The organism is Isoptericola sp. NPDC019693 (assembly GCF_044389085.1).
Classification (GTDB): domain Bacteria; phylum Actinomycetota; class Actinomycetes; order Actinomycetales; family Cellulomonadaceae; genus Isoptericola.
This window is the reverse complement of the sequence record NZ_JBIRXP010000006.1, coordinates 1-56,797: the sequence shown is the minus strand read 5'-3', so window position 1 is coordinate 56,797 and position 56,797 is coordinate 1. Positions and strand designations below refer to the sequence as shown.

The following is a 56,797-nucleotide window of genomic DNA, read 5'->3' as shown; positions in this document are numbered from 1 at the left end:
CGCGCGGATCGCCGAGCTGGACCGGCACGAGGCGGTGCGCGCGGAGCGCGCGGCGATGGCGCGCGACCTGCACGACGTCATCGCCTCCCACCTGTCCACCATCGCCATCCACTCCGGGGCCGCGCTCAGCACCCCGCCGGACGCCGCGCGCGACCGCGGCGCGCTGGAGCAGGTCCGCACGAGCGCGGTCGCGTCGCTCACGGAGATGCGGTCGATGATCGAGCTGCTGCGCGCCGACGCGCCGCGCGACCCGCTCGCGGCGCCCGGGCGGCTGGACCGGCTGGACGACCTGCTGGGCTCCGCCCGGTCCGCCGGCACCTCGGTGACGCTCGACGACGAGGACGGCGTCGCCAGGGCGGACCTGCCCGCCGCCGTCGGGCACGCGCTGCACCGCATCGTGCAAGAGGCGCTGACCAACGCGCGCAAGCACGCACCGGGGGCGCCCGTGACGGTGCGGCTCGCCCGGGAGCCGCAACCCCGCGGCGCGGTGGTGCTGGAGGTGCGCAACGCGGCGCCGCCGGCGGGACACGCCGAGCCGGCGGGAGCGGCCGGGATGCCCCTCAGCGCCGGGACGGGGATGCTCACCATGCGCGAGCGGGCGGAGGCGCTGGGCGGCGCGTTCGAGGCCGGGGAGACGGACGACGGCGGCTGGCACGTGCGGGCGCGCGTCCCCGCCGCCGCGGAGAAGGGGAGCACGACCTGATGTCCCACGACGACGCCGGACCCGCGGGCGGCACGGCCCGCGTGCTGGTCGCCGACGACCACGCGGCGATCCGTGCGGGCCTGCGCCTGCTCCTCGACGCGGCGGCCGACGTCGAGGTCGTGGGCGAGGCGGCCGACGGGGACGCGGCCGTGGCGAACGCCCGCGCGCTGCGGCCCGACGTCGTGCTCATGGACCTGCGCATGCCCGGCACGGACGGGATCGCCGCCACGCGCGCCATCGCCGCCGAGGGCCTCGCGGACGTGCTGGTGCTCACCACGTTCGACCTGGACGAGTACGTGGACGGCGCCCTGCGTGCGGGGGCCGCCGGGTTCCTGCTCAAGACGGCGGAGCCCGCGGCCCTCCTCGACGCCGTGCGCCGGGTCGCGGCCGGGGACGGCGTGCTCGCGCCCGAGGTGACGCGCCGCGTGCTGGCACAGCTCGCGGGCACCACCGCGCCAGCGCCCGGCCGCCCCGACCTCGGTGCGGCGTCGCGCCCCGCCGACCCCCGCCTCGCGGACCTCACGCCCCGCGAGGTCGACGTCCTCGGCGCGCTGGGCCGCGGCCTGTCCAACCAGGGCATCGCGGACGAGCTGGTCATCACGGAGGCCACCGCCAAGACCCACGTGTCGCGGGTGCTGGCCAAGCTGGGCGTCGTGTCCCGGATGCAGGCGGCGATCGTCGCGCGGGACACCGGCCTGGCGTGACGCCGACCTGACGCGGTGTGCCGGGCGGCGTCGTCGCCCGCGCGACACGCCGACGTGTCAGCCGGCCGGGGCGAGGCCCGGGCTGCGCACCACGCGCGCGGCGTGGGCCGCGGCCGCCGCGAGCGCCTCGGCGAGGCCCGCGCCGCGCAGGTGCGCGTCGAGGAAGCCGGCGAAGAAGCCGTCGCCCGCGCCGTTGGTGTCGACGACGTCGTCCACCCGCTGGGCGGGCACGTCGACGAAGCCGTCGGCGGTGAGGGCCGTCGCGCCGCGGGCGCCGTGCGTGCACACGACGAGCCGAGCCCCGGCGTCGAGGCGCCCGGCCATGAAGGAGCGGTGGTCGGGGAGCCGGTCGGAGCTGAGGAACACGTGCGTGCCGGCGTCCGCCCAGGGGCGGTGGAACGCGGTGACGCCGTCGTAGTCGTGCAGGTCCACCCACACGTCGCGCCCGCGCTCCGCCGCCGCGGCGAGCACCGGGACGGAGTGCGCGGCGAGGTCGACGACGACGGCCGCGGCGGCGTCCACGGCCGCGAGCGTCGCGTCCCAGCCGGGACCGGTGGGGGCGACCTCGCCGGGCGCGCGCAGGTAGACGGACAGCCGCCCGCCGCCGGGGTCCATGAGGTTGAGGTGGCTCTCGGTGCGCCCGTCCGGGGAGGGCTCGGCGAGGAGCCGCACGCCGGCGTCGTCGAGCACGCGGCGCACCCGCGCGCCCTCGTCGTCGTCCCCGAGCACCGTGCGCAGCACGACGCCGCGGCCCAGGCCGGCGAGGTTGAGCGCCTTGCCGGCGGAGGTGCCGCCGACGGTGTCGTACGCGCCACGCGCGAAGACGGTGTGCGGCGTCGGCTCGGGCAGCGCGTCGAGGTGCACGATGCGGTTCCAGGACGCGGGACCGGCAACGAGGACGTCGCCCGTGCGGGGTGCGGTCACGCCGGAACCCTAGGCTCCCGGGGGCACCGCGCAGGTCAGCCGCGCAGGGGGAGGCTCAGCGTCGCGTCGCCGCCGGGCGTGACGCGCACCGGCACGCCCCAGTCCTGCTGCGCCAGGTGGCAGGCGGGGAAGAAGTCCTCCGGCTCGCCGTCCGGGCCGAGGGGGGCGGTGTCGGGCGGGAGGTCGCACGACGCGGCCTTCGCGGTCACGTGCAGCACGCCCTCGGCGACGTCCGGGTTGAGCACCAGCACGCGGGCCAGGTCGACGCCGTCGCCCGCGCCGTCGAGCAGCAGCTCGGGCGGGGTGGCGCTGACGCGCAGCTCGGTGGACGGGCCCCAGCGGTCGTCGAGCTTCTGGCCGGGCGCGGGCACGAACGGCACGTCCAGCCGCAGCTCGCCGGGCGCGACCTCCGTGGCCGGGCGGGCCGTGCGGTGCGCACCGCCGTCGAGCACCTCGCCGGCGACGTCGGCCGGCAGCGCGACCCGCGTCAGCCGGTGCGCGGCGGACTCCACGACGAGGAGGCGCACCCCGCCCTCGGACGCCTCGACGAGCACGTCGCTCGGCTCCGCGAGGCCCGTGGCGAGCGTCGTCACGGTCCCCGCCGCCGGGTCGTACCGCCGCAGCGCGCCGTTGTACGTGTCGGCGACGACGACGCTCCCGTCGGGCAGGGAGGTCACGCCCAGCGGGTGCTGCAGCAGCGCCTCGCCGGCCGCGCCGTCGCGGTGGCCGAAGTCGAACAGGCCCTGCCCGACGGCGGTGGTGACGGTGACCGTGCCGCCGTCGGCCGGCTCGACGCGCCGCAGCGCGGACGTCTCGGCGTCCGCGAGCCAGAGCGCGTCGGCGGCGGCGCGCCCGCTCGCCGGCGCCAGCCCGGACGGCTGCGCGAACCAGGCCTCGGCGCCCGGCCCGTCCTCCAGCCCCTCGTTCATCGTGCCGGCCAGGATGGCGACCGTCCCGGCGAGCGGGTCGAACGACCAGAGCGTGTGGTTGCCGGCCATCGCGACGACGAACGTCCCCAGCCGCGGCGACCACGCCACGTCCCACGGCGAGCTGAGGCGCGCGGCGGTGGCGGGGTAGGTCGCGGCCGGGTCGAACGCGGCGGTCGAGCCGACGACGTTCTCCTGCCCGCCCACCATGAACTGCTCCCCGGTGCCCGCGACGGTGCGCACGCGGCCGGTCGCCAGGTCGACGCCCCGCAGCGCATGGTTCACGGTGTCGGCGACGAGGACGTCGTACCCCAGCGCCGGTCGCAGCTCGTCCGGGACCCGGCACAGGCCGTTCGGCTCGCTGAACCGGGCCTCGTCGGGGACCGCGTCGCCGCGGGAGTCGACGAACCCCCGCTCGCCCGACCCGATCCGCCGCACGAGCGTCTCGCCGTCGGGCCCGAGCTCGGCCAGCGAGTGGTGGCCGGCGTCCGCGACCAGCAGGTTCCCGGACGGCAAGGCGACCACCTTGGCGGGGAACCGCAGCGTGCCCGCCGCCGGGGCAGGCGGCACGTAGGGGCCGTCGCCGCGGTGCAGCGTGCCCTTCGCCTCGTGCTCGGCGACCAGCTCGTCGACGATCGCCTCGATCGCCGAGGCGTGGCCCTCGCCCGCCATCTGCGCGACGACGTACCCCTCGGGGTCCACGACGACGAGCGTCGGCCAGGCGCGGGCCGTGTACGCGCCCCACGTGACCAGCTCCGGGTCGTCGAGGACCGGGTGGTGCACCTCGTACCGCTCGACCGCGGCGGCCAGCGCGGCCGGGTCCGCCTCGTGCGCGAACTTGGGCGAGTGCACGCCCACGATCACCAGCTCGTCGCGGTGCCGCTCCTCCAGCTCGCGCAGCTCGTCCAGCACGTGCAGGCAGTTGATGCAGCAGAAGGTCCAGAAGTCCAGCACCACGACCTTCCCGCGCAGGTCCGCGAGGGACACGTCGCGGCCACCGGTGTTGAGCCAGCCGCGGCCGACCAGCTCGGAGGCGCGGACACGGGGCAGGCGGGAGGAGGAGCTCACCCCGCCATTCTGCGCGGTTCACGGCGTCCTCGGTGCGGGATCCGTCGCGTGATCGTGCGCACACCGGCCGGCGTCGGCCGGCCGCCGACGTCGCCGTCCCCGGCGTTCAGAGCGCGGTGACCGCGCCGACGACCGTGACCTGCACGGGGACGCCCTCGACCTGGGGCGGCACGTCCTTGCGGGCGCGGACGGAGACGACGTTCACCTGCAGCACCCAGTCCGTGTCGTCCCCGCGCTGGGCGAGCCCGACGCCCCGCACCCCCTCGACGCTCTGGAGCGCCTCGCGCAGCGCGGGCTTGGCGGCGCGCGCCTCGTCGATCGTGACCATGAGACAACCACCTCCGGTCCCCCCATTGTGCTCCTGCCGGCACCGGAGCCCCAGCCCGGACGCCGTGACCTGCGTCCCGCGGGCACCCGCCTAGCGCACGGTCGGCCCCTCGACGTCCACGGGGCCGTGCGGCGACCGCCGCTGGATGCGCAGGTCGAGGGTGCTCCGCGACGTCGGAGCGACCGAGAGCTGCGCCTCCCCCTCCCCGGTGTCGATGGCGCGCACGTGCAGGTGCCCGTCCTTGAGCTTGAGCGCGAACTGGTTCGCCCCCGAGACGAACCGCACCTCGCGGTCGTCGTCGATCACCGTGGGGCCCAGGGGGAGAGTCTTCGCCATGCGTCCAGCATCGCCGATGGCGGCGCCCTCCTCCACACCCCTGGTCGACGGTACAGGCTTCCGTGTACCTTCGAGCCTGTGACCGCCCTCCCGCTCCGCCCCGTGCCGCCCGCGCGACGCGCCCTGCTCGAGCGCCGCGTGCGCTGGATCGTCGGCGCGACGATCGCCTACAACGTCGTCGAGGCCGTGGTGGCGATCGCCGCGGGCCGTGCGGCGTCGTCGGCCGCTCTGGTCGGGTTCGGCCTGGACTCGGTGGTCGAGGTGCTGTCCGCGGCCGCGGTCGCGTGGCAGTTCGCGGCACCGGACCCGCACCGCCGCGAGCGCGTCGCGCTGCGCCTCGTCGCGGTGTCGTTCTTCGGGCTGGCCCTGTTCGTCACGGTCGACGCCACCCGTGCGCTGCTCGGCGCGGCCGAGCCGGACCACTCCCCCGTCGGCATCGTCCTCGCGGCGGCCAGCCTCGCCGTCATGCCGTTCCTGTCGTGGGCCGAGCGGCGCGCGGGCCGCGAGCTCGGCTCGGCGTCCGCCGTCGCCGACTCCAAGCAGACCCTGATCTGCATCTACCTCTCCGCGGTGCTGCTCGTCGGCCTGCTGCTCAACGCCACGCTCGGCTGGACGTGGGCCGACCCGCTCGCCGCGCTCGTCATCGCGGGCTTTGCGGTGAAGGAGGGCCTCGAGGCGTGGCGCGGCGACGCGTGCTGCACGCCGGTCGGCGCGCTGCTCGACGACGGGAGAGACGACGGGAGAGACGACGGGAGAGACGACGGGAGGGACGACGCCGGAGGGTGCCAGGACGGGTGCTGCGCACCCCCGGACGGCGGGGCGGCGGGTCCGCGCTGACCGCCGGCGGCGTCCGCGACGCCGGGCCACCCCGCCGGGTCAGGCCGGCACGCGGTCGTGCTCGTCGCGGAGCCGGGCGTCGAGGTCGGCGAGGACCTGCCGCGCCTCGTCGACGTCCCACCGGGTGCCCTGGAGCTCGAACTCGAGCAGGACGGGGCGGCCGGACGCCCGCGCGACCTGCCGCGCCGCCGCCTGGTAGTGCGCCCCGAAGTTCCGGTTGCCGGACCCCATGACCCCCACCAGCCGACGCCGCGTCACGGGGTCGCGCAGGAACCGGCGCACCGGCTCGGGCAGCGTGTCGTTGTCCGGGTTGCCCGTCTTGTACGACGGCGTCACCAGCACCCAGGGGCCGGCCGGCACGGACCGGCGCACCGCGCGGTCCCCGAGGTCGTGGACCGGGCGGCCGAGCCGCTCGCAGAACTGCCGCACCATGCCCGACGCGGACGACGCGAAGTAGACCTCGACCTGGTCGGACGGTGCCTGCTCGGACGACATCGGGCCTCCTCACGGGGCGGCCGTGGCGGCCGCCGGGACGACACCCCCAGCGTGCTCCCGGCCACCCCCGCCCGGCGACCCCTGCCGCGATGGGATCGATCACGCCACGTCGTCAGCACCCGCCGCACGAGGTCGGGGGATCCGCACGCCGGTACGGGACGGTCGCGCGACGCCAGGCCGTCCGGGACAAGATGGGTGACATGAGCACCGAGATCCCGTCCCTGCCCCTGAACAACGGCACGTCGATCCCGCAGCTCGGCTACGGCGTCTTCAAGGTCCCGCCGGAGGAGACGCGCGAGCTGGTGCTGACCGCCCTCGAGGCGGGGTACCGCCACATCGACACCGCGCAGATGTACCGCAACGAGCGGGGCGTCGGCGAGGCCATCGCCGCGGCCGGGCTGCCGCGGGACGACCTCTTCGTCACCACCAAGCTGAACAACGCGTTCCACGAGCACGACGCCGCGCTGGAGGCGTTCGACCGGTCGCTCGAGGAGCTCGGCCTCGACCACGTGGACCTGTTCCTCATCCACTGGCCGCTGCCCGCCGTCGGCCGGTTCGTCGAGGCGTGGGGCGCGCTCGAGGAGCTGTACCGCTCGGGCCGCGCCCGGGCGATCGGCACGTCGAACTTCCAGCCGCACCACCTGCGCCGCGTCCTCGCCGAGGGCACCGTGGTGCCCGCCGTCAACCAGGTGGAGATCCACCCCTGGTTCGGCAACGAGGAGGTCCGCGCGTTCGGCGCCGAGCACGGCATCGTCACCGAGGCCTGGTCCCCGCTCGGCCGCGGCCGCGTGCTGGAGGACCCGACCCTGGCGCGCATCGCCGCCGAGCACGAGCGCACCCCCGCCCAGGTGGTGCTGCGCTGGCACGTGCAGCGCGGCGACGTCGTCTTCCCCAAGTCCGCGACGCCGTCGCGCATCCGCGAGAACCTGGAGATCTTCGACTTCGAGCTCTCCGGCGACGACATGGCCGCCATCACCGGCCTCGACCGCGGCGAGCGCATCGGCTCGCACCCGGACGAGATGAACAACACCGGCCGCTGAGACGGCGTTGTGAGCGCAATTTCGGGGACAATCCGCTGCCGGATTGTCCCCGAAATCGCGCTCACAACGCTCCAGGGCGACGGCCCGGGTCAGACGGAGCGGCGGGTGGCGCGGATGCCGACCAGGAGCCCGACGGCGCACGTGGCGGCCGCGGCCACCACGCCCCACAGGACGGCGCTGTCGGCAAAGGTGCCGCCGAACAGCACCCGTTCGGCGTCGACCATGTAGGTCAGCGGGTTGAACCTCGCCGCCGTCTGCATCCACGACGGGCCGGCCTCGAGCGGCAGCATCATCCCGGACAGGATGAGCAGCGGGAACAGCAGCGACTGCTGCACGCCCCAGAACAGCCACTCGCGGTTCTTCGACGCCAGCGCCAGCGCGTGCGAGAGCGCCCCGATCCCGACGCCGAAGACGCCGAGCAGCACGAGGCCCGCGAGCGCGGGCAGCACGTGGAACGTGAACCCGAACGGGATGCACACGGCCGCGATGAGGAGCCCCTGCACCAGCAGCGGCGCGAACTCCTTGAGCGCCCGGCCCACGAGGATGGCCGACCGGTCCAGCGGCGTGGCGAGCACCCGCTCGTAGGAGCCGGTCATGATCTCGTACAGCAGGTTCGAGCCGGTCATCGACGTGCCGAACAGGGAGATCATGACGATCACGCCCGGCACGAACCACTGCAGGGTGTCGGCGGTGCTGGCTCCCGCGCCGCCGACGCCGCCCATGCTGCCCCCGAACGCCCCGGTGAGCAGCGGGCCGAAGAGCCCGAGGAAGATCAGCGGCTGCAGCAGCGAGAAGATCAGCGTGAACGGGTCGCGCAGCACCAGCAGGATCTCGCGGGTGAAGACCGCCCCGGTGTCGTTGACGAACTTGCCCGGCCCGGTGCGGGTGACGATCCGCGGGGCGTCGTGCCCGGTGGTCGCGGGGGTGGTGGTCCGCGTCTGCTCGGTCATGCTGCCGCCTCCTCGCGCAGGCTCCGGCCGGTGAGGTTGAGGAACACGTCGTCGAGGCTCGCCTGCCGGGCGCTCGCCGCCGTGGTGGTGATGCCGGCCACGCGCAGCGCCTCGATGACCGTCGGCAGCGCCTCGGCGCCCTGCGCGGTGCGGACCCGCACCCGCAGGCCGGCGTCGTGCGGCGCGAGCTCCACGTCGCCCAGGGCGTCGGGCAGCGCGGCGCGCACCGCCCCGCCGTCGTCGGTGGCGACCACGACGGTGAGGGTGTCGTCGGCGTAGCGGCGCTTGAGGGCGTCGGGAGCGGCGTCGGCGATGATCTCCCCGTGGTCGATGACGACGACGCGCTCGGCCATGCTGTCGGCCTCGTCGAGGTAGTGCGTGGTGAGCACCACGGTCATCCCGTAGCGCTCGCGCATCGCGGTGATGTGCTCCCAGAGGTTGGCCCGCGAGTGCGGGTCGAGCCCGGTGGTGGGCTCGTCGAGGAACAGCAGCGGCGGGTGGTTCATCAGCCCGAGCGCGACGTCGAGCCGGCGGCGCTGGCCGCCGGACAGCGACTGCACCGACCGCTTCTCGAGCCCGCCCAGCTCCAGCGCGGCCAGGAGGTCCGCCGCCCGATCCTTGTAGACCTCCGGCGAGAGGCCGTAGAAGCGGCCCTGGTTGTGCAGCTCGTCGACCACCTTGTAGCTGAACCCGCCGCCGTTGCCCTGCCCGATGAAGCCCAGGCGGGCCCGCACCTGCGCCGGGTGCGCGACGACGTCGTACCCCGCCACGGTCGCCTCGCCCGCCGTCGGCTCCAGCAGGGACGTCAGCATCCGCAACGTCGTCGACTTGCCGGCCCCGTTGGGCCCGAGGAAGGCGACCAGCTCGCCCTCCGCGACGTCGACGTCGATCCCCTTGACCGCCTCGACGGTCTCCTTGCGACGGCTGAACGTCTTGGTCAGCCCCCGTGCTCGAATCATGGCCGCTCCCCTTCCACCCCGGTCTCTCGTACGCTGTACTGGAACTAGTCTCGACTCTAGCCAGGGGGTCCGACAAGGCCTGCGGGCCGGTCGGACGGCAGGGGTGAAAGGATGACGAACCATGTCGAGCACCTCGCCCCCACCGCCGGACGACGGCATCCCCCGCCCGCCCGAGGTCGTGCGTCGGCTGGCACTCCTGTGGGACCCGCCGCAGCCGTCGGGCCGCGGCCGCCGGGCTCGCCTCACGCTCGACGACGTCGTCGGGGCGGGCACCGCGATCGCCGACGCCGACGGGCTCGAGGCGCTCTCGATGCGCAAGGTCGCGGCGCGGCTCGGCGTGGGGGCGATGTCGCTCTACACGTACGTCCCGGGGCGCACCGAGCTGCTGGACCTCATGATCGACCGCGCGTTCGCCGAGCTCGAGCTGCCGCCCGCCACCGCGCCCTGGCGCGAGGGCCTGGCCGCGTACGCGCGCGCCCACTGGGAGCTGTTCCAGCGCCACCCGTGGATCCTGCAGACCACCATGTGGCGCCTCCCGCTGACCCCGTCCGTCCTCGACGCGCAGGAGTGCGGGCTGCGCACCCTCGTGGACACCGGCCTGGCCGAGCGCCAGGTGGTGGAGATCGTCGGGCTGGTGGACGCGTTCGTGCGCGGGCTGGCGCGCTCCACCGTCGCCGAGTCCGCGGAGAAGGACGCGTCGGGCCAGAGCAACGACGAGTACTGGACCTCGATGAGCAGCTTCTGGGTGGACCACTTCGACCCGCGGCGCTACCCCACCATGCAGCGCATCTGGGACTCGGGCGGCTTCGACGCCGAGGCCACGCCGTTCGACGCGTCGCTGGAGCGGCTGCTCGACTCCGTGGGCATGGCGATCGACCGGGCGCGCGACGCGCGCTGACCGGCTTCCCTTGCGCCGCCGCCGACCCTACGATGAACTGGTCCAGACCACCGTCCCGGAGGGCTCCATGGAACGCACCGTCGTCGTCGCCATCACCGAGGGGCTGCACGCCCGGCCGGCGGCGCTCTTCGCGCAGAAGGCCGGTCAGCAGCCGGTGCCGGTGCAGATCGCCAAGACCGCCGGCGGGGACACCGTGGACGCCGCGAGCGTCCTCGGGATCATGACCCTCGGCGCGTCGCTCGGCGACGAGGTGGTGCTGCGCACCGAGACCGACGACGACGCCGCCACCACCGCGCTCGACGCCCTCGTCGAGTTCCTGTCGCGGGACGCGGTGGCATGACGGACCGGCCCGCCCGGCCGAGCGGCTTCTTCCACTCGGCCGGTTGGTTGTTCGGCGAGATGCTCGTCGGGGCGCTCGTCGGCCTCGTCGCGGCGTTCGTCCTGTCCGTCGACGCCGTCGAGCTCGCGGCGAACCCCGAGGCGGCCCTCGCGTGCGACATCAACGCCGTCGTCTCGTGCGGCGCGGTCGGCACCTCCTGGCAGGCCAGCCTGTTCGGCTTCCCCAACGCGTTCCTCGGGCTGGTCGCCGAGTCGGTGGTCATCACCGTGGCCGTGGCCGGTCTGGCCGGGGTGCGGTTCCCGCGCTGGTTCATGACGGCGGCCCAGACCGTCTACCTGCTGGGCCTCGTCTTCGCGTACTGGCTCTTCTACCAGTCGATGTTCGTCATCGGCGCGCTGTGCCCGTGGTGCCTGACGATCACCGTCTCCACGACGCTCGTCTTCGTGTCGATGCTGCACTGGAACATCCTCGAGGACAACCTCTACTGGCCCGCGCGGGTGCAGTCCTGGGCGATGTCGCTGGTGCGCTCCGGAGCGTTCGGCATCCTCATCGCCGCCTGGTTCCTGCTGCTGGCCGCCGCCGTCCTGCTCAAGTACGGCACGGCCCTCTTCGCCTGATGCTGGGAGCGGTCCGCGTCAGAGGCCGAGGGGCTCCAGGACGTCGGCCAGCTCGCGCCGGGCGGCGGAGCGGGCCGCGTCGGCGTCCGGCTGCTCGAGAGCCACGCGGGCGAGCTCGCGGCACCGCGCGAACGTGACCTCGGCCAGCACCGCCGCGACGTCGGCGATCGCGCGCGGCGTCATGGACAGCGACGTGACGCCCAGGCCCACGAGCACGGGCGCCAGCACGGCGTCGGCCGCCGCCTCCCCGCACACGCCGACGGGCCGGCCGTACGCGTGCGCGCCCTGACACGTGGCGCGCACCAGCTCGAGGACGGCGGGCTGCCAGGACGTGGACAGCGTGGCGAGGTCGCCGAGCATCCGGTCGGCGGCCATCGCGTACTGCGTGAGGTCGTTGGTGCCGATGCTGCCGAACGTGGCGTGCTCGAACACCCAGCGCGAGCGCAGGGCCGCGGCGGGGACCTCGATCATCGCGCCCGACCGGCCCAGCCCGCGCGCCTCGCAGGCGGCCGCGAACGACCGCGCCTCGTCGGCGGTGGTGACCATCGGCGCCATGACCCAGACGTCGGCGGACTCCGCCTCGGCCGCCGCCGCGATCGCCTGCAGCTGCCGGTCCAGCACCTCGGGGTGCCGGACGGCGGTGCGCAGGCCGCGGACGCCGAGCGCGGGGTTCGGCTCGTCGTCCTCGGTCACGAACGGCAGCGGCTTGTCCGCGCCGGCGTCGAGGGTGCGCACCACGACCTTGCGGCCGCCGAACGCCGCAAGGACGCCGCGGTAGGCGGCCACCTGCTCCTCGACGGTCGGCTCGACGTCCCGCCCGAGGAAGCAGAACTCGGTGCGGAACAGGCCCACCCCCTCGGCGTGCGCGGCGACGGCCGCCTGCGCCGCGCCGGGGTCGGCCACGTTGGCGAGCAGCTCCACCCGGTGCCCGTCGGCGGTACGGCCGCGCCCGTCGAACGGGCGCTCGACACGCACGGCGTGGCGCGCCGCCTCCGCCTCGGCGTCCGACGGGTCGCGCAGCACCGTGCCCGCGGCCCCGTCGACCACGACGGTCTCGCCGTCGGCCAGGTCCTCGGCCCCGCGCACCGCGACGACGGCGGGGATGCCGAGCGCGCGCGCCAGGATCGCCGTGTGCGAGGTGGGCCCACCGCCGCTGGTGACGACGGCGACGACCGCCTCCGGGTCCAGGGTCGCCGTGTCCGCGGGGGCCAGGTCGTCCGCGACCAGCACGAAGGGGTGCCCCGGCGACGGGACGCCCGGCGGGCGCACGCCGGTGAGCTCGGCGACGATGCGGTCGCGCACGTCACGCACGTCGCGGGCCCGCTCGCTCAGCGGGGGGCCGAGCTGCTCGAGCTGGGCCGCGAGCGCGTTCGCGGCGTCCCACACGGCACGCTCGGGGGTGGCCGCGGCCTGGCGCACGCGCCGCTCGGCGTCGACGGCCAGCGTGGGGTCCGCGGCCATCGCGGCCGTCACGGCGAGCACGTCCGCCGCCGTGCCCGTGGCCTGCGCCGCCTGCGCCTCGAGGCGGTCCCGGACGGCCGACGTCGCGGCGCCCAGGCGCGACACCGCGTCGTCGGCTCCGGAGACGCCGGACGCGTCGAGGGCCACCACCGGGGGCTCCGGGACGGGGGCCGGCATCGTCACGACGACGCCGGCCGCCCGGCCGGGGCTCACCGGGGCGCCGGTGAGGATGCTGCTCATCAGACCGAGCCCTTCTCCTTCGCGGACCCCGCGTCCCGTCGGACGGGGTACCGGACGTGGCGGCCACGGCCGTGGTCGCCCTCTGGCCCGCCGCGGCCTGGTCCCCGACGACGGCCGCCGCGGGCGTCAGGGTCATCCTCGCGGCCCGAGGGCCCGACCTGCCACCCCGTGACGCCCGGTGTCGCGCCGCCAGGGTCCCGGCGCTCGACGCAGGCTGCCACGTGCAGGTTGTCTGGACCACTTGCAGGTGGAGTGGTCTAGACCTCATGATGAGTCCACCTCGGCCGCTGCCGAGGAAGCGCCGCACGGGGGGCGGGCGGGACGCCCGATACTGGTGCGGATGTCGCACACCACGCAGATCGAAGCCGATCGCAGGGCAGGACGGGACACGCGGATGGTCAGGGACGGCGCTCGCTCCGGGGAGCACAAGTACCTCGCGGTGCGCGCGTTCCTCGCCGACCTCGTCACGAGCGAGCTCGCCGTCGGCGACGCGATCCCCTCCGAGCGCAGCCTCACCGAGAAGTTCGGGGTCTCCCGCATGACGGTGCGGCAGGCGATCGACGCCCTGGTGACCGAGGGGGTGCTGGAGCGGGCGCAGGGCCGCGGGACGTTCGTCGCCCCGCCGCGCGCCGACGTCGGGATGCGGCTGACGACGTTCGGCGAGGAGGCCCGCCGCCTGGGCCTCACCCCCGGCGCCACGGTGCTGCGGAGCGAGCAGCGGCCCGCGCCCGCCGCCGTCGCCGAGGCCCTGGACCGCGAGGTCGGCACGCCGGTCCACCACGTGGTGCGGCTGCGCACCGCCGACGGCACCCCGATGAGCGTCGAGGAGTCGTGGGTCCCCGTCGACCTCGCCCCCGACCTGCTGGACGACGGCGTCCCCGAGAGCCTCCACGCCGCGCTGCGGGAACGCGGCCTCGACCCCACCTGGGGCGAGGAGGTCATCACGGCCGCGGACGCCACGCCGGAGGAGCTCGAGGCGTTGCAGATGCGCGGCTCTCGCGCCGTCATGCGCACCGTGCGGCGCACGTTCGGCGGGGACGCCGCCGTCATGTTCACGCGCGCCACCTACCGCGGCGACCGGTACAGCGTCGTCGTCCCCCTGCGCGAGGCACGGCCCACGCCGGTCCCCCGCACCCGGACCGCCGACGGCGACGCCCGGCCCGGACGCATCCCCGAAGGGAGCTCTCGATGAGGACAGCGCTGACGGTGCTCGCCCCCGTCGCCGGCACCGTCGTCGACATGGCCGCCGTGGACGACCCGGTGTTCTCGGCCGGCATGGTCGGCCCCGGCCTGGCGATCGAGCCCGACGGCGTCCGCGGGGGCGAGGCCGTCTCGCCGATCACGGGGAGGATCGTCAAGCTCCACCCGCACGCGTTCGTCGTGCAGCACGACGACGGGCGCGCCGTCCTGGTGCACCTCGGCATCGACACCGTGCAGCTCGGCGGCGCGGGCTTCACGACGCACGCCTCCGAGGGTGACGTCGTGCAGCGAGGCACCGTCCTGGTCACCTGGGACCCGGCGGCGGTGCGCGACGGCGGGAGGTCCGCCGTGTGCCCCGTCGTCGCGCTCGAGGCCACGCCCGACGCCGTCGCCCGCCTCGCGCAGGTCGGCACCACGATCGAGCACGGCGACGACCTGCTCGCCTGGGGCTGACCTCACGCCGAGGTCGTTCGAAAATCAGCGAGGTAGTCCGAAGACCGGCGAGGTAGTTCAGAAATCGGCGAGGTAGTTCGCACGACCACGAGACAGGGACTACCTCGCCGATTCTCGAACTACCTCGGCAAGACTGGAACTACCTCGGCGATTTCTGAACTACCTCGGCAGATCTGGAACTACCTCGGCGGTCGGGCGAGGGTGACGCCCAGGGCCTCGAGGACGACGTCGACCGGGTTGCAGTAGGTCAGGCCCGTGCCGTCGGAGCCGCCCGTCTCGGAGCCGGCGAACAGCAGGCCGAGCGCGACGCCGTCCTCGCGGTAGACGAGCGAGCCGGAGTCGCCGCCGCGCGAGAACGTGCCGCCGACGCCCTCCACCTCGATCTGGTTGTCGAACGACAGGGCGCCGAGCTCGTCGCCGTAGCCGACGACGACGTCGTCCATCTCGATGGCCGTCACCCGCCCCTGCGTGAGCGACGTGGTGCGGCCGATCTTCGCCACCGCCTCACCGCCCACCGCGACGGCGGTGGTGGTCACCGCACCCACGGGGTAGGTCGGGTCGGCCTCGATCCCGTCGTCGAGGAGCGCGAGGGCGGCGTCCACCGTGGCCGGCACGCCCGGCGCCAGCGGGACCACCTGCGCGAGCGTGCCGACGCGGTCCTCGGGCGCGCGGCCACCGTCGGCCGGGCCCGGCTGCACGACGACGTCCCCCACCCGGGCGGACGGCGACCCCGCCAGGACGTGGAAGTTGGACAGCACGTACCGGGCCCGGTCGTCCGAGCCGTCCGCCTTCGTCACGAGCGCGCCGAGCGTGCCCGCGGTGACGTCCACGTGGGCGATCGAGACCCCGGGCCGCAGCGGCCGCACCCGGTCGGTCTCCCCCAGGGCGCGCGCCGTGGCGACCGGCGGGCGGACCTGCGCGGCGAGCGTCCGGATGCGCCCGGTGCGGCGGACGTCGACGGCGTCGCCCGCCTCGGCGGCCAGCTTGCGCACGAACGACCGCGCCGTCGGGACCCCGAGCCGGTAGCGGACCGCGATGCCGTACGCGCCGTCGCCCTGGGGCGCGAGACCCAGCGACAGGGTGGGCGCGCGCACCACGTCCGCGGGGGTCGCGCCGTCGCCGACCGCGTACGGGCTGGCGGGCACGCCGTGCCGTTCGGCCAGGTCACGGGCGAAGTCGCTGAGCTGGGCCTTGGTCTCGCGCGCCTGGGTGAGGTCCATGCGGCGAGTCTGGTGCAGGCCTGTGACACACCGCGTGTCACAAACCGGCGAGTCGGGCATCCCTCCTCGCGTGAGACCTGCTCCAGCCCTGCTCGCGCCCGACTTCGACGACGTCCGCCGTGCCCTGTCCTGGGCCCTCGACCACGACCTGCCCGCCCTCATCGAGCACCGGCAGGTCGCCCACCTGGGCACCGCCGCACGGCGGCGCGCCGACGTCCTCCTCGTGCTGCGCTGGCAGCGCGCCGCCGCCCGCTGCCCGGGGCTGCTGGCCTGACCAGGCGGGCTGGTCAGGCAGGCTGGTCCGGCAGGCTGGTCAGGCGCGCAGCAGGCGTCGCACGCCCAGCCGCCGGCCCCGCGCGGTGACGAGCGCCGCGAGCGCCAGGCCACCCAGGCCCCACAGCACGAGCAGGGTCACACCCATCCCGAGCCCGCCGGCGGCGGGCACCGCCACCGCCGTGAGGGCGTCGCGCGCGGCGCCGATCGGCAGCGCGTCGACGAGCCCCTGCAGCGCGGCGGGGACGGTCGCGACGACGCCCGTCGCGATGAGCAGGACGGCGATGAGCAGGCTGATGCCGCGGCCCAGGTTGCCGAGCCAGCCGAGGAAGCCCTGGTGCACGGCGACGAACGCCATCGAGACGACGGCGCCCACGAGGATCGCCCCGACCCAGCCTCCCGCGTCGAGCTTCTCGACCGCCGCGAGGATCACGCCGACCAGCGCGCCCGTGCCGGCGCCGATCGCGGCAGGCAGCCAGAACGCCGACAGCGCCAGGCGCACCGAGTCGCGCGTCGAGCCCAGGGCCCGCGCCACGACCGGCGGGAACACCGTCATCAGCGCGAGCGCGCCCAGCCACAGCGCCACGACCGCGAACAGCGGGCCCGACGCCCCGGTGCTGATCCCGTCCGCCGACGGCGCCGCCACCGGCTCCGCGACCACCGACGACAGCGTCTGCCGCTCGTCGTCCGTGTACGTGGGGATGCCGTCCTTCGCCTCGCCCAGGCCGTCCGACAGGTCGCCCGCGCCCGACGCGAGCTGGCCGACGCCACCCGCCAGGTCGCCCGCTCCCGTGGCGATGCCCTCGGTGCCCGTGGCGAGCTGGCCGACGCCCGACGACAGCTCGGTCGCGCCGGACGCCACCCCCGACGCGCCCGTGGCGAGCTGCCCGACGCCGGTGGAGAGCTCCGACGCGCCGGAGGCCAGCTGGCCAGCGCCGCCGGAGAGCTCCCCGGCACCCGACGAGACGCCGTCGGCGCCGTCCGCGACCTGCGAAGCGCCGCCCTGGAGCTGGCGGAGGCCCTGGGCCAGGTCCCGGTTACCGTCGGCGATGCCCGCGACGCCGGTCGCGACCCCCTCTGCGCCCGTGGCGAGCTGGTCCGTCTGCGTCGCGAGCGCGTCGAGCTGCTTCCGAGCGGAGACGACCCCGGCGACGGTGTCCTCGACCGCCGAGGAGTCGTCCTCCAACCCGCTGAGGACCTCGGTGAGGGCCCCGCATGCATCGCTCCCCGGGTTGACGTCGCAGCCCAGGGCCGCCCCGGCGGCCGCGGCGAACTCGTCCGCACGTTCCTGAGCGTCCGCGAGCGACTTCTCGAGCGCCGCCACGTCGGGCACGGTCTCGTTGATGTCGGCGACGCCGTCTGCGAGCGCACGGTTCCCCTCTGCCACCTGCGTCGCGCCCGCAGCGAGCTCGTCGCCGCCCTTCGCCAGGTCGTCGGCGCCCGACGCGCTCTCGCCGATGCCGCCGGCGATGCCGCGCGCGCCGTCGGCCACCTGCGAGGCGCCGGAGGCGAGCTGTCCCGCACCGTCCGCGAGGCCCGAGGCGCCGGAGGCCACCCCGGACGCGCCGGTCGCGGCGCTCGTGGCGCCGGAGGCCAGCTGCCCGGCGCCGTCCGCCAGCTGCGACGCCCCACCGGCGGCCTCGTCGGCGCCGTCCGCGAGCTGGCCCGCGCCGTCGGCGAGCTGGTCCGCGCCGTCGGCGGCGTCGCCTGCACCGTCGGCGAGCTGCGTGGCGCCGTCCTGCGCCTCGCCGATGCCGTCGGACAGGTCGTTGAAGCCGACGAGCACGTTGTCGACGTAGGTCTCGGTGAGGGTGCTCGACATGACGGACGTCGCGGTGGCGGCGACGACGCGGGCGAGGGCGTCGTCGGCCACGCGGCCTCCGGGCGGGGTGCTCACGTCGATGGTGGCCTGCCGGGCCTCGGACGGGTCGTCGTTGCCGTACGACGTCGCGGCCGCGGAGAAGCCCTCCGGGATGGTCACGACGGCGGCGTAGGTGCCGTTCGCGAGGCCGTCGGCCGCGGACTCCTCGTCCGTGATGGTCCAGTCGAAGTTGGTGGCGTCCTCGGCCGGCTGCGCGGCCTTGGCGCCGTCGGCGGTCTCGCCACCGCTCACGAGCCCGGAGGCGAGCTGACGGCCCAGCGGCACGGTCTGCCCCTGCACCTCGACCGGCTCGTCGAGGTTGACGATCGCGGCCGGCACCTGGTCGAGCCGGTCCTGCGGGTTCCACAGCGCGGCGAGCAGCAGTCCGAGCACCATGATCGGCAGCAGCGCGACGGCGGCGATGCGCCACGGGTCGCGGCGCGTCCGGACGACGTCCGGGGTGGGGCTGGTCGGGGCGGTCATGCCCGCACCTCCTGCACGTGGGTGTCCTCGTCGATGTCGTCGGTCGCACGGGCCGCGGGGCCGTCCGGTTCCGCGGCCGCGCGGGCGTGCGCGTCGCCGGGTGGCGGCGGGGGCACGTCCGCCCCGGTGAGCACGCTCGGTGCGCCCCAGCCCGCGCCGACGTCGAGGACGGCGGCCTCGCGGCCGGTGCCGCCGTCGAGCAGGTCGGTCGCGGCGACGCCGCTGGCGCCCAGCAGCACCGCCGTCCCACCCCGTTGCGCGCGGGCGAGCGCGGCGGCGAGCGCCTCGCGCGCCGGGCGGTCGGCGACGGCGTCGGTGCGGTCCACGACCACGACCCGGGCCCCGTCGCGCACGGCGGCGTCCACCGTGGCGGCGGGACGGCCGTGCTCGGCGAGGGCGTCGACGACGGCGACGCGGCCCCGCACCGTCATGGCGCGCTCGGGCAGCACGAGCCCGGTCACCTTGACCGCGCCGGCGTCCGGCGACATGCGGCCGGCGAGCGCGAGCAGCAGCGCGGACACCGGCGCGGCGGCGTCGCCGTGCACGCACAGGGCGCCACCGTCCGGCACGCGCACGCTCACCGGGCCGACGACCGGCGCGCCGGACCCGTCCGGCCCCGCGACCTCGAGGTCGCGCACGGCGACGGCGTCGGTCGCGCCGGGCTCGGGCCAGTCGGCCAGCGCGAGCTCGTTGGCGAGCCCCTCGCCCTCGACGTCGAACGTGGGCAGCACCCGGTCGAGCCAGCGCGGCATGTGCCACGCCCGGTCGCCGAGCAGTGCGAGCACCGCGGGCACGAGCGTCATGCGGACGACGAACGCGTCCACGGCGACGCCCACGGCGAGGCCGAGCGCGATGGGTTTGAGGTTCATGTCGCCCTCGGGCACGAACGCGACGAACACGGCGAACATGATGACGGCGGCCGCGGTGACGACCTTGGCCGAGCTGAGGAAGCCCGTGCGGATCGCGCGGCGCGCGTCGCCGCCGTGCACGTAGTCCTCGCGGATGCGGGACACGAGGAACACCTCGTAGTCCATCGCGAGGCCGAAGAGCACGCCCATGAGGACGATCGGCATGAAGCTGATGACGGGCCCCTGCCGGGTGACGTGCAGGGCGTCGGCGAGCACGCCGTGCTCGAAGACGAGCGCGACAGCGCCGAACGCCGCCCCCACGGACAGCAGGTACCCGAGCGAGGCCTTGACCGGCACCCAGATCGAGCGGAACACCATCGTCAGCAGCACGAGCGAGAGCCCCACCACGACGAACGCGAACGGCAGGAGCGCGGCGCCGAGCTTGTCGGAGACGTCGATGCCGACGGCGGTGAAGCCGGTGACGGACAGGTCGACGCCGTACTCGTCGAGGAAGTGGTCGTGCTGGTCGCGGATCGCGTTGACGAGGGCCTTGGTCTCGTCGGAGTCCGGGCCGCCCTCGGGGACGACCTGCACGATGCCGGTGTCGGCCGACGGGTTGGGCGTCGACAGCGGGACGTCGGCGACGCCCGGCATGGCGGCGATCTCGTCGCCGATGTCCTCCATGAGCGTCAGCGGGTCGTTGCTGGTGACGATGGAGCCGGTGACGATGAGGGGCCCGTTGAAGCCGTCGCCGAACTCCTCGCCGACGAGGTCGTAGGTGACCCGGGCGGGGCTGTCCTCGGGCAGCGCGCCGGCGTCGGGCAGGGCGAGCTTGAGGCCGGTGGCGGGCCAGGCGAGGGCGCCGAGGGCCGCGACGACGAGCACGATGGTGACGATCGGGTGGCGGGTGGCACCGCGCACCCAGCCGGCGAAGAAGCGGTTCTCGCGCGCCGGCGTCGGGGCGGGCGCAGCCGCGGTCGCGGTCCGGCCCGTCGCGGCGGCGGCCTTCGAGGCCGTGGCCTGCGCCGCCCCGGCGCGCGCCGCGCGGCGCCCGCGCTCGCGCCGCGGAGCCCGGGGACGCAGCCTCTCCCCGGCGTACGAGAGCAGGGCCGGCAGGAGCGTGAGGGACACGATCACCGCGAAGCCCACCGCGACGGCGGCGGCGACGCCCATGACGGTGAGGAACGGGATGCCCGCGACGCCGAGGCCGACGAGCGCGATCATCACGGTGAGCCCGGCGAAGATGACGGCCGAGCCGGCCGTGGCGACCGCCCGCGCGATCGACTCCTCGACGTCCAGGCCCTCGCCGAGCTGGTCGCGGTGCCGGGAGACGATGAACAGGGCGTAGTCGATGCCGACCGCCAGGCCGAGCATCACCCCGAGCATGGGTGTGGTCGAGTTGATCGGGCCGAAGACGGTCGCGGCCAGGAGCAGGCACATCGAGACGCCCACGCCGAGCAGGGCGTTGATGAGCGGCAGGCCGGCGGCGACGAACGACCCGAGCGTGATCATGAGGACCACCAGGGCCACGACGACGCCGAGCGCCTCGGTGATCGTCATGGCGGGGAACTCGGTGGCGAAGAGCTGCCCGCCCAGGCTGGCCTGGGACCCGTCGGGCAGGGCGGCGGCCAGGGCGTCCGTGGCCTCGCCGAGCGCGTCCTTGGTCTCCTCCGTGATGACCGACTGGTCGCCGTCGAGCTGGACCGTCATCAGCGTCGACTGCTCGTCGTCGCTGACCGACGCGGCCGCCTGGTCGGCGTACGGCGAGGTGACGGCGGCGACCTGGTCGAGGTTCTCGAGCTCGTCGACGGCGTCCTCGACCGGGCCGCGGACGGCGTCGTCCTCGACGGTGGAGCCCTCGGGGGCGACGACGATGATCTGCGCCGACGCGCCGCTGACCTCGGGGAACGTGGCCTCGAGCCGGTCGAGCGCGTCCTGCGACTCGGTGCCGGGGATGGTCACCGAGTTGTCGAAGCCCTGGTACAGGAGGGCGCCGGCCCCGCCGACGAGGGCGAGCACCAGGACCCAGCCGACGACGACGAGGCGGCGGGTGCGCGCGGCCCAGCGACCGAGCGAGTACAGGACGGAGGACACAGGGGCTCCCGGTGGCGCAGGTCGGTCGCGGGCACGACCGTCGGACGAGATTTCCGATACGGCACTGTATCCGATGCACGAACGTATCCGATACGCGGGTGTATTGACTAGAGTGGGCCCGGGCCGGGCGACGGCCCGCGGGCCGGAGTCCCGGCAGACCCCCGAGGAGGACCCCCTGACCACCGAGAGCGCGGTTCCCGACGAGGCTACGGTCGCGTCCGGCCGCTCGCCCCGCCGCGAACGCACCCGCGAGCGCCTGCTCGACGCCGCGTTCGAGGTGTTCGCGCAGGTGGGCGTCCAGGCAGCGTCGATCGAGGCCGTCTGCGAGGCCGCCGGCTTCACCCGCGGGGCGTTCTACTCCAACTTCGCGAGCAAGGAGGAGCTGTTCCTCGCGCTCACGGAGCGGGAGGCGCGCGGCCACCTCGGGGCGCTCGAGCGCGCGGTCACCACCGTGGACCCCGCCACCCTGCAGACCCCGGACGGGTTCCGCGCCACCGTGCGCGAGGTCATCGCGTCGGTGCTGCCGGACCCCGCCGCCAAGACCTCCTGGTGCGTCATGGAGCTCGAGTTCGAGCTGCTCGCGCTGCGCGACCCCCAGATCGCGCAGCGCTACGTGGACCAGCAGCAGGTGCTCCGCGGGGAGATGGTCGCCGCGCTGAACCGCGTCATGGTCGCCCTCGGCCTGCGCTTCGCGGTCGACGACCACGTCGCCATCGATCTCCTGCTGGGTGCGCACGAGGCCGGCCAGCGCGCCGCGATGCTGCCCGCCGCGTCGGCCCGCCAGGACGCCAGCACCCTGTTGGAGGTCCTCGTCGACCTCATCATCACGCCGGCCTGACGTCGGCACCCGCCGGACGGGTCCGGGGTCACAGGTAGGCGGGGAGCTCCGGCTCCTCGCCCCGCACGTGCTCGCCGAGGAAGGCGAGCACCACCTGGTACCAGACCTTGGCGTGCTGCGGCGCGAGCACCCAGTGGTTCTCGTCCGGGAAGTACAGGAACCGGTGCACCGTGGTGCCGTCGTCGCCCGCGGGGAGGCCGGACTCGGTGAGGAGCGCGCGCCACAGCCGCAGCCCCTCGCCGATCGGCACGCGGTAGTCCTTGTCGCCGTGCACGACCAGCATCGGCGTGCGGATGTCGGCGACCGAGCGGTGCGGGCTGTTCTGCTCCGCCATCTCGGGCGTCATCTCGCGCTGCCAGTAGTAGGCGGCGTCGGTGGTGGGCCCGAACTGGTCCAGCGCCCACAGGCTGGCGTGCGTGACGATCGCGCGGAAGCGGTCGGTGTGCCCGGCCACCCAGTTCGCCATGTACCCGCCGAACGACCCGCCCATCGCGGCCGTGCGGGCCTCGTCGATCTCTGGCCGGGCCTCGACGGCGTCGGTGATCGCCATGAGGTCGGCGAACGGCGCCCCTCCCCAGTCGCCCCAGCCGCGCTGCACGAAGTCCTGCCCGTACCCGGTGGACAGCGCCGGGTCGGGCAGCAGGACGGCGTACCCGCGGGCCACCATCAGCCACGGGTTCCAGCGCCAGCTCCAGGCGCTCCACGTGCTCAGCGGTCCGCCGTGGATCCACAGCAGCAGCGGCGCGGGGTCGTCGGACGAGGCGCCCTCCGGCAGCGCGAGCCACGCGCGCACGCGCGCGCCGTCCGCCGTCGTCGTCTCGACCTCGGCCAGCGTGCCGGGGAGCGCGGGCGCGGGGACGGGCCCGCGCAGCACGTCCGCGGCCACGGGGGTGCGCTCGCCGGGCTCGCCCGTCGCGGCGAAGGCGGCCAGGTCGACCCCCACCGGCTCGGCCGGGGCGGCGTAGCTGCTGCGCAGGGCGTACAGCGCCGCGCCGTCCGGCGCGACCCGGACATCGCTGAACGACGCGTCGTCGCCCGTCACGCGCTCCACCGTGACCGGTGCGCCCGCGCCGGGCCCGCCGGCGCCGAACGTCAGCAGGAACACCGGGCCGCGACCGTCCTCGTCGGCCGTGACGACCAGCCCCGAGCCGTCGGGCAGCCAGGCGACGGTCGTGGGCCAGCGGTCCCAGCCGTCGGCGAGGACCTCCGGGGCGGGCGCCTCACCGTCGGCGCCGCCGGCGAGCGGGACCAGGCCGAGGCGCACCTGCGGCGCCTGCTCCGGCGTCGTGATCGTCTCGGACACGAACGCCACCCACCGGCCGTCCGGCGACACCGCCGGGGCGAAGACGTCCGCGTCCGGGTCGTCGACCAGCGTCCGGCGCCGGCCCGTCGCCGCGTCGACCGCGACCAGGGTGGCCCGGCGGGCCGCGCCCGGGTCCGCCACGCCCCACGTGCTGACGAGGGTCGACCCGTCGGGCGCGAGGTCGGCCTCGTGCTCGTCGAGCTGCCGGCCCGCGCCGGTGAGCCCGCGCAGCTCCACCCGGTCGGCACCGAGCGAGCCCGCGAACCGGCGCTCCTCCTCCGGGCCCAGGTCGTGGTCCCAGTGCCGCACGGGGTACCCGGCGTGCAGGATCGCGGACAGCTTGCGGTCGGCGCGCTCCTTGCGCAGCGCCTCGTCCTCCGCCAGGCCCGCCGCCCCCGGCAGCACCGGCGAAGAGACCGACACGACGTCGGCCGCGCGGGCCGCGAGGACCCCGCCGAGGCCGCCGGGCGCGGACGCGACCACGCGCGCCTCCCCGCCGCCCGCGGGCAGCAGCCAGAGCGCCGCCCTCGGCTCCTCGTCGCTCTCCGTCGCCCCCGGTCGAGGGTCCGGGTCGGGCCGCGCGGACGTGAACAGCACGTCGCCCGACGCCGCGAACACCGCCGACGTCTCGCCCTTGCGGCTGCGGGTCAGCCGCCGCGACGGGGCGACACCGGCCGGGTCCACCTCCCAGACGGCCGTCGTCCAGCCGGTGCGCTTCGCGTCGAGCGTCTGGACGGTGGTGACGAGGCGCGTGCCGTCCGGGCTCAGCGCGAGCCCGCTCACCCGCGGGAGCTCCAGGTAACGGTCGAGGTCGTCGAAGGGCGTGGGGGCGTCGTCGTCCTGGCTCACGCGCCCGGTCTACCACAGCGCGGGCCGGACGGGCGGTCGAGTGGTCGCCCCGGGGAACGGCGGATGAACGTTCGGAGAACTTGTTCGCCGCGGCGCCCCCTGCGGTTGAGCGGGTGCCGCGTCGTCGGGCACGGTCTCGACGTGAGACCGCCGTCGCCCCGCACCTCCCACCTGCCGCCGCTGCCCGCCACCGCCGACCTGGTCGTGGTCGGCGCGGGCATCGTGGGGCTCGCGCACGCGCTGGAGGCGCACGCCCGCGGCTACTCGGTGCTCGTCGTGGAGCGGGACCCCCGGCCCGACGGCGCGTCCGCCCGGCGCAGCGGCCACGTGGCCGTCACCACGCAGGATGCCGCGACGCTGTCGTGCGCGCTGGCCTCGCGCGAGCGCTGGCTGAAGCTGGGCCGCGAGGCCGGCTTCTGGGTCAAGGACACGGGCGCCGTCGTCGTCGCGCGGTCGGCCGACGAGCTCGCCGTCCTGGACGACCTGGTGGCCGCGCGCGACGGCGACGCGCAGCTCCTCGGTGCCGCGCAGGCCGCCGAGCGTGCCCGTGTGGAGGCCGGCGACGTCGTGGGCGGCGCGTTCCTCCCGCTGGACCTGCGCCTCGACCCGCGCGACGCGCTCCGGTCGCTCGCGGCCTCGCTCGACGCGCGCCCGCGGGCCGACGTCGCCTGGTCGACGACGGCCCTGACGTTCGAGGCGGGCACCGGCCGCACGCTGGTGCGCACGTCGCGCGGCGAGGTCGTGACGCGCCGGGTGCTCGTCGCCGTCGGGGCCGACCTGGACCGGTTCTTCCCCGCGGAGGCCGAGCGTGCCGGGCTGCGCCCCGACGTGCGGCAGGTGCTGCGGGTCGCGACGCCCGGCCGCCCGCACGACCCCGCCGGGCCGGTGGTGCTGGGCGGCACGACGCTGCTGCGCGACGCCGCCACCGCGCACTCCCCCGCGCTGGCGGACGTTCGCGAGCGCCTGCGCACGCACGCCCCGGACCTGCTCGACGCCGGCGTCCACCTCGCGTTCACCCCGCACGGCGACACGCTGCTGGTCGGCGAGGCCCGCCGCACGGACGCCGACCGCCGCGCCGACGCGGGCCTCGACCGCGACCCCGAGCGGTCGGAGGCGGCCGACACCCTGCTGCTGCGCGAGGCCGAGGCACTGCTGGGGCGACCGGTCGAGGTGCGGCGGCGCTGGACGGTGCCCGACCTCACCGTGCCCCGTCCGCGGCGCGGGCCGTTCGCCGGGACGCCGTTCGTCGTCGCCGACCCCGCTCCGGGGGTGACGACCGTGACCGTCGCGGACGGGCTGGGCACGACGACGGCGCTGGGCCTCGCGGCGAAGGTCGTCGACGGGCTGCTCTAGCCAGGATCCTCGGTGACGGAGCGATCGGTCGTCGTCCGCGCGCCCGACGGCGACCGATCGCTACGTCACCCGCCGAGCCCGGCGCGGATCGCCGCCAGCGCGCTGTCGAGCTCGACGTCGTCGACCCCGCCGAACCCGACGACGACGCCCGTGCCCCCGGCGCTGCGGCACAGGTCGGAGAGCAGGGGCAGGTCGAAGCCCGCCCGCCGCGCGGCGTCGCGGGCGGCCAGCGCGGCGTCCTGCGGCAGCAGCCACGTCGAGTACATGCCGGCGGACGTCGCGGCGGGCGTCGCGTGCGGCGCCAGCACCGCCGCCACGCGGGCCGCCCGCTCGGCGTACACCCGGCGGGCCGTGCGCAGGACGGCGTCGAGCCAGCCGTCCCGCAGGAGCGTCAGCAGGGCCCGTTGCGAGGGCCACGCGGCAGCGTCGTGCACGACGGCGTGCTGCCGGGCGACGTCGTCGAGCATCCCCGGCGGCGGCACCAGCCACCCGATCCGCAGACCCGGCGGCGCCGACTTCGACGCGGTGCCCAGGTAGGCGACACGGTCGCGGCCGAGCGCCGCCAGGGCCGGCACCGGCGCGACGTCGTACCGCAGCTCGGAGTCGTAGTCGTCCTCGACGACGACGGCGCCCGTGGTGCGCGACGCGGCGAGCAGGGCGAGCCTGTCGTCGGCCGGCATCACCCGCCCGAGCGGGTGCTGGTGCGCCGGCGTGACGTACGCGGCCGCGAGCCCGCGCAGGGCCGCCTCGTCGTGGCGCGCCTCGGCGGGCAGGTCGACGACGGCGCGGCCGGCGGCACGCGCCGTGGCGACGGCGGCCCGGTAGCCCGGGTCCTCGACGCCGACGGGTCCGGCGGGCAGGGCGCCGAGCAGGTCACGGAAGCCGGCCGTCGTGCCGGCGGTGACCACCACCTCGTCGGGGTCCACCGTCAGCCCGCGCGTGCGAGCGAGGCGCTCCGCGAGCGCCTCCCGCAGCGCGGGCAGCCCGCACGGGTCGTCGTAGCCCCGCGGCGGCGTCGCCGCCGACACCTCCCGCCACGCGCGGCGCCACCCGGCGCGGTGACGCGGGTCGATCCACGGCTCGCCGGTGCTCAGCCGCACCAGCCCGTCGCCCGTCCCGCCCGCCCGCCGCGACCCGGGCGCCGGGCGGGGCGCAGCGTCCGCGGCGACGAACGTGCCCGAGCCCCGCCGCGCGGCCAACCAGCCCTCGGCCACGAGCTGGTCGTACGCCTGCTCCGCCACCGAGCGGGCGACGCCCAGGTCGGCGGCGAGCGCCCGCGTGCTGGGCAGCCGGTCGCCCCGCCGCAGCGTGCCGCGGGTGACCAGGTCCCGCACCTGGCCGGAGAGTTGGGCGGCGAGCGGCGCCCGGGCGTCGCGGTCGAGACGGACAGGTAGGGAGGACATCGGGGCTCCTGACCGGGTGGGACGCGAAGTGGCCTGCTGAACTGCACGGGAAATGGCTCGTGACGACAGGCCACCCAGGCAGCACGCTAGCGCCATGGACGCCCTCTCCCCCACCCCGAGGTCCACCGTCCGGCGCGGCCGGAACCGCGCCGTGACCGACCGGGCCGCGCTGCACGCCCTGCTCGCCGACGGGCTCGTCGCCCATCTCGGCGTCGACGTCGGCGAGGGCGCGGACCGGCACCCCGTCGTGCTGCCGTGCGCGTACGCCGTCGACCTCGACGGGCCCGACGACGGCGGGACGCTGTACGTGCACGGGTCGGTGGCCGCGCGCTGGCTGGTCGGGGCGCAGGACGCGACCGTCTGCGTCACCGTGACCGAGCTGGACGGCCTCGTGCTGGCACGGTCGGGCTTCCACCACTCGATGAACTACCGGTCGGCCGTCGTGATCGGCACCGCCCGCGTCGTCACGGACGACGCCGAGCGCGCCCGCGCCCTGGACGCGATCGTCGACCACATGGCGCCGGGGCGCTCCGCGACGTTGCGGCCCGCCACCCGCAAGGAGCTCGCCGCGACGGCCGTGCTGGCCGTGCCGCTGCGCGAGGCGTCGATGAAGGCCCGCGGCGGCGGGCCCGTCGACGACCCGGCGGACGTCGCCGCGGGCGGCTGGGCCGGGCACGTGCCGGTCCGGCGCACGATCGGCGCGGCCGTCCCCGACGCCGACGCCCGCGGGCCGGTCCCGGCCCACGTCGTCGCACTGGGAGGCCTGTCCCCTCAGCCCCGCGAGGTAGTTCCAGCCCCCGCGAGGTAGTTCGAGATCTCGAACTACCTCGGCGGCTGCTGCTCGTCGCGGTCGGCCATCTTGGCGAGCATCGCGTTGTACTCCTCGAGCTCGGCGTCGCCGTCGCGGTCGGCCTTGCGGTCGCGGCGGCGCGCCTCGCGCTCGTCGGACGTCGTCCACTGCACGGCCACCACGATGGCGAGCGCGAGCGTCGGCAGCTCGCCGATGCCCCAGGCGACGCCGCCGCCGCGCTGCTGGTCCTCGATGGCGGGCAGGCCCCAGGGGCGGCCCATGTTGCCGAACCAGTCGGCGACGAGCAGCGAGGTGCCCGACGTGAGCACGACGCCGAAGAACGCGTGGAACGCCATCGTCGCGAAGAGGAGCAGCAGCCGCTGCGGGTAGGGCGGACGCCTGGGTCCCGGGTCGATGCCCACGAGCGCGTTGGCGAACAGGTAGCCCACGAGCGTGAAGTGCACGATCATCCACACGTGCCCGGCATGGTTGCGCAGCGCGAACTCGAACGCCGGCGTGTAGTAGAACGCGATCATGCCGCCGGCGAAGAGCACCGCGGCCACGACCGGGCGTGCCATGAACTGGCCGAAGCGCGAGTGCACCAGCCCGAGCACCCACTCGCGCGGTCCACGGCTGCCGTCCTTGCGGGCGGGGATCGCGCGCAGCAGCAGCGTGACGGGGGCGGCGAGCACCAGGAACAACGGCACCAGCATCGCCAGGATCATGTGCTGCACCATGTGACCGCTGAAGATCACGTGCCCGTACACGGCCGGGCCGCCGCTGGTCACCCAGAACATCACGACCATGCCCAGGCACCACGAGACCGTCCGGCCCACGGGCCAGCGGTCCCCGCGCCGCGCCAGCCGCACGGCCCAGCGCACGTAGACCACGAGGCCCGCGACGCACGCGAACGCGAGCAGCGGGTCGAGGCTCCACTCGGTGAACCAGCGGCTCATGGTCGGCTCGGGCGGCAGCGCCTGGCCGGTGAGCTGGAAGGCGGGCGTGACGTCGACCGGCACCTCGTCGGGCACGGGCGGGGCGGTGGAGCCGAGCGCCACGGCGACGCCGGAGACCGCGCCGATGAGGAGCAGCTCGACGGCGAGCAGCCGCCAGAACAGCCGGCGGACGGCGCCGGCGGAGTCCGCGCGGCCGAGCCGGTCCACCACCCACATCCGGTGCGCGAACCCGAAGCCGCCCAGCGCCACCATCAGCAGCGCCTTGACGAGCAGCAGCACGCCGTACGGGGTGAGCAGGTCGCCCCACGACTCCATGCGGAGCCAGGCGTTGAGGATGCCGGAGACGCCCACGGCCACGAAGCACCACCCCGCGACCGGGGAGAAGCGGGCGACGGCCACCGCGGCGGTGCGACCGTCGTCGCGGCCCTCCTCGCGCGTGAGCACGGCGACGAGCAGCGCACCCAGGCCCCCCACCCACAGGGCGGCGCCGACCAGGTGCAGCAGCATCGCCCCGACGGCGAGCTCGTGGTTCGCGGCACCGGACGCGTGCCCCGTCGTGGACTGCATGGCGAGGGCCGCGAGCGGCAGCACCGTCGTCCACAGGGCGCCCACCGCGCCACGCACGGCCATGGCCAGCGCCGAGGTGAGGGCGGCGACGACGATGATCGCGAGGTAGAGCCTGCCGAGGTCGAGGTCGGTGACGAACTGCGCAAGCCCCTGCCCGAAGGCGGGCGACGCCGGCGAGGTGCCGGAGATGTTCGCGTACCGCAGCACGAGCTGGAGGACGGCGGCTACGGCCCACACGGCGCTGGCGGCGCCGGCCGTGGTGAGCACCCGCGTCTGGGTGCGGCCGGGCGGCACCAGGCACGCGGCGACGAGGAGCGCGCCGACCGTCACCGAGACGCTCAGCTCCGTGAGCACGGTCGTCACGGGCAGGCCGAAGCGGACGACGGCGCCCGGGTCGGTGAAGCCGCTGAGCGCCTGGAAGGCCCCCGAGTAGGCACCACCCCAGAGCACGGCGAGGACGGCGACGAGGGCTGCTGCGGGCCCGGCGGCGACGAGCCACCAGGGCCGCGGCGGCACGCTCGGGGTACCGCCCGGCCGCTGCACGGCGGGGGCTGCGGTGGTCACCCGTCCAGCCTATGGGCGACGGGCGGCGGCGCGGGACGCCCGGGCTGTGAGATCACCGGCCCTCGAGCAAGTTCCGACCTCGATCTTCCCATTCCAACGATTATCGATTAGTGTCCGAGAGTCCCCACCGGACGTCACTCCCAGTCGTAGGCCGAACGCCCGGAGACGCACAGCAGCGTCCCCGGCGGGGCGGCAACCCGAGAGGATCAACGATGATCAAGCACCGCACCCTGGCGAGCGTGGGCACGCTCACGGTCGCCGCCCTCGCGCTCACCGGCTGCGCCGGCTCCGACGACGACGGCGGCTCCGGCGGCACCACCGAGGTGAGCATGCTCGTGAACGTCACCCCGAACCTCACCGAGGAGTTCTGGAACGGCCTGGTCAAGCCCTTCGAGGACGCGCACCCCGACATCGATGTCGTCATCCAGAACCCGGGCGCGGAGGGCGTGACCGCCGCGCTCCCCCGCCTCCTCACCGCCGGTGACGCGCCCGACGTCGTGCAGTCGCTGCCCCCGACCGCCGACCTCGCCCCTGAGCTGGTGGACCTGTCCCAGTACGACTGGGCGGCGTCCGGCCCGCTCGCGGACCAGTACTCGATCGACGGCAAGCACTACATGGCCGGCATCGGCTTCCAGCTGCAGAGCCTGTGGTTCTACAACAAGACCGCGTTCGAGGAGGCCGGGATCACCGAGGTCCCGACCACCGTCGACGAGCTCACCGCCGCGCTCGGCAAGCTCAAGGACGCGGGCTGGACGCCGATCCAGACCAGCGGCGACTGGGCCACCAGCCACTCGCTGCAGACGCTCGCCCTCCCGTCGGTCATCGGCCAGGACCCGGAGTGGTTCGCGCACATGAGCGCCGGCGAGGCCACGTTCTCCGACACGTACGGCGACGCCGTCGCCACCTACGCCGACTGGGTGGCGAAGGGCTACGTCCCCAAGGACGCGCTCGGCATCAAGTACCCCGACGCCGAGCAGGCGTTCCTGTCCGGCAAGAGCGCGATCTACCCGATGGGCAGCTGGTTCGCCGGCACCGAGGCGAAGGCCGAGGACAAGGCGGAGATCGGCGTCTTCCGCGCCCCCGCCGTCGACGGGGTGGCCAGCCCCGCGATGGGCGCCAACATCGCCAGCCCCTACTCGATCCTCAAGGCCAGCGACGCCCAGGAGGCGGCGGCCGAGCTCGTCGAGTTCCTGGTGACCGACCAGGACGCCGTGGCCAGCCAGCTCGAGGTCGACGGCAACTTCCGCGACGGGTACGAGTACGAGATGGACGACCTGGGCAAGGAGCTGCTGCAGATCGTGGCGGACACGCCCGCCGAGGCGTACACCCCGACCGGCCAGGGCTACGGCGAGCGCACGCTGCCCACCGGCTACTCGGACGAGATCAACGCCCAGACGCAGGCGCTCGTCGGCGGCACGTCGGCCGACGACGTCGACGCCGCGATGGACGACTGGTTCGCCTCGACGATCGGCTGAGCCGACCGCACCCCACCCGCCCGGGCGCGGCACCGCCGCCGCGCCCGGGCCCGCACCACCCACGGAGGCCCTGCGATGGCAACCCTCACCGCGGCGCGCGCGGTCCCGCCCGTGCGCCGACGCTCCACGGCGCGCGTGTGGCGCGACCGGCTGCCCGGCATCGTCATGGGCGGCCCCGCCGTCCTCGTCTTCCTGGCGATGTTCATCGTGCCGATGGTCCTGGCGTTCGTGCTGAGCCTCACCGACTGGAACGGCTACAGCCTGAGCTTCACGTTCATCGGCCTCGACAACTACACGGAGGCGTTCCGCAACCCGCGCACCGTGGACGCGGCGGTCTTCACCGCCGTCGTGGCCTTCTGCGGCACGATCCTGTGCAACGGCGTGGGGCTCTTCATCGCGGCGCTCATCGCGGGCAACAGCCGCGCGAACACGCTGCTGCGCACGATCTTCTTCTACCCGTACATCATCAGCTCGCTGATCATCGGGTTCCTGTGGTCGGCGATGCTCGCCCCGGAGGGCGCGGTGAACGGGCTCCTGGGGCACCTCGGCGTGGCACCGGTGCCGTTCCTCACCGAGGTCGCCTTCGCCAAGGCGAGCGTGATCCTCACGATCGTCTGGTCGCACTTCGGCTTCAACATGATCCTGTTCCTCGCGGGCATCAAGTCGGTGCCCACCGAGTACTACGAGGCCGCCACCGTGGACGGCGCCTCGAAGTGGCAGCAGTTCCGCAACGTGACGCTGCCGCTCATCGCCCCGGTCTTCACCGTGAACCTCGTGCTCACGCTGGTGGGGCTGCTCAAGGTCTACGACATCGTGCTGGCCCTGACCGACGGCGGCCCCGCCGGGTCGACCCAGACGATCGTGTACCAGATCCTGCGCGACTCGTTCGCCCAGTCCGAGCTCGGGTTCGGCGCGGCGCAGTCCGTGATCCTGCTGATCGTGACGGCCGTGCTCGGCCTCGCGGTGACGTTCGCGCGACGCGGCGCGGAGAAGAAGGTGGCCGACTGATGGCGACGACGACGCACCCGACGGCCCGCGTGACGGAGCCGACGCCGCCCCCGGCACGTGCCGCCCGGCCGGCTCCCCGTTCCCGGCGCCGGCCCGCCCCGGGCGTGGGCACGGTCCTCAAGTGGGTGGTGCTGGCCCTCGGCGCGCTGGTGATGCTCGTGCCGCTGTACATCATGGTGATCAACGCGTTCAAGCCGCAGGACGCGATCATCTCCTCGCCGCTGGCGATCACCCCCGACACCTTCAGCCTGGAGTACCTGCAGGCCGCGCTCACCAGCGAGAAGTTCAACGTGGTGCGGGCGTACGGCGTCACGCTGCTGTTCGTCGCGCTGGTCAACGTGTGCGGCATCGCGCTCGCCGCGCCGGTCGCGTACGTCATCGCGCGCGGCCGGTCGAAGTGGCACCTCGGGCTGCTGCTGCTCTTCGTGTCGGGCCTGTTCATCCCCGGCCAGGTGACCCTGATCCCCGTCGTCTTCGTGCTGCGGGTGCTGGGGCTCATCAACACCATCCCGGGCTTCATCCTGTTCGAGACGGCCGCCACCCTGCCCGTGACGATCTTCCTGTTCGCCGCCTACCTGCGCACCGTGCCCCGCGACATCGACGAGGCCGCGGCCCTGGACGGGGCGGGCAAGATCCGGGCGTTCTGGTCGTGCATCTTCCCGATCATGAAGCCGGTGGTCGCCACGATCGTGGTGCTCAACTCCATCAGCGTGTGGAACGACTTCGTCAGCCCGCAGATCATCCTGGGGCCGAGCTCCGGCATCTACACCGTGACGACGGGCGTGTACGCGGCGGTGGGCGAGTTCTCCACCGACTACACGACCGTCTTCCCGACCCTGCTGCTCGCGGTGAGCCCGGCGATCCTGTTCTTCGTCCTCATGCAGCGGCACATCATCGGCGGCCTCGTGGCCGGCGCGACGAAGGGCTGACGCCGACATGAGCGAGAGGACCGGACCCCGCGTCCCCACGACACCCCTGCACGAGGTCCCCGCCTGGGCGGTGCTCGAGCGCCGGCTGTTCGACGCGACCGAGGAGGCGTGGCGGCTGTTCTCCGACCGCTACACCGGGCCCGACGGCCGCATCCTGCACGCGGGCGGCTTCGAGCACCGCGACGGGGTCGACGACCTCTACGAGCCGTTCTTCAACTGGCCGGCGTTCTACGCCCTCGGCGGCAGCGACGACGTCCTCGACGCGGCGAAGCACCACTTCGAGGGCGTGACGGCGCAGCTCACCGAGGCCGGCATGCTCACGGGCGAGTACGAGAACGGGTACGACTGGTTCCACCAGGGCGAATCGCTGCTGTTCTTCTACGGCCTGTGCGCCGCCGACCCGGGCGACGAGCGGTTCGCCGAGCGCGCGCGCCGGTTCGCCGCCCTGTACACCGACCCGCGGCACGGCAACTACGACCCCGCCCGCAACATCGTCACCGCGCCCCACAACGGGGCGCGGGGCCCCCTGCCCGGGCTGGGCACCGAGTGGCTCACCTACCCCGCGTCCCTCGACTACATGGAGGCGTACGGCCTGCCGCTGCACGGGCTGCCGGGCATCACGCGGTGGTCCGACCTCGAGGACCCGGCGCACGCCCGGCTCATGGGCGACGAGCTCCAGCGCCGCGCGGCCGGCGACACGGCGGTCAACCTGGCCGCGACGTCGCTCGTGGCCAACCGCTGGCTGTACGACGGCGACGCCGCCTCGGCCGCGTGGGTGACGCGGTACGTCGACGGCTGGCGCGAGCGCGCGGCCACCGGGCTCGCACCGGGCGGCCTCATGCCCGACAACGTCGCGCCTGACGGCACCGTCGGCGGCCTCCACGACGGCGCCTGGTACGGCGGCCACTACGGCTGGACGTGGCCGCACGGGCTGCACTCGGTCGGCATGAGCACCCTGATCGGCGCGATCAACGCGTCGTTCGTCTCGGGGGCCTCCGGCTCCCGGGACGACGCCCCGCTCGACCTCGCGCGCACCATGCTCGACACGGCCCTGGACCACGCGATCACCGCGCCCGTCACCGAGACGCCGTTCAGCCTGCGCGGCAGCTGGCTGGAGCGGCTGGGCCCGCACGCCGCCGAACCGGCCACCCTGGTCCCCTACCGGTTCGGCGCCGACGGCTGGTTCGACTTCGGCCCGCTCCAGCTCGACCTGCCCACCTGGCTGTGGTGGTGGACGCGCGACGACGCCGACCGCAAGCGCCTGGACCGCGTGCTCGACGGCATCCCCGGCTCCCGCGAGGTGCGCCCGTTCCGCGACAAGGTCGAGGCGGGCCACGAGGGCCCGTGGCTCGCGTTCCTCGACGGCTCGCTGCCGGACTACCCGGAGCGCGCGCTGTCGATGGCGCTCGGGCAGCTCGCGCGCCGCGTCGCGGTGATGGACGCCGAGCCCGTGGACCCAGAGACCGTGCACCTGCACTTCTGGCAGCGCGCCAACCCGGTCGTCACGGAGGTGCTGGGGCAGCTGATCACCGGCACCCCGCAGACCCTGTACAACGGCGGGCTGCCCTTCGCGGCCGTCGCGTACACCGACGCCGACCGTGGCCGCCCCGGCCTGCCGCCCGACGTCGCCGCGCTGGTCACGTCCCTCGACGCGAGATCGAGGCATCCGTCGCGAGATCGACGCACCGAGGGTCGATCTGGCGACGGCTGCGTCGATCTCGGCGAGGCGGAGGACCAGATCGGGCTCACGCTCGTCAACCTGTCGACCACCCGCACGCGGCGCGTGCGGGTGCGGGCGGGCCGGTTCGGCGAGCGGCACCTCGTGGGAGTCGTCGTCCACGGCGAGGACGGCGGCGCCTGGCCCGGCCCGTCCACGGCGTCCGCCGGCCGCGCCGGCACCCGCACCGTCGCGACCGTGCCCGTGGACGCCCCCGACCTGCTCGTCGAGCTGCCGCCGTCGCACCGCGCCGACCTCGTGCTGCTCACCGCACCCGCCGGCAGCGCACCCGGACACCAGCCGCGCCCCCAGCACCTGCACCACCACGAAGGAGCCCGACCATGACCGAAGCACTCGCGCCCGTCGACGCGCTGCCCTCCGACCCCGGCGCCGGCCTCGTCCGCCCCGAGATCACGCTGCCGGTGCGCGGCGGCGCGTACGAGCGGGCTGACGCGGACACGCTGGAGCGGCTCGGCCGGGTGTCGTCGGCGACGGCGTGCGCCAAGCTGCACGGCCTCGGCATCCGGCACTCGTTCGTCGAGGGGCCCCGGCCGCTCAAGCCCGGCTACCAGGTGGTGGGCAACGCGCTCACCCTGCAGTTCATGCCGCAGCGGGAGGACCTCGCGGCCGGCGACGAGCAGGAGTACGTGGAGCGGCACACCGCGCTGTGGCACGTGCTGGAGGCGGTGCGGCCGGGCGACGTCCTCGTAGTCCAGGCGTTCGGCAGCCGCTTCTCGGGGTGCGTGGGCGACATCCTCGCCCGCTACTTCCAGCGCAAGGGCGGCGCCGGCATGGTCGTCGACGGCCGCGTCCGCGACTCCGGGAAGATCCGCGACCTCGGCCTGCCGGTGTGGTCCACGGGCGTGACGCCGCACTACGCCTCGCAGTCCGAGCTGTTCCCCTGGGCCTACGACGTGCCCGTCGCCGTCGGCGGCGTGCTGTGCATGCCGGGCGACCTCGTCGTCGCGGACGACGACGGTCCCGTCATCGTGCCGCGCGCGATGGCCGACCAGGTCGTCGCCTCGGCCCAGGACCACGAGGAGTGGGAGGTCTTCAGCCGGCGCCGGCTCGACGAGGGCGCCCGGCTCAGCGACTACTACCCGTTGACCCCCGACACGCGAGGGGAGTACGAGGCATGGCGTTCCGCCCAGGGCTCCGTCCGCTGACGCCGGCCGCCGCCGGGAAGGACGGCGGCGCGGCCCTCGCCACGTCGTCGTACGGCCTCGGCTGCGCGCCGATCGGCAACCTGTTCACGCCCGTGGCGGAGGCCGACGCCGAGGCGACGGTCGGCCGCGCCCTCGAGCGCGGGATCCGTTTCTTCGACACGGCGCCGCACTACGGCGAGGGAGTCAGCGAGCTGCGGCTCGGCGCCGCCCTGGCCGGGGTCGACCGCGACTCCGTCGTGATCGCCACCAAGGTGGGCCGCACCATCGTCGACGCCGACGGCGTGCCCGCGCCGCCGGGCGGCACCGGCGGGCCGGGTGGCACGACGGTCGGGGACCTCAGCCGCGACGGCGTGCTGCGGTCGCTGGAGGGCAGCCTCGCGCGGCTCGGCACCGACCGCGTCGACCTGCTGTACCTGCACGACCCGGCGGACGTCGACGAGGCGCTGCGCGGTGCGCTGCCCGCGCTGCTCGAGCTCCGCGACCAGGGCGTGGTGCGGGCGGTGGGCGTCGGGATGGGACGCAACGTCCCCGTCGCGCGGCTGGTGCGCGAGAGCGCCGGCGCGCTGGACGTCGTGATGCCGGCGGGCCGGGTGACCCTGATCGACCGCACCGCCCTGGACGACCTGCTGCCCGCGGCGCGCGAGCGCGGGGTCGGCGTGATCGCCGCGGGCGTGTACAACTCCGGCGTGCTCGCGGACCCCGTGGCCGCGCCGTTCTTCGACTACCGCCCCGCCTCCCCCGAGCAGGTCGACCAGGCCCTGCGGATGGCGTCCGCCTGCCACGGCGCCGGGGTCGACCTGCCGACCGCCGCCGTCCGCTGGCCGCTGCGCGTGCCGGGCGTCGAGGCCGTCGTCGTGGGGGCCCGCACGCCGGCCGAGGTCGATGTGTTCGCCGACGCCGCCGACGCCGTCGTCCCCGACCGCCTGTGGGCGGACCTCGACGCCATCGCCCACTCTGCCGAACAGGCGGTTGACACCGTTATGGGGTCGCATGGCGCCGCATAACGGTGTCAACCGCCTGTTCGGCGAGAGGGTGGGCGGGGTGGACGGGGTCGTGGACGCGCACGTCCACCTGTGGGACACGGCGGCGATGCGCGTCTCGTGGTTCCACGACGGCCTCGGGCTGCCCGCACGGGTGGGGCCGGACGACCTGGCGCGCGCCGTCGCGACGTCGCCCGTGCCCGTGCGGGCAGCCGTCGCCGTCCAGGCCGCGGACACCGCGGGCGAGGCACGCTGGCTCGCCCGCCAGTCCGCCGCGCACGGGCCCCTGCCCGGGCCGGTCGTGCTCCAGTACGACGCCCGCCCCGACGACGGCGCCTGGGCCGGCATGGCGCAGGCGGTGGTCGACGACGGCGCCACGGCCCCCGGGGCGCGGGTCGCGGGGATCCGCCTCGCCGTCCCCGGCGGCGCGGCCGACCTGTCCGACGTCGTGGGGCTCGACGCGCTGTGCGAGGGCCTGGCGGCGTCCGGCCGCGTGCTCGAGACGCTCGTGCGCGCCGAGCAGCTCCCCGCCGTCGCCGCGCTCGCCCGGCGGCACCCGACCCTGGACGTCGTGGTCTGCCACCTCGGGCTCGGCACCGGGTCGCCCGACCACGCCTGGCGCGACGCGCTCGCCGCCGTCGCCGCCCACCCCCGCACGCACGCGAAGCTCTCTGGCCTCCACCGACCCGCCACCGACGACGTCGGCCGCGTCGCAGCGGCCGCACGCACCGCCGTCGACCTGTTCGGCCCGTACCGGCTGCTGTTCGGCAGCGACTGGCCGATGTCCGCGCGCGTCGCCCCGTACGCGGAGATCGTCGCGCGGACCGCCGGCGCCCTGCCCGCCTTCGACGACGCGGGCGCGGCAGCCGTCTGGTCGGGGACGGCGGCGCGGCTCTACGGCGTCGTCGACCGGACCGCCGCGGGCTGACGCGCGGTCACGGCGACGGCCTGCTGCGGCTCGGCCCGCACCGCCACGATCGCGACGTCGTCCTCCACCGTCTCGGACAGCATCCCGCCCAGGGCGGCGGCGACCAGCCCGTCCAGCCCGGCCGCATGGGTGCCCTCCAGCACGCGGGCGAGCAGGGCGATCCGCTGCCGCAGGCCGTCGCTGCGGTTCTCGACCAGCCCGTCGGTGTACAGCACGAGCGTGTCGCCCGGCAGGATCTCGACCACGTGGTCCCGGCGGACCGTCGTGGGGACCACGCCGAGGACGAGGTCGTTGTCGACCCACAGCACCTCGCTCGTCCCGTCGGCCCGGACGAGCACCGGGGGCAGGTGGCCCGCGCTGGACCACCGCACCGTGCGGGCGCCACGGGCCTCCTGCTCGGCGGTCTGCTCGACCCTGGCCACGAGCACCGTGGTCGCCGTCGCGGCCCCGTCGACGAGCAGCCCGTCGACGGCCGCGTCGACCCGCTCCAGGACGCGCGCGGGCGTCTGGTGGCTGTTGTCGTAGGCGATGGCCCGCACCAGGGCGCGCAGCTGGCCCATCGCCACCGCGGCGCCGAGGTCGTGGCCGACGACGTCGCCGATCACCAGCGTCGTCGCGCCGTCCCGCGTCGTGAAGGCGTCGTACCAGTCCCCGCCGATGTCCCGCCCGAGCGCCGCGGGCTGGTAGTGCACCACGACCTGCAGGTCGTCGAGGCGCGGCGGGGCGGTGAGCACGGCCTGCTGCAGGGCGAGGGACACCTCGGTCGCCCGCACCCGTCCCTCCTCGGACTGTCGGGCGCGGCGGCGCAGGGCCTCGTCCGCGTCCCGACGCCGGACCACGTCGCGCAGCGTCACCGCGACGGTGGTGGCCAGGACCGCCAGGAAGCGCGCGTAGTCCGCGTCCCAGGTGCGTACGGGGGTGCCGTACAGGACCAGGACCGCGTGCACCCCGCGCCCGACGCCCGAGCGCATCGCCTTCACCACCGCGCCGTCCACCGTGAGCGGCTGGCCGGAGCCGAGGGCGCGGGCGACCAGCGCCGGCTCCTCGCCGCCCGCCGGCCGGCCGGTCTGCAGGAGAAGCTCCCGGCCCGACCCGTCGTACACCGCCGCCCGGGAGACGTCCTCGCTGCGGGCCAGGACGTCCAGCACCGGGCCCAGGAAGGCGGGGATGCCGTCGAAGTAGGTCGGGAGCGCGGCGTGCACCTCTCCGAGCGTGGCGAGCCGGCGCTGGTTCACCACCTCCTTCGTGGTCTCCGTCGCGATGTCGAGGACGCCGGCGATCCGACCGTCGTCGTCCAGCAGCGGGCTGTAGGAGAAGGTGAAGTAGGTCTCCTCGTCGAACCCCGACCGGCGCATGGTCAGCAGCAGATCGCGGCTCCACGTGGGCTCGCCGGTGGCCAGGACGCGCTCGAACAGCGGGCCGATGTCGTGCCAGATCTCGCCCCACACGGCGGCCGCCGGCGCGCCGAGCGCCCCCGGGTGCTTGTCCGTGCCGAGCATGGCGCGGTAGCCGTCGTTGTAGATCAGGGTGAGCTCCGGGCCCCAGACCAGCATCACGGGGAACCGCGTCGAGAAGCAGAGCCGCACAGCGTGCCGCAGCGCGACCGGCCACTCGTCCGGCGGGCCCAGCGGGGTGCGCTCCCAGGCGACCGAGCGCGCCTCGCGCCCGACGGCGCTGCGCGCCGTCGCCTCCTCGAACCAGCCCTCGTCCACGGACGAATCGTAGCGATGCGAGGCGCCTCGCTCCGCCGTTCCCGTGGACGCAGGCACAGGTGCTGAGCGCTCCCACGCCGGACCTGCGGGAACGCGGCCGTGGCCTCCTGCGGACGCCCGTCTCCTGCACCGGACGGCGCGCTCGGGCGCCTCCGCGAACCGCGCCGGGGCCCGCCGAGCACGCTTCCGCCGGTCGACGTAGCGATGGGTCGCCGTCTGCCGGCAGGACGACGACCCATCGCTACGTCGTCGCCGACGATGCCGTGCGAGGATCCCGTCGTGCCGGCGCCGAGCCGGCCGGGACGCACGGGAGGCACGATGTTCTCCAGATCGCTGGGCGACGACGGCGCCGAGCTGCGGCCGCTGGAGCCGTGGCACACGGAGGAGCTGCTGGCGACGATCGACCGCGGCCGGGAGTTCGTCGGGCGGTTCATCGGCCTGCCCGACCGGATCACCGACCTGGAGACCAGCCGGTCGTTCCTCGAGTCGTACGCGCAGAAGGCGGCGACGGACACCGGGCGCCTCTACGGCATCTGGCTGGACGGCACCCTGGTGGGCGGCGTCCTGTTCCGCACGATGGACGTCGCGCAGGGCACGGCCGAGGCGGGCTGCTGGCTCGAGCCGGCGGCCGCGGGGCGCGGCCTGGTGACCCGGGCGGCGCGCCTCATCATCGACTGGGCGGTCCGCGAGCGCGGCATCCACCGCGTCGAGTGGTGGGCGGCGTCGGGCAACGCGCCGAGCATCGCCGTCGCCCGCCGGCTGGGCATGCGGCGCGACGGCGTGCTGCGCGAGCACTTCGAGCACCGCGGCGTGCGGCAGGACATCGAGGTCTGGTCGGTCCTCGCGCCGGAGTGGCTCGCACAGTCATGAGTGTCGCCGAGGTAGTTCGGACCGTGCCGAGGTAGTTCGAGATCTCGCGAGATCTCGAACTACCCCGGCGCGCCTCGAACTATCTCGCGGAGGTGTCGGCGCCCGGCTCGGCGTCGCCGTGGCCGTCGCCGTCGCCGTCGCCGTCGAGCAGCGTGCCCGCCGCGTGCGCCTCGAAGAGGGCGGACGCGGCGTCGGCGTCGCCGGCGTCGAGGACGTCGAGCAGGCTGCGGTGCCAGTCGGCCACCTGGTGCCAGTCGCCGGTGAACTCGGGGTCGCCGAGCAGGTGCATGGACCGGAGGCTGGGCTCGATGATGTCCCACATGCGCGGCAGGTAGGTGTTGCCGCTGGCCTCGATGACGGCGCGATGGAAGCCGAAGTCGAGCTCGCGGAACGCGGGCAGGTCCGCGGCGTCGACCGCGCCGTGCATCTCGTCGATGACCTTCTCCAGGCTGGAGCGCACCTCGGGCGCGAGCTGCCCGCAAGCGAGCCGGCCGGCGAGCGCCTCGACGGCGACGCGCGCCTGCTTGGCCTGCTGCGCCTCCTCGTCGGAGTACTGCGCCACGAAGTTGCCCTGGTGGCGCACGTGCGTCACCAGGCCCTCGTGGGCGAGGCGCTTGAGCGCGTCGCGCACGGGCGCCTGGCTGACCTGGAGGCGGCGGGCGAGCTGCGACTCGACGAGCTGCTCCCCCGGGGCGAGCTGCGACGTCTTGATCATCGACTTCACGAGGTCGTAGATCTGGTCCGACAGGAGCCCGCGCTCCAGGCCGCTGATCGAGCTGAGCGCGTCCGTCATCCGTGCAGCCTCACGTCGTCCCTCGGGTTGTTATCGACAATCGTTAGTGCAGGCCCAGCGTACGCCGCCAGCCAGGCGTCCGCGATCATCCGGGACGCCGGCGGGGTCGGGTGCACGCCGTCGGGAGCGAGCGCGGCGGCGCCGGAGTCCCGGGCCGCTCGGGTCAGCAGGGAGTGCAGCGGCACGAGCGCGGCACCGGTCTCGGCGGCCAGCCGCCCTACGACGTCCCGCTTGCCGTCGAGGTCCTCCAGCCAGCCGCGCTGCTCGTCGCGCACGGGGAGCAGGAACGGCTCGACCAGCACGAGCCGGGGGCTGCCGGGCACCCGCGCGAGCAGCCGGCGGTAGGTGGCCTCGAACGCCTCGGCGCTCGTCGGGTCGCCGGCGTCGAAGCGCCGCCACGTGTCGTTGACCCCCACGTACACGGTGAGGACGTCCGGCGCCGTGGGCGCGACGTCGCGCTCCCACCGCTGCTCCAGGTCGACGGCGCGGTTGCCGCCGATGCCGAGGTTGAGCACGACGGCGTCGGGCAGGTCCGCCGCGACGAGGGAGACGTAGCCGTCGCCGAGCGACGCCTCGTCCGCCCGGTCGCGGCCCGCGTCGGTGATGGAGTCCCCGACGAAGACGAGGCGTTCGGGGGCTGCACTGCTGGTCATGAGCTCTCCTTCGAGTGACGGACGCGTCCGACCGTAGCGGGTCAGGGCCTCCGTCACCTCATTGTCAGCGATTATCGATTAATGTAACCTGCCGATGCTTGACGATCCGGGCGCGCCGCACCCTGCGTCGCCCCCGACAACCCCGTGACCACACGAGAGGTCGGAGCACTCGCAATGAAGCGACCACTGTCAGCACTGCTGCTGACGTCCCTGCTCGTCGCAGGGACGCAGACGGCGGCCCACGCCGAGCCACCCCCGCAGTCCGCCCCGCAGACGAAGGGCGGCACGACGCTCTTCGTCTCCCCCGACGGCCACGACGACGCGAAGGGGACGAAGCAGCGCCCCCTGGCGACGCTCGAGGGCGCCCGCGACGCGATCCGCGACCTGTCGAAGGGGCAGCGCAAGAAGGGCGTCACCGTGTACCTCCGGGAGGGCACGTACGAGCGCTCGGAGTCCTTCCTCCTCGGCGAGGAGGACTCCGGCACCGCGGCCGCACCCATCACCTACCGGTCCTACCCGGGCGAGCGGGCCGTGCTGTCCGGCGGCAAGGAGCTCCCGTACGACGGCTTCTCCCCCGTGACCGACCAGGCCGTGCTGGACCGGATCATCGAGACCTCCGCCCACGACGACGTCCTGCAGATCGACCTGCGCGAGCTCGGCATCGACGACTACGGCCAGCTCAGCCGGCACGGCTACTGGAAGGCCAACGACGTCAGCACGACGCCGCCGATGGAGCTGTACGTGGACGGCGAGGACATGACCCTCGCGCGCTGGCCCAACGCCGGCGCCGCGAAGGACACCGTCCAGATGAACAAGATCGTCGACCCCGGCCCCACGAAGGACGACGCGGACCTGCAGGACCGCGGGGGCGTGTTCAGCTACTCCTACGACCGCCCGCAGTACTGGGGCGACGCGGAGGACGTCTGGCTGGACGGCATCTTCGGCCACAGCTGGGAGTGGTCGTACAACAAGATCGAGAAGATCGACACCGACGCACGCACGATCACGCTGCGCTACGGCGAGATGTCTGGCCTGATGAAGACCTGGTACCCGGACTTCCACTTCGCGCAGAACCTGCTCGAGGAGCTCGACGCGCCGGGCGAGTACTACGTCGACCGTGACTCCGGGATGCTCTACCTCGTCCCGAACGCGTCGTTCCTCGCCGAGCGGGGCGCGCCCGTCGTCACGACGCTCGACGAGCCGATGATCCGCACGGACGGGGCGTCGTACGTGACGTTCGACGACCTGGTGCTCGAGTACGGCCGGGCCACGGGCGCGGTGATCCTCGGCGGCAGCCACGTGACGATCTCGAACAGCGACGTGCAGAACTTCACCGACGGCGGCGTCTACATCAACTCCCCCGGCCGGTACACGTACGACGGCATCCCGGTGAACCGCGGCGGCACCGACCACGCGGTGGTGTCCAGCGACATCCGGCACGTGGGCGGCGTCGGCGTGGTGCTGACCGGCGGCGACAAGACGACGCTGGAGCCCGGCCGCAACCGCGTCGAGGACTCCCACATCCACGACTTCGCCTACTACCACAAGGCGTACAACCCGGGCGTGATGTTCGACGGCGTCGGGAACGTGGCACGCGGGAACGAGATCAACGACGCCCCGCACCCCGGCATCATCGTGCACGGCAACGACCACCTGTTCGAGCAGAACGAGGTCTACGACGTCTGCAAGACGTTCCAGGACCTCGGCGCGATCTACATGAACTCGGGCGAGACGCCGCAGCAGCGCGGGCACGTGTTCCGGCAGAACTACTTCCACGACATCGGCCTGACCAAGCACGGCGTGGAGGGCATCTACGCCGACAACTTCACGTGGGACCTGGAGATCAGCCAGAACGTCTTCGTGAACATGGGCAACGACGCGATCAAGTCCGGCTCGGCCGACTACATCGACGCCACGAACAACGTCTTCGTCGACACCACCGTGCCGTACGACAACTACACGCAGTGGATGGGCGACGGCGAGGGGAACACCGTCGACCGCGTGTACATGCCGAAGTGGGAGAAGGTGTTCGCCGACAACAAGGACTTCGTCGGCACGCCGTACCTGGAGAAGTACCCCGAGCTGGGCCACTTCTTCGAGGACAACCACTACTTCCCGAACAACTCCACGTTCGCGAAGAACGTCGTGTGGAACCCGGAGCGCCAGCGCAACCCCGACGTCAACGCCGAGGGCGCCCTGGACACGAAGAACCTCCTCAACTACGGGACCGGCGACGACGCCAACTGGGTCACCGACGCCGACCCGGGCTTCGTCGACGCCGCGAACGGCGACTACACCTTCCGCGCGGACGCGGCCGTGTTCGACCAGATCCCCGGCTTCGAGGCCATCCCGTTCGGCGAGATCGGCACCGACGGCCACGTCGGCCAGTCGCAGACCCCGGACACCGTGGCCCTGGAGTCGCTGGTGCTGCCGGCGGACCAGCTGGCGGTGTCGCTCGGCGACGAGGTGTCGGTGACCGCGCAGGCGGTGCCGTGGAACGCCACGCAGCAGGCCGTCTCGTACACCTCGAGCGACGCCGACGTCGCGACCGTCAGCGCCGCGGGGGTCCTCACCGCCGTCGCGCCCGGGGAGGTGACCGTCACCGCCGAGGCGAAGTCCGACGCGGGCATCCGCGACGAGATGACCGTGACCGTGGCCGCCGGTGACGGCGTGCTGCACTCGACGGACTTCGAGACGGGCGGCAACGGCTGGGCCACCGACCCGAACCGCGCGATCGTCGACGACGGCACGGGCGACCACGTCTACCGGATCAAGAACGGCGCCAACTCCCAGCTCGACCGCTCCTTCACGGAGTACGCGCTGGACTTCACCGTCACGACGCCCGCCGAGGTGCCCGAGGGCGGCCAGATGCTCGTCTACGACCGCACCGGCGCCGCGCCTGGCGGCTACGTGCGCTACCGCCACGCGGCGGCCGGCTCGACGTGGACGATCTTCGACTCCGCGTGGGGCACCGTGAAGGAGGTGACGCTGCCCGCCGGCGAGGGGCTGGAGCCCTCCACCCAGTACGACGTGCGCGTCGTGGTCACGGCCGGCGGCGTGCGTGTGCTGCTCGACGGCGCGGAGGTCGTGGCGGGGGCCAACCCGGCGCCCGACGGGGCCGGCAAGGTCGGCTTCTACGTGCAGGGCTTCGCGTCGCTCGACTTCGACGACGTGCGGTTCTCGCTCGTGGGCGTGGACCCCGACGGGCTGACCCTGGCGCCGTCCGAGACGACGATCGAGCCGGGCGAGACCCACCCGCTCGCGCCGTCGTTCACCCCGGCGGACGCGACGCGCACCGGCCTGGAGTGGACCTCGAGCGACGATGCGGTCGCCACCGTCGACGCCAGGGGCGTCGTCCGCGGCGTCGCGGCCGGCACCGCCACGATCACGGCGACGTCGACCGTGGTGCCCGGCCTCGCGGCGTCGTCCACCGTGACGGTGCGGGCCGCCGAGCACCCGGTGACCGACCTCGGCGCCGAGATCCTCGACCCCGCCGCCTGGGCCCCGGGCGAGGGGATCACGGTCGCCGACGGCGCGGCGCACCTCGCGCCGCGCGGGGCGTGGAGCTTCGCGCCGCAGCAGTTCGGCGACGAGCTGCTCCGGTTCGACACCTCGGTCGGCGCGTTCAACGGCGGCTGGTTCGGGTTCTCCGTGCGGTCGAAGACCGCCGGGGACCCGGTGTGGACCAACAGCGCCTCGGGCTACCTCGTCGTCATCAAGGAGGACGTCATCGAGATGCAGCGGTGGAGCCCCGCCGTCTTCATGATCGACGTGTTCCCCAACACGGTCATCGAGCCGAACTCGACGCACGAGGTGACGTTCGGCGCCGTCGACGTGGAGGGCGGCACCCGGGTGGTGCTGCGCGTCGACGGCGAGCCGGTGTGGAGCTACCTCGACGACACGGCCGGCAACCCGCTGGCCACCGACGGGTACTTCACCGCCTACCGGCAGGGCCCCGCGGGCGAGATGAGCCTCTCCCGCGCGAGCTGACCATGCCGCCGTCGTGAGCGGGAGCCGTGTCGCCGTCCATCAGGACGGCGGCACGGCTCCCGCTCACGTGCGCTCCTCACCACCGCTCAGCCCTTCACCGAACCGAGCATCACGCCGGACACGAAGTACCGCTGCACGAAGGGGTAGACGCACACGATCGGCACGAGGATGAGGATCATCGTGACCGACTGGATGTTGGCCGAGACGGCCTGCGTCGTGGACCCGACCGCGGCCGCCCCCTCGGACGCCGTCGTCGAGGCGCCGGCGATGAGGTTGCGCATGAACAGGGTCACCGGGAACAGCTCGTTCTTGTCGAGGTACAGGAAGGCCGCGAACCAGTCGTTCCAGTAGGCGACGGCGTAGAACAGCACCATCGTGGCGAGCACCGCCTTGGACAGCGGCACCACGATCCGGCCCAGGATCCCGAACCAGCCCAGCCCGTCGATCTGGGCCGCCTCCTCCAGCTCCTGCGGGAGGTTCTCGAAGAACGACTTCATGACGAGCAGGTTGAACACCGACACGGCGCCGGGCAGCACCACCGCCCACATCGTGTTCTTCAGCCCCAGCGAGGAGATCAGCACGTAGTTCGGCACGAGGCCGCCGTTGAAGAACATCGTGAACACGGCGATCCCGATCAGCACCCCGCGGCCCCGCAGGTGCCGCTTGGAGATGACGAAGGCGAACGTGGTGGTGAGCACCATCGCGATGGTCGTGCCGACGAGCGTGTAGACGACCGTGTTGCGGTAGCTGGTCCAGAACATCGTGTCCTGGGCCATCGCGCGGTAGGTGTCGAGGTTGAACCCCACCGGCCAGAAGCTCACCATGCCGGCTTTGATCGCGCCGGGGTCGCTGAACGACTGCGCCAGGACGGTGACGAACGGGTAGAGCGTCACCAGCGACACGAGCACCAGCGTCACCGTGTTGAGCACGGTGAACGCCCGGTACCCGCGGGTGTCGCGCGCCCCGACGGGCTTCCCTCCCCCGGCCACGCCGCCCGACAGGGCCGTCCCGGTCTGCGTCACCACAAGCTTGCTCCCACCACTCGTCGCGAGATGAAGTTGGCACTCAGCACCATCACCAGGCCGATGCACGCCTGAAAGAGCCCGATGGCAGCCGCGTAGCTGAGGTTGTTGGACACGAGGCCCACCCGGTACAGGTACGTGGAGATGACGTCGGCCGTGGAGTACGTCAGCGGGTTGTACAGCAGCAGGACCTTCTCGAACCCCACGTTGAGGAAGGTGCCGACGTTGAGGATGAGCAGCGTGATCATCGTGGGCCGGATGCCCGGGACCGTCACGTGCCACGTCTGCCGCCACCGGTTGGCCCCGTCGATGCGCGCCGCCTCGTACAGGGAGGCGTCCACGGTGGTGAGGGCGGCGAGGTAGAGGATGGTGCCCCACCCGACGGTCTGCCAGACCTCCGAGCCCACGTAGACGGTGCGGAACCACTCGGCCCGCTGGAGGAACGGGATCCCCTCCCCGCCGAGCCCCTCGATGATCTGGTTGACGGTGCCCTGCAGCGACAGCAGCTGCATGACCATGCCCGCCACGATCACCAGCGAGAGGAAGTGCGGCAGGTAGGAGATCGACTGGATGGTGCGCTTGAAGGCCTTCTTGCGCACCTCGTTGAGCAGCAGCGCCAGCACGATCGGCAGCGGGAAGCAGACCACGAGCGTGAGCCCGCCGAGGATCACCGTGTTGGTGAAGACCTTCCAGAACGTCGGGTCGTGGATGAACATCTCGACGTACCGCAGGCCCACCCACTGCTCGCCGAAGATGCTGCCGCCGGGGCGGAACTGCCGGAACGCGATGACGTTCCCCAGCATCGGCACGTAGCGGAAGACCACGAGGAACACCACGGGAAGGACGGCGAGGGCGTAGAGCTGCCAGTCGCGGCGCAGACTCAGCCGCCACGACCGGCGCGCCGGCCTCGACCGGCCGGCGTCCGCCCGCAGGGGGCGGGGTCCGGGCCCGTCGAGAACCGGCGCCGGGGCCGACAGCTGTCGGTCCGAGGTCGTGCTCATGGGTCAGTTCTTCTCGGCGAAGCGCTGCTGCGCGCCGTTGACGAGGTCGAGGTACCCCTGCAGGTTCTGCCCCTCGAGCTCGCCCACGTAGGCGTCCCACTCGGTGAGCGGACGGTCGCCGAGAATGAACTTCAGCGTGTTCGTGTCGACGGTGTCCTTGAGCGGCGTCGACAGCAGGGACGCCTGCTCGAGCTCGGCATCGTCGAGCGGGGCCGGCGGGAACGGGTCGCGGGGCGTCCTCGACTCCAGGACGCGGTCCATGTACTCCACAAACTGGTCGGAGTTGTACGACTCCTTGAGGGCGCGGGACTCGGTGGACTCGGAGAGGAACGTGGAGAACCCGAGGTCCTTCTGCAGGTCGGTCTTGCCGTCGGGGTTGATGTTGTACGCGTCGAGCGAGTAGTCGGGGTCGATCGTGATCGTGCCGTCGGCGTCCTTGGTGTACGTCTCGCCCTCGATGCCCCAGCGCAGCATCTCGCGGGCGTCCGGGTTGTAGTACAGCCAGTCGAGGAACTGCACCATCGCGACGAAGTGGGGGTCGTCCTTCGCCTCGGCGCTGATCATGAACCCGTGCCAGAAGTTCCGCGGCTCCACGACCTGCCCCGCGGGGCCACCCGGCGGCGCGATCTGCACGAGCTCGAACTCGGCGTCGGGGTCGGCGGCCTTGAGGGCGGTGCGGAACTCCTCGACGGTGCCGGCCGCCCCGGAGGCGGCGAAGACGGCGCCGTTCGCGACCTTCTCGGAGAGGTCGGCGGTGCTGCCGTCGCTCTTCGCCGTGAGGGACTCGGGGTCGAGCAGCCCGTCCTCGACCAGGCCGTGGAAGTACTCGACCATCTCCCTGTAGCCGTCGGACGTGGCGGCGTAGGTGAACTCGCCCGCGCCCTCGTCCCAGAACGTGCCGTTGCCGAAGCCCCAGCCGGCCACGGTGCCGAAGGCGTGCGCTGCGTAGTTGAGCATCGACTGCCCCTCGAAGCCGTCCGCGAGCGGGTAGGAGTCGGGGTGCTCCTCCTTGATCTTCTCCAGCGCGACGCGCAGCTCGTCCCAGGTCTCCGGGACCGGCGCCCCGACCTCGTCGAAGACGTCCTTGCGGATGATCATCGAGAACACCGGCACGGACACCTCCTGCAGGCCCGGCACCATGTAGTACTTGCCGTCGTCCTGGCGCAGGTTGTCGATCATCTCGCCGAGGTCCCACTCCGCCACGTACTTCTGGAAGTTCGGCATGAGGTCGACGTAGTCGCTGACGGGCAGCACCGCGCCGGAAGAGACGAACGGCGCGTCCTCGCCCGTGTAGACGAGCGGGATGATGTCGGGGGCGTCGCCGGCGCTGATGAGCAGGCTGCGCTTCTCCGTGGCGTCGCTGAACGGGATGTTGGTCGGCTGGAGCGTGACGTTCGTGCGCTTCTCGATCTCGTCGAAGAGCTGCCACGAGTCCTTGATCGGGAGCTCCGGCCAGTCCGTCCACAGGATCGAGAAGTCGAGAGGCTCCGTCGCCCTGAACTGCTGGTCGGCGGCGAGGTCGGTCATCGACCCCTCGGTGTTGTCCAGCCCGGCGCCGTCCTCCTCCGTCTCGCCGCCGCACGCGGCGACGAGCAGCAGCGACGACGCCGCGAGGGCCGCCGGGACGGCCCGCCACGGGCTGCGCGACCGCGGTGTCAGATCACCCATCATGTGTCTCCCCTTCGAGAACCCCGGGCCTCGTCGCCCGAGCCGACGCCCCGTCGACTACCCGGTCCGTCGCGTGATTTTAGCGTTAAACTAGAGCCGGGTCCTGAGCCCGTCAACCCCCGTCTCGCACGGGGACTGGCCCGGATCAGCGCGGGAGGCGCAGCTCGACGGCGTGCTCGCCCGCCGCCAGGTCGACCGTCGCCGCCGCGGCGCCGCAGCACGCCTCGTACCTGCCGGCGAAGCCCGCGACCTCCACCCGACCGTGCGCATCCGTACGCGCGGGCGTCGGCCCCGTCCACCACGCGCCGCGCACGAGGGAGCGCAGCGCGTCATAGGCCGGCTTCGGCGTGCCGTCGGCCCGGACGAGCCCGGCCGGCGCGCCGAGCCACGCCCCGGCGTCGCCGAGGCCCCAGTAGGTGATCGACTCGACGGCCGGGTGGGAGACGAGGGTCGTGTAGTGCGCCACCACGTCGTCCGCCTGCCGTGCCTCGCCCTCGGGCGTGGAGGGCCAGGCGGCGACCTGGTGATCGTTGAGGTCCTCGACGTCGGGCGGCATGAGGTCGCCCGACACGAGGGTCGTCTCGGTCCAGTGCAGCGGCAGCCCGAAGCGCGCGAACCGGTCGCTCACCTCGAGCAGCTGCTCGGCGCCACGGAAGCCCTGGTGCATGTGCGACTGAAGACCGATCGCGTCGATCCGCACCCCCGCCTCGAGCACCTCCTCGATCAGCCGCTCGTACTCCGGCCCCAGGTCGAAATCGTTGATCAGCAGGCGTGGCGACGTGCCCTGACTGCGGGCCTCGTCCACCGCCAGCCGCACCATCCCGACCCGGCCGAGGCGGTCGCACAGGCGGCTGATCGCGTTGGGGACGCCGTCCGGCTCGTTGATGAACCGAGGCATGATCACCGCCTCGTTGATGGCGTCCCAGGTGTCGATCAGCCCGGCGAGGTCCCGCACCTCCCGACGGACCCGTCCCCGCAGGAGCCGCTCGGCCTCGTCCAGCGGCAGGCGGTCGACCCACGGCGCCTTGACGGTGTGCCACACCAGGGGGTGCCCCTTGAGGCGCACCCCCCGGTCGGCGAACCAGCGCGCGGCCGCCTCGACGTCGGCGAGGGCCGTCTCGCCACGCCGCGGCTCGTAGCGTCCCCAGTACACGGGCAGGGTGGCCGTGTCGAACAGCCCCAGCCAGAGGTCCTGGTAGCCCGTGTCCGCACCCGCCACCTCGAAGGCCGCGGAACCGAACTCGAAGGCGTGCCGCACCTGGCGAACCGTGACGTCCTCGTGCGCCACGGGACGACCGTCCGCGTCCGTCAGCGTGACGGTCGTGCGGGTGCGGCGGTGCTCGAGACCGGTCACGCGGCGCCCGCCGTCCGTCCGCCGTGCCAGGTCGCTTCGGACCTCAGCGGCACGAGCGGCGGTACCGCGGGCGCGGTGGTCAGCTCGACGCGCCGGCCGGAGTCGGCGGAGTCGAGCAGCCCCGTCATGACCTCCATGACGTGCAGCCCGACGTCGCCGCCGGCCCGCGGTGCGTCCGGCGCCCCGCCCAGCCCGGCCGCCCCGACCATCTCCAGCAGCCCGATGCCGCGGCCCGCGCCCACGAACCCGGCGCTCGGCGGCAGCACCTCCCACTCCCCTCCGCCGAGGGTCCGCAGCTCGACGTCGCCGTCGAACCGGTTGGGGTCCGGCACGACGAGCGAGCCCTCCGTGCCGTGCACCTCGATCGGACGGGCGTGCGAGCCGACGGCGTCGAAGCTCACCGTCACGGTGGACAGCGCGCCGCTCGCGTGGCCGAGCACGCCGGTGACGTGCGTCGCGACCTCGACCGGCACGCGCTCCCCCGCCCGGGGGCCGGAGCCGATCGTGCGCCCGTCGCGCGACCGCGACGCCGCGCCCTGCACCCACGCCACCGGCCCCAGGATCTGCACCAGGCTCGTGAGGTAGTAGGGGCCCATGTCGAGCAGCGGCCCGCCGCCGGGCGCGTAGTAGAAGTCCGGGTTCGGATGCCAGAGCTCGTGCCCCGGCGAGACCCAGGTCGCGACGGCGGCGGTCGGCGTGCCGATCCGGCCGTCGGCGACGGCGGCCCGCGCCGTCTGCACCCCCGTGCCGAGCACCGTGTCCGGGGCGCAGCCCACGCGCGTGCCCGCCGCGGTCGCGGCGGCCATCACCTCGCGCGACGCCGCCAGGTCCACCGCGAGCGGCTTCTCGCCGTAGCGGTCGACGCCGGCCGCGGCGCACGCCTTCGCCACGTGGGCGTGCACGCCGGGGGTGGTGAGGTCGAGGACGACCGACACGTCGGGGTCCGCGAGGAGCGCGTCCAGGTCCGCGGCCACCCGCGCCCCGGGCAGCTCCGCCGCGACCGCCTCCGCCCGCGAGCGGTCCAGGTCCGTCACCGCCACGACCCGCGCGCGCGGGTGTCCCGTCAGCGTGTCCAGGTACTGGCGCGAGATCACGCCCAGCCCGACGATGCCGATCCCGACCTGCCCGTCGCCCACCTGCCCGTCGCCCAACTGCCCCTCCCTCCCCTGCGCGTTCACCGGCTCGCCCACAGCAGGCCCCTCTCGACGATGGTGCGGACGGTCGGGTTCTCCAGCACGTCCACGGAGTGCCCCGGCGTGGCGACGAACACGCGCCCTGCGCCCCACTGCCGCGTCCACACCGCGGGCGACGTCACCGGGCGATGCCACGGGTGCCACTCGGGCGCCGGGTGGGTGGTGGTGGCAAGGACGTCGATGAGGTCGTCGTGCAGCACCCAGTACTGCTCGGTCTCCAGCTCGACGTCGTCCAGCCCCGCGGTGATCGGGTGCTCCCGGCCCAGGTCCGTGAGCTCGATCGTGTGCCGCAGGTAGTTGTCCGACGCGCCCCCCTCGCGCAGGTGCGGCTCCTTGCCCGGGTGGGTGGCGAACTGCCCGCCCACCAGCTGCAGGTAGTCCGAGCTGTTCCGGTAGGAGTCGGCGATCCCGCCGTGCCAGCCCGCCAGCCCCGTGCCGGCCTCGACGGCAGCGCGCAGGCCCTGCAGTGCGGGGCCGCTGATCTGCGACATCGTCACGCACTGCAGCACCAGGTCGGTCGCCGCCATCGTGTCGGCGTCTGCGTAGACCTCGTTGTCCGTCTCCACCCGCACCTCGAACCCCTGCTCGCGCAGGAAGGGCAGGAACAGGTCCGTGGCCGCCTCGGGCTGATGGCCGTCCCATCCGCCGCGCACCACGAGCGCTCGTCGCGTCATACGTCTCCTTCGTCGTGTGTCGTCAAACCTTTTCAGAGTCGAGCAAGCCCTTTCCACTCGCCGCGCTGGAGCGGGAGCACGGCGCCGTGCTTCGTGTGCGCCGGCAGGATCAGCTCGTCGTCCGGCACGGGGTCCCACCGGCCGGACCGCAGGTCGGTCGTGGTCAGCGCGCGGTACCCCTGCGGCGCACGGCCGTACTGGTCCACCCACAGGTACCACCGGCTCCCGTCGTGCGTCGGGAAGACGAGCGGGCCCTCGACCGCCGGGCCGAAGCCCTGGCCGAGGCCGGTCGCGAGCGTACGGAACGCCGGGTTGAAGAACGACGAGCCCACCTGGTGGAAGACCCGCCAGGACCCCTGCGCGGCGTCGGCCTGCTTCGCGAACCGGTGCACCTCGTCGCCCGCGCTCACCGCCGTCATGTCGATCACGCCGCCGGGGAGCTCGAGATACGGCTCGGCGGGGGCGAACGTGCGGAGGTCCCGGGTGGTCGCGGTCATGATCCGTGGCACGCAGGGCCCCTCGTGCGCGGGGTCGTCCGGGGCGTAGAGCGCCGCCGCGAAGTGCAGCACGAAGACGCCGGTGTCGTCGTCGTGGAACACCTCCGGCGCCCAGGCCATGCCCGCGTCCGGCGGCGCCACGGTCACGTGCCGCGGCTCCGACCACGTCAGCAGGTCCGGCGAGTCCCAGACGACGACGTCCCGGCTGCCGTGCCGGGCGAACTCCTCCCAGTCGGGCCCCTGGGGGCGCCAGACCCGCAGGTCGGTGGCGACCAGGTGGAACCCCTGCCCGTCGGGGCGGCGCACCACGTGCGGGTCGCGCACCCCGGTGGTGCCGGCAGCGGTCTCGAGCACGGGTCGCCCGCCGTTCAGGCGGCGCCACCGCAGGGGGTCGTCACCCATGCTGAGGCTCAGGTGGACGCGCTCGCCGTGGCCCGCGGGGTCCTCCACGAAGTGCACGAGGAGATAACCGTACGGATCGTCGGAGCGCATCGGCGAGCCCTTCTCGGTTTATCGTTAATCCGCGCCGACCCTGACACGGTCGCACCCGGTCGTCAAGCGTCGCGCGACGCCGTCCCGCGCGGCCTGGCAGGATCACCCCGGGAGGTGGCGGATGGTCACGATGAGCGACGTCGCGCGGGAGGCGGGCGTGTCGATGATGACCGTCTCGAACGTGCTCACGGGCAACAAGCGCGTGGGCGAGCCCACCCGCGACAGGGTGCTCGCGGCGGTCGAGTCGCTCGGGTACGAGGTGAACCTCACCGCCCGGCACCTGCGCGCCGGCCGCACGGACACGGTCGCCCTCATCGTGCCCAGCTTCCACGACTACTTCGGCGAGGTCGCGGACCGGATCGCACCGCTCGTGGAGGCCGGCGGCCGCCACCTGGTCGTCGAGCGCACCAGCGCGGACGCCCGCAGCGAGATGGAGTCGCTCAGGGTGCCGCGGCTGCGGATGTACGACGGAGTGCTCCTCTCGGTCGCCGGCCTCCACAGCGACGAGCTCGACCGGGTGCCGGCCTCCGCGCCGATCGTGCTCCTCGGCGAGCGGGAAGTGCCCCAGCGCTTCGACCACGTCCGCCTTGCCAACCTGGAAGGCGCGCGCCTGGCGACGGCCCACCTGCTCGAGCGTGGCGCGCGGCGGGTGCTCGCCCTCGGCGGCACCGTCGAGTCGTCGGCCGGCATGGAGTCCGACCGGCGCGCCGGCTGGGCGGAGGCGCACCGTGCCGCCGGTCTCGTCCCGGACGACCGCCTCGTCGTGCCCGTGCCCGACTTCACCCCCGAGGCGGCGCACCACGCGGTCACCGGGCTGCTGGACGAGGGGGTGCCGTTCGACGGCGTGTTCGCCGTCAACGACACCGTGGCGTTCGGCGCGGTCGCCGCGCTCGCGGAGCGCGGCGTGCGAGTCCCCGACGACGTCCAGCTCGTGGGTTTCGACAACCTCGGTGTCTCGCGCTTCGTGCCGCCGGGGATCACGTCGGTCGACCCGGGCTACGACGTCGTGGCCTCCACCGCCGTGCGACTCCTCGAGCAGCGGATGGCCGGCGGGGACGCACCTCCCGAGCACGTCACGGTCCCGGTGCACCTGGTCGAGCGAGGGTCCACCCGCGCCTGACGCCGGTACCCCGTCGAGGCGGCACGGCGAGTCCTCGGATCTCTCCCGCAAGACTACGGGGCCGTTCGTTGCCGTTCTCGGGGCACTCCCGCTAGATTGGCGCCAGTCATCCGATCTTTCGCCCAGCCGTCACGAAGAGGTGCGCATGCCGACCATCACCGACGTCGAGATCACCGACGTCCGCTTCCCCACCTCCCGCACCGCCGACGGCTCTGACGCCATGAACGCGGACGCCGACTACTCGGCCGTCTACGTCGTCCTGCGCACCGACGGCACCGACCCCTCCGGCGCGCCGCTGGCCGGGCACGGGCTGACGTTCACCATCGGGCGCGGCACCGACGTCGTCGCGCTCGCGGCCCGGCACCAGGCCGACCTGCTGGTGGGGCGGGACGTCGACGACGTCGTCGGCGACATGGGAGCCACGTACCGCGAGCTCACCGCCGACAGCCAGCTGCGCTGGCTCGGGCCCGAGAAGGGCGTGGTGCACCTGTCGCTGGCCGCCGTGCTCAACGCGGCCTGGGACCTCGCCGGCCGTCGCGCCGGCAAGCCCGTGTGGCGGCTGCTCGCGGACCTGACGCCCGAGCAGCTCGTCGACGTCGCCGACCTGCGCTACCTGTCGGACGCCCTCACACGCGACGAGGCGCTGGAGATCCTGCGCGCCGCCGAGCCCGGCAAGGCCGAGCGCATCGCGCACCTGGAGCGGCGCGGCTACCCCGCCTACACGACGTCGGCCGGCTGGCTCGGGTACGACGACGCGAAGCTGCGCCGCCTCACCCGCGAGGCCGTGGACGCCGGCTACCGGCACGTGAAGCTCAAGGTCGGGGCGCGGCTCGAGGACGACGTGCGCCGCCTCGGCATCGCGCGCGAGGAGCTGGGGCCCGACCTCACGCTGATGATCGACGCCAACCAGGTGTGGGACGTGCCCGAGGCGATCGAGTGGGTCCGCGCGCTCCAGCGGTTCGACCCGCTGTGGATCGAGGAGCCGACGTCGCCCGACGACATCCTGGGGCACGCCGCCGTGCGCGAGGGCGTGGCGCCCGTGCGCGTCGCCACCGGCGAGCACTGCCACAACCGCGTGATGTTCAAGCAGCTTTTCCAGGCCCGGGCGACCGACTACTGCCAGCTCGACACCGGCCGCCTCGCCAGCCTCAACGAGATCGTCGCGGTGCTGCTGCTCGCCGCGAAGTTCGGCGTCCCCGTCTGCCCGCACGCGGGCGGCGTCGGGCTGTGCGAGATGGTGCAGCACGTGTCGGTGCTCGACTACGTGGCCGTCTCCGGCTCGCTGGACGGCCGGATCACCGAGTTCGTCGACCACCTGCACGAGCACTTCACCGACCCGTGCGTGGCGCGGGACCAGGGCGAGGGCATGGCGTACGTCGTGCCGACCGCGCCGGGCTACTCCACGCAGATGCACCCGGGGTCGGTCGAGCGGTTCCGCTACCCCGACGGCGCCGAGTGGTCGTGACCTCGGCCACGTTCTGCGGGGAACGTTGACCTCGACCAGGGTTGAGGTCCTAGCGTGACCAGCAACGACATCCGCAACGACGAAGGGGACGAGATGCCCGTCTACACGCTGCCCGACCTGCCCTACGACTACAGCGCCCTCGAGCCGCACATCAGCGGCAAGATCATGGAGCTGCACCACGACAAGCACCACGCCGCCTACGTCACCGG

The 56,797-nt window shown here is 74.1% G+C and carries 48 protein-coding genes and 1 pseudogene (1 of these 49 cut by a window edge); 25 read left to right on the top strand and 24 right to left on the bottom strand.

The window, feature by feature from the left end:
• Both ACH436_RS17100 and ACH436_RS17095 read left to right on the top strand, forming a co-directional pair.
• Positions 1 to 703: the 3' portion of a sensor histidine kinase gene (locus ACH436_RS17100; protein ID WP_430561399.1), read on the top strand. The gene continues 614 nt to the left of window position 1, outside the view; the window shows 703 of its 1,317 coding nt (coding positions 615-1,317); the start codon falls outside the window, past its left edge; it ends in the stop codon at positions 701 to 703.
• Entirely contained in the window at positions 703 to 1,407 is a 705-nt protein-coding gene (locus ACH436_RS17095) for a response regulator (RefSeq protein ID WP_430561398.1), read from the top strand. Before ACH436_RS17100 ends, ACH436_RS17095 begins: the two co-directional genes overlap by 1 nt.
• Positions 1,408 to 1,464: 57 nt before the next feature.
• On the opposite strand, the gene ACH436_RS17090 is transcribed toward ACH436_RS17095, so the two are convergent.
• From ACH436_RS17090 to ACH436_RS17075, 4 genes are all read right to left on the bottom strand, one after another.
• On the bottom strand, positions 1,465 to 2,331 hold the full coding sequence (locus ACH436_RS17090) for a carbohydrate kinase family protein (protein WP_430561397.1): 867 nt from the start codon (positions 2,329 to 2,331) through the stop codon (positions 1,465 to 1,467).
• A gap of 35 nt (positions 2,332 to 2,366) precedes the next feature.
• A complete protein-coding gene (locus tag ACH436_RS17085) occupies positions 2,367 to 4,325 on the bottom strand; it encodes an NHL domain-containing thioredoxin family protein (protein WP_430561396.1) in 1,959 nt (652 codons plus the stop codon).
• A gap of 106 nt (positions 4,326 to 4,431) precedes the next feature.
• Entirely contained in the window at positions 4,432 to 4,653 is a 222-nt protein-coding gene (locus ACH436_RS17080; RefSeq protein WP_430561395.1) for a hypothetical protein, read from the bottom strand.
• A gap of 90 nt (positions 4,654 to 4,743) precedes the next feature.
• Positions 4,744 to 4,989: a hypothetical protein gene (locus tag ACH436_RS17075; RefSeq protein ID WP_430561394.1), complete on the bottom strand. Its 246-nt coding sequence runs from the start codon at positions 4,987 to 4,989 to the stop codon at positions 4,744 to 4,746.
• Positions 4,990 to 5,067: 78 nt separating this feature from the next.
• Between ACH436_RS17075 and ACH436_RS17070 the strand changes: the two genes are divergently transcribed.
• Positions 5,068 to 5,826: a cation diffusion facilitator family transporter gene (locus ACH436_RS17070; protein ID WP_430561393.1), complete on the top strand. Its 759-nt coding sequence runs from the start codon at positions 5,068 to 5,070 to the stop codon at positions 5,824 to 5,826.
• A 39-nt stretch (positions 5,827 to 5,865) separates the two neighbouring features.
• Here the strand turns inward: ACH436_RS17070 and ACH436_RS17065 are convergent, their stop codons facing one another.
• A complete protein-coding gene (locus tag ACH436_RS17065; RefSeq protein ID WP_430561392.1) occupies positions 5,866 to 6,321 on the bottom strand; it encodes a ribonucleotide reductase stimulatory protein in 456 nt (151 codons plus the stop codon).
• Between the two features lie 200 nt (positions 6,322 to 6,521).
• On the opposite strand from ACH436_RS17065, the gene ACH436_RS17060 reads away from it, so the two are divergent.
• On the top strand, positions 6,522 to 7,361 hold the full coding sequence (locus ACH436_RS17060) for an aldo/keto reductase (protein ID WP_430561391.1): 840 nt from the start codon (positions 6,522 to 6,524) through the stop codon (positions 7,359 to 7,361).
• Between the two features lie 89 nt (positions 7,362 to 7,450).
• Here the strand turns inward: ACH436_RS17060 and ACH436_RS17055 are convergent, their stop codons facing one another.
• Positions 7,451 to 8,311, bottom strand: a complete 861-nt coding sequence (locus ACH436_RS17055) for an ABC transporter permease (protein ID WP_430561390.1) — start codon at positions 8,309 to 8,311, stop codon at positions 7,451 to 7,453.
• Positions 8,308 to 9,270: an ATP-binding cassette domain-containing protein gene (locus tag ACH436_RS17050; protein ID WP_430561389.1), complete on the bottom strand. Its 963-nt coding sequence runs from the start codon at positions 9,268 to 9,270 to the stop codon at positions 8,308 to 8,310. Before ACH436_RS17050 ends, ACH436_RS17055 begins: the two co-directional genes overlap by 4 nt.
• A 121-nt stretch (positions 9,271 to 9,391) precedes the next feature.
• Here ACH436_RS17050 and ACH436_RS17045 point away from each other — a divergent pair, with 121 nt between their 5' ends.
• From ACH436_RS17045 to ACH436_RS17035, 3 genes are all read left to right on the top strand, one after another.
• Positions 9,392 to 10,168, top strand: a complete 777-nt coding sequence (locus tag ACH436_RS17045; protein WP_430561388.1) for a TetR/AcrR family transcriptional regulator — start codon at positions 9,392 to 9,394, stop codon at positions 10,166 to 10,168.
• A 67-nt stretch (positions 10,169 to 10,235) separates the two neighbouring features.
• Positions 10,236 to 10,508 carry an HPr family phosphocarrier protein gene (locus tag ACH436_RS17040; protein WP_430561387.1) on the top strand — a complete coding sequence of 91 codons (273 nt, stop codon included), beginning with the start codon at positions 10,236 to 10,238 and terminating at the stop codon, positions 10,506 to 10,508.
• Positions 10,505 to 11,125 (top strand): vitamin K epoxide reductase family protein, encoded by a 621-nt coding sequence (locus ACH436_RS17035; RefSeq protein ID WP_430561386.1) that lies wholly within the window; start codon positions 10,505 to 10,507, stop codon positions 11,123 to 11,125. The genes ACH436_RS17040 and ACH436_RS17035 overlap by 4 nt, the downstream gene beginning before the upstream one ends.
• An 18-nt stretch (positions 11,126 to 11,143) precedes the next feature.
• On the opposite strand, the gene ptsP is transcribed toward ACH436_RS17035, so the two are convergent.
• Positions 11,144 to 12,826: a phosphoenolpyruvate--protein phosphotransferase gene (gene ptsP / locus ACH436_RS17030; protein ID WP_430561385.1), complete on the bottom strand. Its 1,683-nt coding sequence runs from the start codon at positions 12,824 to 12,826 to the stop codon at positions 11,144 to 11,146.
• A 394-nt stretch (positions 12,827 to 13,220) separates the two neighbouring features.
• Between ptsP and ACH436_RS17025 the strand changes: the two genes are divergently transcribed.
• The gene (locus tag ACH436_RS17025; protein WP_430561384.1) at positions 13,221 to 14,018 is read left to right on the top strand and encodes a GntR family transcriptional regulator; all 798 of its coding nucleotides are present in this window, start codon (positions 13,221 to 13,223) and stop codon (positions 14,016 to 14,018) included.
• The gene (locus ACH436_RS17020) at positions 14,015 to 14,479 is read left to right on the top strand and encodes a PTS glucose transporter subunit IIA (protein ID WP_430561383.1); all 465 of its coding nucleotides are present in this window, start codon (positions 14,015 to 14,017) and stop codon (positions 14,477 to 14,479) included. Before ACH436_RS17025 ends, ACH436_RS17020 begins: the two co-directional genes overlap by 4 nt.
• Positions 14,480 to 14,658: 179 nt before the next feature.
• Here the strand turns inward: ACH436_RS17020 and ACH436_RS17015 are convergent, their stop codons facing one another.
• A complete protein-coding gene (locus ACH436_RS17015) occupies positions 14,659 to 15,699 on the bottom strand; it encodes a hypothetical protein (RefSeq protein WP_430561382.1) in 1,041 nt (346 codons plus the stop codon).
• Positions 15,700 to 15,769: 70 nt separating this feature from the next.
• Between ACH436_RS17015 and ACH436_RS17010 the strand changes: the two genes are divergently transcribed.
• On the top strand, positions 15,770 to 15,973 hold the full coding sequence (locus tag ACH436_RS17010; RefSeq protein WP_430561381.1) for a hypothetical protein: 204 nt from the start codon (positions 15,770 to 15,772) through the stop codon (positions 15,971 to 15,973).
• Positions 15,974 to 16,012: 39 nt separating this feature from the next.
• Here the strand turns inward: ACH436_RS17010 and ACH436_RS17005 are convergent, their stop codons facing one another.
• Together ACH436_RS17005 and ACH436_RS17000 are read right to left on the bottom strand one after the other, a co-directional pair.
• A complete protein-coding gene (locus tag ACH436_RS17005; protein WP_430561380.1) occupies positions 16,013 to 18,316 on the bottom strand; it encodes a YhgE/Pip family protein in 2,304 nt (767 codons plus the stop codon).
• Positions 18,313 to 21,258 (bottom strand): MMPL family transporter, encoded by a 2,946-nt coding sequence (locus tag ACH436_RS17000; RefSeq protein WP_430561379.1) that lies wholly within the window; start codon positions 21,256 to 21,258, stop codon positions 18,313 to 18,315. The genes ACH436_RS17005 and ACH436_RS17000 overlap by 4 nt, the downstream gene beginning before the upstream one ends.
• Before the next feature lie 112 nt (positions 21,259 to 21,370).
• On the opposite strand from ACH436_RS17000, the gene ACH436_RS16995 reads away from it, so the two are divergent.
• Positions 21,371 to 22,096, top strand: coding sequence for a TetR/AcrR family transcriptional regulator (locus ACH436_RS16995; protein ID WP_430561638.1), 726 nt, complete (start codon positions 21,371 to 21,373; stop codon positions 22,094 to 22,096).
• A gap of 28 nt (positions 22,097 to 22,124) precedes the next feature.
• Here ACH436_RS16995 and ACH436_RS16990 read toward each other — a convergent pair whose 3' ends face one another.
• The gene (locus tag ACH436_RS16990) at positions 22,125 to 24,248 is read right to left on the bottom strand and encodes a prolyl oligopeptidase family serine peptidase (protein ID WP_430561378.1); all 2,124 of its coding nucleotides are present in this window, start codon (positions 24,246 to 24,248) and stop codon (positions 22,125 to 22,127) included.
• A gap of 141 nt (positions 24,249 to 24,389) precedes the next feature.
• On the opposite strand from ACH436_RS16990, the gene ACH436_RS16985 reads away from it, so the two are divergent.
• Positions 24,390 to 25,601 (top strand): FAD-dependent oxidoreductase, encoded by a 1,212-nt coding sequence (locus ACH436_RS16985; RefSeq protein ID WP_430561377.1) that lies wholly within the window; start codon positions 24,390 to 24,392, stop codon positions 25,599 to 25,601.
• Positions 25,602 to 25,666: 65 nt separating this feature from the next.
• Here the strand turns inward: ACH436_RS16985 and ACH436_RS16980 are convergent, their stop codons facing one another.
• Complete coding sequence (locus ACH436_RS16980; protein WP_430561376.1) at positions 25,667 to 27,004, bottom strand: PLP-dependent aminotransferase family protein; 1,338 nt, start codon at positions 27,002 to 27,004, stop codon at positions 25,667 to 25,669.
• A gap of 94 nt (positions 27,005 to 27,098) precedes the next feature.
• On the opposite strand from ACH436_RS16980, the gene ACH436_RS16975 reads away from it, so the two are divergent.
• On the top strand, positions 27,099 to 27,812 hold the full coding sequence (locus tag ACH436_RS16975; protein ID WP_430561375.1) for a pyridoxamine 5'-phosphate oxidase family protein: 714 nt from the start codon (positions 27,099 to 27,101) through the stop codon (positions 27,810 to 27,812).
• Positions 27,813 to 27,826: 14 nt separating this feature from the next.
• Here the strand turns inward: ACH436_RS16975 and ACH436_RS16970 are convergent, their stop codons facing one another.
• Positions 27,827 to 29,881 (bottom strand): cytochrome c oxidase assembly protein, encoded by a 2,055-nt coding sequence (locus tag ACH436_RS16970; RefSeq protein WP_430561374.1) that lies wholly within the window; start codon positions 29,879 to 29,881, stop codon positions 27,827 to 27,829.
• Positions 29,882 to 30,093: 212 nt separating this feature from the next.
• Here ACH436_RS16970 and ACH436_RS16965 point away from each other — a divergent pair, with 212 nt between their 5' ends.
• The 7 genes from ACH436_RS16965 (at position 30,094) to ACH436_RS16935 (ending at position 38,084) form a co-directional block, all read left to right on the top strand.
• A complete protein-coding gene (locus ACH436_RS16965; protein WP_430561373.1) occupies positions 30,094 to 31,356 on the top strand; it encodes an ABC transporter substrate-binding protein in 1,263 nt (420 codons plus the stop codon).
• A 75-nt stretch (positions 31,357 to 31,431) separates the two neighbouring features.
• Positions 31,432 to 32,364 (top strand): carbohydrate ABC transporter permease, encoded by a 933-nt coding sequence (locus tag ACH436_RS16960; protein WP_430561372.1) that lies wholly within the window; start codon positions 31,432 to 31,434, stop codon positions 32,362 to 32,364.
• Positions 32,364 to 33,293: a carbohydrate ABC transporter permease gene (locus tag ACH436_RS16955; RefSeq protein WP_430561371.1), complete on the top strand. Its 930-nt coding sequence runs from the start codon at positions 32,364 to 32,366 to the stop codon at positions 33,291 to 33,293. The genes ACH436_RS16960 and ACH436_RS16955 overlap by 1 nt, the downstream gene beginning before the upstream one ends.
• Positions 33,294 to 33,300: 7 nt before the next feature.
• Entirely contained in the window at positions 33,301 to 35,355 is a 2,055-nt protein-coding gene (locus ACH436_RS16950; protein WP_430561370.1) for a hypothetical protein, read from the top strand.
• Positions 35,352 to 36,176 (top strand): ribonuclease activity regulator RraA, encoded by an 825-nt coding sequence (locus ACH436_RS16945; RefSeq protein ID WP_430561369.1) that lies wholly within the window; start codon positions 35,352 to 35,354, stop codon positions 36,174 to 36,176. Before ACH436_RS16950 ends, ACH436_RS16945 begins: the two co-directional genes overlap by 4 nt.
• Positions 36,146 to 37,180 carry an aldo/keto reductase gene (locus ACH436_RS16940; RefSeq protein WP_430561368.1) on the top strand — a complete coding sequence of 345 codons (1,035 nt, stop codon included), beginning with the start codon at positions 36,146 to 36,148 and terminating at the stop codon, positions 37,178 to 37,180. The genes ACH436_RS16945 and ACH436_RS16940 overlap by 31 nt, the downstream gene beginning before the upstream one ends.
• Entirely contained in the window at positions 37,167 to 38,084 is a 918-nt protein-coding gene (locus tag ACH436_RS16935) for an amidohydrolase family protein (RefSeq protein WP_430561367.1), read from the top strand. The genes ACH436_RS16940 and ACH436_RS16935 overlap by 14 nt, the downstream gene beginning before the upstream one ends.
• On the opposite strand, the gene ACH436_RS16930 is transcribed toward ACH436_RS16935, so the two are convergent.
• The gene (locus ACH436_RS16930) at positions 38,051 to 39,796 is read right to left on the bottom strand and encodes a SpoIIE family protein phosphatase (RefSeq protein ID WP_430561366.1); all 1,746 of its coding nucleotides are present in this window, start codon (positions 39,794 to 39,796) and stop codon (positions 38,051 to 38,053) included. The two genes, ACH436_RS16935 and ACH436_RS16930, sit on opposite strands and share 34 nt — an antisense overlap.
• Before the next feature lie 279 nt (positions 39,797 to 40,075).
• Here ACH436_RS16930 and ACH436_RS16925 point away from each other — a divergent pair, with 279 nt between their 5' ends.
• Positions 40,076 to 40,666, top strand: a complete 591-nt coding sequence (locus ACH436_RS16925; protein ID WP_430561365.1) for a GNAT family N-acetyltransferase — start codon at positions 40,076 to 40,078, stop codon at positions 40,664 to 40,666.
• A gap of 79 nt (positions 40,667 to 40,745) precedes the next feature.
• On the opposite strand, the gene ACH436_RS16920 is transcribed toward ACH436_RS16925, so the two are convergent.
• Together ACH436_RS16920 and ACH436_RS16915 are read right to left on the bottom strand one after the other, a co-directional pair.
• Positions 40,746 to 41,459 carry a GntR family transcriptional regulator gene (locus ACH436_RS16920; protein ID WP_430561364.1) on the bottom strand — a complete coding sequence of 238 codons (714 nt, stop codon included), beginning with the start codon at positions 41,457 to 41,459 and terminating at the stop codon, positions 40,746 to 40,748.
• On the bottom strand, positions 41,456 to 42,112 hold the full coding sequence (locus tag ACH436_RS16915) for an SGNH/GDSL hydrolase family protein (RefSeq protein ID WP_430561363.1): 657 nt from the start codon (positions 42,110 to 42,112) through the stop codon (positions 41,456 to 41,458). Before ACH436_RS16915 ends, ACH436_RS16920 begins: the two co-directional genes overlap by 4 nt.
• A 174-nt stretch (positions 42,113 to 42,286) precedes the next feature.
• Here ACH436_RS16915 and ACH436_RS16910 point away from each other — a divergent pair, with 174 nt between their 5' ends.
• Positions 42,287 to 46,102, top strand: a complete 3,816-nt coding sequence (locus ACH436_RS16910) for an Ig-like domain-containing protein (RefSeq protein ID WP_430561362.1) — start codon at positions 42,287 to 42,289, stop codon at positions 46,100 to 46,102.
• Between the two features lie 86 nt (positions 46,103 to 46,188).
• On the opposite strand, the gene ACH436_RS16905 is transcribed toward ACH436_RS16910, so the two are convergent.
• From ACH436_RS16905 to ACH436_RS16875, 7 genes are all read right to left on the bottom strand, one after another.
• A complete protein-coding gene (locus ACH436_RS16905; RefSeq protein WP_430561361.1) occupies positions 46,189 to 47,127 on the bottom strand; it encodes a carbohydrate ABC transporter permease in 939 nt (312 codons plus the stop codon).
• Positions 47,121 to 48,125: an ABC transporter permease gene (locus tag ACH436_RS16900; protein WP_430561360.1), complete on the bottom strand. Its 1,005-nt coding sequence runs from the start codon at positions 48,123 to 48,125 to the stop codon at positions 47,121 to 47,123. Before ACH436_RS16900 ends, ACH436_RS16905 begins: the two co-directional genes overlap by 7 nt.
• 3 nt (positions 48,126 to 48,128) lie before the next feature.
• The gene (locus ACH436_RS16895) at positions 48,129 to 49,793 is read right to left on the bottom strand and encodes an extracellular solute-binding protein (protein ID WP_430561359.1); all 1,665 of its coding nucleotides are present in this window, start codon (positions 49,791 to 49,793) and stop codon (positions 48,129 to 48,131) included.
• A gap of 145 nt (positions 49,794 to 49,938) precedes the next feature.
• Positions 49,939 to 51,147, bottom strand: coding sequence for an endo-1,4-beta-xylanase (locus ACH436_RS16890; protein ID WP_430561358.1), 1,209 nt, complete (start codon positions 51,145 to 51,147; stop codon positions 49,939 to 49,941).
• On the bottom strand, positions 51,144 to 52,298 hold the full coding sequence (locus ACH436_RS16885) for a Gfo/Idh/MocA family protein (protein WP_430561357.1): 1,155 nt from the start codon (positions 52,296 to 52,298) through the stop codon (positions 51,144 to 51,146). Before ACH436_RS16885 ends, ACH436_RS16890 begins: the two co-directional genes overlap by 4 nt.
• A 23-nt stretch (positions 52,299 to 52,321) precedes the next feature.
• The gene (locus tag ACH436_RS16880; RefSeq protein ID WP_430561356.1) at positions 52,322 to 53,014 is read right to left on the bottom strand and encodes a ThuA domain-containing protein; all 693 of its coding nucleotides are present in this window, start codon (positions 53,012 to 53,014) and stop codon (positions 52,322 to 52,324) included.
• A 32-nt stretch (positions 53,015 to 53,046) separates the two neighbouring features.
• A complete protein-coding gene (locus tag ACH436_RS16875) occupies positions 53,047 to 54,003 on the bottom strand; it encodes a glycoside hydrolase family 43 protein (protein WP_430561355.1) in 957 nt (318 codons plus the stop codon).
• 130 nt (positions 54,004 to 54,133) lie between these two features.
• On the opposite strand from ACH436_RS16875, the gene ACH436_RS16870 reads away from it, so the two are divergent.
• From ACH436_RS16870 to ACH436_RS16860, 3 genes and pseudogenes are all read left to right on the top strand, one after another.
• Complete coding sequence (locus tag ACH436_RS16870; RefSeq protein WP_430561354.1) at positions 54,134 to 55,123, top strand: LacI family DNA-binding transcriptional regulator; 990 nt, start codon at positions 54,134 to 54,136, stop codon at positions 55,121 to 55,123.
• Between the two features lie 145 nt (positions 55,124 to 55,268).
• Entirely contained in the window at positions 55,269 to 56,588 is a 1,320-nt protein-coding gene (locus ACH436_RS16865) for an enolase C-terminal domain-like protein (protein ID WP_430561353.1), read from the top strand.
• Positions 56,589 to 56,681: 93 nt separating this feature from the next.
• Positions 56,682 to 56,797, top strand: a pseudogene (locus ACH436_RS16860) (superoxide dismutase); the annotation flags it as partial.

Bases quoted from the DNA above. Each gene is read 5' to 3' on its own strand.
- ACH436_RS17095 (WP_430561398.1), top strand. From the start codon at position 703: ATGTCCCACGACGACGCCGGACCCGCGGGCGGCACGGCCCGCGTGCTG.
- ACH436_RS17080 (WP_430561395.1), bottom strand. From the start codon at position 4,653: ATGGTCACGATCGACGAGGCGCGCGCCGCCAAGCCCGCGCTGCGCGAG.
- ACH436_RS17075 (WP_430561394.1), bottom strand. From the start codon at position 4,989: ATGGCGAAGACTCTCCCCCTGGGCCCCACGGTGATCGACGACGACCGC.
- ACH436_RS17065 (WP_430561392.1), bottom strand. From the start codon at position 6,321: ATGTCGTCCGAGCAGGCACCGTCCGACCAGGTCGAGGTCTACTTCGCG.
- ACH436_RS17060 (WP_430561391.1), top strand. From the start codon at position 6,522: ATGAGCACCGAGATCCCGTCCCTGCCCCTGAACAACGGCACGTCGATC.
- ACH436_RS17055 (WP_430561390.1), bottom strand. From the start codon at position 8,311: ATGACCGAGCAGACGCGGACCACCACCCCCGCGACCACCGGGCACGAC.
- ACH436_RS17050 (WP_430561389.1), bottom strand. From the start codon at position 9,270: ATGATTCGAGCACGGGGGCTGACCAAGACGTTCAGCCGTCGCAAGGAG.
- ACH436_RS17045 (WP_430561388.1), top strand. From the start codon at position 9,392: ATGTCGAGCACCTCGCCCCCACCGCCGGACGACGGCATCCCCCGCCCG.
- ACH436_RS17040 (WP_430561387.1), top strand. From the start codon at position 10,236: ATGGAACGCACCGTCGTCGTCGCCATCACCGAGGGGCTGCACGCCCGG.
- ACH436_RS17035 (WP_430561386.1), top strand. From the start codon at position 10,505: ATGACGGACCGGCCCGCCCGGCCGAGCGGCTTCTTCCACTCGGCCGGT.
- ptsP (WP_430561385.1), bottom strand. From the start codon at position 12,826: ATGAGCAGCATCCTCACCGGCGCCCCGGTGAGCCCCGGCCGGGCGGCC.
- ACH436_RS17025 (WP_430561384.1), top strand. From the start codon at position 13,221: ATGGTCAGGGACGGCGCTCGCTCCGGGGAGCACAAGTACCTCGCGGTG.
- ACH436_RS17020 (WP_430561383.1), top strand. From the start codon at position 14,015: ATGAGGACAGCGCTGACGGTGCTCGCCCCCGTCGCCGGCACCGTCGTC.
- ACH436_RS17015 (WP_430561382.1), bottom strand. From the start codon at position 15,699: ATGGACCTCACCCAGGCGCGCGAGACCAAGGCCCAGCTCAGCGACTTC.
- ACH436_RS17005 (WP_430561380.1), bottom strand. From the start codon at position 18,316: ATGACCGCCCCGACCAGCCCCACCCCGGACGTCGTCCGGACGCGCCGC.
- ACH436_RS16980 (WP_430561376.1), bottom strand. From the start codon at position 27,004: ATGTCCTCCCTACCTGTCCGTCTCGACCGCGACGCCCGGGCGCCGCTC.
- ACH436_RS16975 (WP_430561375.1), top strand. From the start codon at position 27,099: ATGGACGCCCTCTCCCCCACCCCGAGGTCCACCGTCCGGCGCGGCCGG.
- ACH436_RS16965 (WP_430561373.1), top strand. From the start codon at position 30,094: ATGATCAAGCACCGCACCCTGGCGAGCGTGGGCACGCTCACGGTCGCC.
- ACH436_RS16960 (WP_430561372.1), top strand. From the start codon at position 31,432: ATGGCAACCCTCACCGCGGCGCGCGCGGTCCCGCCCGTGCGCCGACGC.
- ACH436_RS16955 (WP_430561371.1), top strand. From the start codon at position 32,364: ATGGCGACGACGACGCACCCGACGGCCCGCGTGACGGAGCCGACGCCG.
- ACH436_RS16950 (WP_430561370.1), top strand. From the start codon at position 33,301: ATGAGCGAGAGGACCGGACCCCGCGTCCCCACGACACCCCTGCACGAG.
- ACH436_RS16945 (WP_430561369.1), top strand. From the start codon at position 35,352: ATGACCGAAGCACTCGCGCCCGTCGACGCGCTGCCCTCCGACCCCGGC.
- ACH436_RS16940 (WP_430561368.1), top strand. From the start codon at position 36,146: ATGGCGTTCCGCCCAGGGCTCCGTCCGCTGACGCCGGCCGCCGCCGGG.
- ACH436_RS16935 (WP_430561367.1), top strand. From the start codon at position 37,167: ATGGCGCCGCATAACGGTGTCAACCGCCTGTTCGGCGAGAGGGTGGGC.
- ACH436_RS16920 (WP_430561364.1), bottom strand. From the start codon at position 41,459: ATGACGGACGCGCTCAGCTCGATCAGCGGCCTGGAGCGCGGGCTCCTG.
- ACH436_RS16915 (WP_430561363.1), bottom strand. From the start codon at position 42,112: ATGACCAGCAGTGCAGCCCCCGAACGCCTCGTCTTCGTCGGGGACTCC.
- ACH436_RS16910 (WP_430561362.1), top strand. From the start codon at position 42,287: ATGAAGCGACCACTGTCAGCACTGCTGCTGACGTCCCTGCTCGTCGCA.
- ACH436_RS16900 (WP_430561360.1), bottom strand. From the start codon at position 48,125: ATGAGCACGACCTCGGACCGACAGCTGTCGGCCCCGGCGCCGGTTCTC.
- ACH436_RS16895 (WP_430561359.1), bottom strand. From the start codon at position 49,793: ATGGGTGATCTGACACCGCGGTCGCGCAGCCCGTGGCGGGCCGTCCCG.
- ACH436_RS16880 (WP_430561356.1), bottom strand. From the start codon at position 53,014: ATGACGCGACGAGCGCTCGTGGTGCGCGGCGGATGGGACGGCCATCAG.
- ACH436_RS16875 (WP_430561355.1), bottom strand. From the start codon at position 54,003: ATGCGCTCCGACGATCCGTACGGTTATCTCCTCGTGCACTTCGTGGAG.
- ACH436_RS16870 (WP_430561354.1), top strand. From the start codon at position 54,134: ATGAGCGACGTCGCGCGGGAGGCGGGCGTGTCGATGATGACCGTCTCG.
- ACH436_RS16865 (WP_430561353.1), top strand. From the start codon at position 55,269: ATGCCGACCATCACCGACGTCGAGATCACCGACGTCCGCTTCCCCACC.